Genomic DNA, 57,671 nt, shown 5'->3' with positions numbered 1-57,671 from the left:
TTGCCAACTCCCGGTCGTCGACCGGGACTTCACAGAGCGCGGCGCTCAGTGGCCGGAACCAGAAGCTGAGCCCGGGGCCGTCGTGGACGAGCCTGCCGCGCCTGTGGTGGCGGATGTGGGAGGTGGGGGCGGAGCGCAGATGGCGCAGGCCCAGTCTGCGGCTGATGTCGGCCATGGCGGGAGACCTCCTTGTTTTCGTCACAGCGACGATATTGGCTCACCTCCATATCGTCAAGGTGACGAAAGGGGGTCGGGCTCCATGGCTTTACTCGTCCGGTATGCGCGAAGCCGTTGACATGTACCGGCCGCGTCATGAATCTTGTTGCTCGAAAACACGCACTTCCAAGCATGAACGCGCATGCCCTGCACCCCTGTTGTTCGACAGCGGCTCCGTCGGCGGCTCGGAGAGATCCCGGACGCGGCTCGCGAGCGGCTCGGTACGAACGGAGAACACTCCTTGCGGAATCTTCGACACCGACGGGGGAGAGTGGCCGCCGCCGTGCTCGCGGCAGCCGCGCTCACCCTCACCGCGCTCACGGTCCCGGCCGCCTCGGCGGCCGACGCAGCCCCGCCGTCGGGCACGCTCGACGGCTCCTCCAAGAGCGTCACCTGGCAGAGCCCGGTCTACCCCAAGGGCACGGTCGGCTCGCCCGACAAGTGCGGCACCCCCGCGCAGGACCCGGCGAACGCCGTCTGCGCCCGCTTCGACCTGACGGTGAACCCGCCGGCGGGCGAGTGGGACGACAACCCCGAGGGCGGGGTCCCCGTCTCCATCCAGTGGGAGAGGCCCACCGACGACTTCGACCTCTACGTCTACGACGCGACGGGCCGCAAGGTCGCCGAGAGCGCCGGGACAGCCGATCCCGAGGCCACCGTCATCCCCAGGGCGTCGGGTACGTACCACGTGGTCGTCGTCCCCTACGACGTGCACGACAACTCCTTCACGGGCAGGGCCTATCTGCCCGAGGCGAGCGACGCGGGGAACCTCACCGGCTTCTCCGGCGGACACGGTACGTACGAGATCGCGGCGGGCCCGCTCAAGGCCCGGGCCGAGTTCTTCGCCGACGACACCCTGCGCCTGCGGGCTTCACCCGACGGCGTCCTCGCCGATCCGCCCGGCAGCCGCATGATCCAGCGGCAACCGGAGCCGCGCCGGGCCACCACCTCCTTCGACGCGGGCGCCTACCACGGCATCCGCGCGGGGAACACCGTCCTGCGCGTCTACAAGAATCCCCTGCGGTTCGCGCTCTACAAGGCCGACAACCGCACCCCGATATGGCAGGAGGCCGACCCGCTGCGCTGGACCACCGGCGGACTGCGCCAGAGCCTGACGCGCGGCGCGGACGAGCAGTTCTTCGGCGGTGGCGAGCAGAACGGCAGCTTCTCCCACCGCGGCCAGGTGAGACACGTCGGCAACAACACCAACTGGAACGAGGGCGGCTACAACAACTCCCAGCCCTTCTACGTCTCCTCGGCCGGCTACGGCGTCTTCCGCCACACCTTCACGCCGGGCGTCTACGACTTCGGCCCCCGGGTCCGCACCGGCCAGCAGGAACGCCGCCTGGACGCCTACTACTTCACCGGTGACGTCAAAACCGTGATCGGCAAGTACACCTCGCTGGTGGGCAAGCCGTTCATGCCCCCGGTGTACGGCCTGGAACCCGGCGACTCCGACTGTTATCTGCACAACGCCAACCGGGGCGAGCGGCACACCCTGGACGCGCTGAAGGTGGCCGACGGCTATGTGGCGAACCGGATGCCGCTCGGCTGGATGCTCGTCAACGACGGCTACGGCTGCGGTTATGAGAACCTCGCCGAGACCGGGCAGGGCCTCACCGCCAGGAACGCCCAGCTCGGCCTGTGGACCCAGGACGGCCTCGACAAGCTCGCCGAGCAGGTCAAGGCGGGCCAGCGGGTCGCCAAGCTGGACGTCGCCTGGGTCGGCAACGGCTACGGCTTCGCCCTGGACGCCTGCGACCGGGCCAAGGCCGGTATCGAGGACAACAGCGACGCCCGCGGCTTCGTCTGGCTGCCGGTCTCCTGGGCGGGCGCCCAGCGCTGCGGGGTGCTGTGGAGCGGCGACCAGAAGCTGAGCTGGGACTACATCCGCTGGCAGATCCCCACCTACGCGGGCGCCACCCTCTCCGGAATCGCCTACAACACCGGTGACGTGGGCAGCATCTACGGCCACGACCCGAAGATGTACGCCCGCGACCTCCAGTGGAAGGCGTTCCTGCCCGCCATCATGACCATGGACGGCTGGTCGAGCGACCTCACCACGCACCAGCCGCACGACCAGCAGCCATGGCTCGACGGCGAGCCGTACACCTCCATCAACCGCAAGTACCTCCAGCTCAAGGAGCGGCTCATCCCGTACATGTACGGGCTCTCCCGGGAGGCGACGAAGACCGGTGTCGGCGCGGTCCGGCCGCTCTCCCTGGAGTACCCGGACGACCCGAACACGCTCGGCCCGAACGCGAAGTACGAGTTCCTGGCGGGCCCCGACTTCCTGGTCGCCCCGGTCTACAGCGACACCGAGGTGCGCGACGGGATCTATCTGCCCAAGGGCACGTGGACGGACTACTGGACGGGCAGGACCTACCAGGGCCCGACCACGGTCAATGGCTACAAGGCTCCGCTCGACACCCTGCCGCTGTTCGTCAAGGGCGGCTCCATCGTGCCGATGTGGCCCAAGGGCACGCTGTCCTGGCAGACCCGGGACAAGGGCGAACTGGACTATGACGTCTACCCGCGGGCGGGGAAGTCCTCGTACACGCTGTACGAGGACGACGGCGTGACCCGGCGGTTCGCGCAGGGCGCCTCCGCCACGCAGCAGGTCCGGATGTACTCGGCGGGCCGGGCCCTGGCTCTCGAGGTCGGGCCCAGCGTGGGCCGTTACGCGGGCAAGCCCTCGGCGCGCGCGTACCGCTTCACGGTGCACGCCGCATCCGCGCCCGCCGCCGTCGCGGTGGGCGGTGAGCGGCTGCGCCGCTACGGCTCGGCGCAGGAGCTGTCCGCGGCCGGATCGGGGTGGTTCCACGACGCCGCGACGGGCGTGACGGAGGTGAAGACGGCCTCGGTGTCCACCGCGCGCGGCTTCACGGTCACTCTCGCCTGACCCGACGGACTCCGGCCTCACGGACCCCGACCCCACGGACAGCGGGGCCGCACCGGAATCTCCCGTGCGGCCCCGCTGGTGTCCGTGCTCTCAGACCGGTACGCGGGCCGGTTCCGGGGCACGCGGGGCGGGGACCTGGGGAGCCGGGACCTGCGGGGGCTCGGCGCCGGTCAGCATCAGCACGCCGCGGGCGGCGACCGCCGCCGCCACCGCGGCCGTGAGCCAGCCGAGCGGGCCGCCGTGGAACCTCTCGCCCAGCAGCGCCACACCGATCACCGCGGCGGCCGCCGGGTTGGCGAGGTTCACCACCGCGAGCGGCGCCGCGAGACCTCCCCGGAAGGCCGACTGCGAGAGCAGCAGCCCGCCGACCGCGAACGCGGCCACCAGCACGGCCAGCAGAGCCGTCTGCCACCAGGCGAGCGGGCCGCCCGGCAGCTCGCGGGCGAGCGAGGCGGTGACGGTCTGGGTGAGCGCGGACCCCACGCCGGAGGCGACGCCCGACGCGGTGGCGTGGCCGAGGCCGACCCGGCCATGGCCCTCACCGGCCCGGGAGGCCGCCGCGATCAGGAGCGCGGTGGCAGCCGCGACGGCGAGCGCCTCGCGCAGACTCAGCGCGTCCCCGGGCGCCGCGGGCCCGGTCACCGCGATCAGTGCGGCGAGCCCCGCCAGCGTCCAGGCGGCGCCGCGCCATTCACGCCGGGTGACCCGGCGCCGCTGGTAGTACGCGCCGATGGGCAGCGCGGCGACGAGGGTGAGCGCGCCCAGCGGCTGGACCAGGGTGAGCGGGCCGTAGTGGAGCGCGGCGACGTGCATCAGCGCGCCCGCCGCGTTGAGCCCGACGGCCCACCACCCCTGGGGGCGGCCGAGCAGCGCGGCCAGCCCGCCGCCTCCCTCGGTGGAGGCCAGCCGGGACTGGGCGACGGCGGCCAGGGCGTACCCGGCGGCCGAAGCGAGCGAGAGCAGGATCGCGAGGACCGCGGACTCGTTCATCGCAGCGCCTCCGCGAGCACGGGCTCGTCGGCGGGCCGGGGGGTGCCCGTGCGCCCGGAGGTCAGGGCAGATTCCGGGGCACGGGCGGTTGGGGGGGCCTCGGCGGGCCGGGGGGCGGGGGCGCGGCGCATCCGCACGGCGAGGGTGCGTCCGGCGCGTACCGGCGCCGGGCGCGGCACCAGGTACAGGGCGGCGCCCAGCAGCACGGTCGCGACGAGCGCGTCCAGCCAGTAGTGGTTGGCGGTGCCGACGATCACCAGCAGGGTGAGCACCGGGTGCAGCAGCCACAGCCACCGCCACCGGCCGCGGACCGCGGCGATCAGGCCGATCGCGACCATCAGCGCCCAGCCGAAGTGGAGCGAGGGCATCGCCGCGAACTGGTTGGCCATGGTGTCGGTGTCCGGCGTCGCCGCGTACACCGACGGCCCGTACACCTGGGCGGTGTCGACCAGCCCGGCCGCCGCCAGCATCCGCGGCGGCGCCAGCGGCAGCAGGATGTGCAGGGCGAGCGCCGCCGTGGTCACCAGCGCCAGGACCCGGCGCGACCACAGGTAGTGGGCGGGCCGGCGGACGTACAGCCAGACCAGGAAGGCGACCGTCGCGGGGAAGTGGACGGTGGCGTAGAAGGTGTTGGCGACGTGGATCACGGTGTCGTCGTGGAGCAGCAGGCGCTGCACCGCGCCCTCGCCGGGCAGATGGAGCGCGCGCTCCCAGTCCCAGACGCGGTCGGCGTTGTCAAAGGCGCGCGTCTCGTGGCCGTTGGCCAGCTGCCGGCCGAACTTGTACACGAGGAAGAGCGCGGTCACGAGCAGCAGCTCGCGCACCAGGGGCGGCCGGGGGGTACCGGTCGTCTCCGGTCCGGTGGGACGCCGGGTCCCTGGACGTATACCGGCAGTCATTCTCCGGCCCCTCTGAGACGAGAATTCGAGCAAAATCGGACAAGCGAACGTAGGAAGGCTAGATCGGATTTCATCGAGACGCAAACGTCTCGATACGTTTGCGTCTCGGTCGGGCAGGATCTACCCTCGTAGCAGCAGGAGCCCTGCCCCACGCACCGGAGGGACACGATGTCCACGCAGGCCGCCACGGCCGCCGCACGCCGCAGCAAGATCAGCCCCGAGCGGGAGCTGGAGCTGTACGAGGCGGTGCTGGACCTGCTGCGCGAGGGCGGCTACGACGCCGTGACCATGGAGGGCGTCGCCGCCCGCACCAAGTGCGGCAAGGCCACGCTCTACCGCCAGTGGAAGTCCAAGCCGGTCCTGGTCACCGCGGCGCTCGGCGCGAGTCGCTGCTCGTTCTTCACCGGGATCGACACCGGCACCCTGGCGGGCGACCTGCGCGAGGCGGCCCGCGCCGCGTCACGCGGCAGGGGCCGCGACGCCGAGCTGATGGAGGCCGTGGGCCAGGCCTATGTGATGCACCCCGACCTGCGCGAGGCGCTGCGCGAGACCGTCCTCAACCCGGAGATCGCCGCGCTGGACGCGATGCTGCGGCGCGGGGTGGAGCGCGGCGAGGTGGCCGCGGACAACCGGGCGATCGACTTCGTGGCGCCCGCGTTCATGGGCGTCCTGCGGGTGGAACGCCTCTTCGAGGACCGGTTCACGGAGACGGAAACCCTGCCGGAGTTCCTGGAGGCGGTCATCCTGCCGGCGCTGGGTCTGGCTGACACTCCGCCGACTGCGTGAACAGTGGGCGGGGCTTGACGACGTGACCGCACGGGCAGGGGTGCGGGAAACCGCGCGACCGGCCCCCACCGGGGTGCGGGCGAACACGCGACGTCTCAGACGGCGAGCACGGTGACGCCCACCTCGGTGAACCGGGCGACCGTCTCCTCCGAGACACCCGAGTCCGTCACCAACGTCCCCACCTGACTCGTCGCACAGATCCGCGCGAACGTCCGCCGCCCCAGCTTGGTGGAGTCGGCGGCGACGACCACCCGCTCCGCCCGCTCGCACAGCAGCCGGTTGATCCCCGCCTCGTCCTCGTCGTGCGCGGTCGCCCCGTGCGCCACGTCGAACGCGCCGACCCCCAGCACCGCCACGTCCATCGTGATCTGGTTCAGTACCCCCCCGGCCAGCGGCCCCGTGAGCTCGTACGACTGCGGCCGGGCCACCCCGCCCGTCACCACGATCTTGAACTGCGGCCGTACCGCCAGCTCGTTGGCGATGTTCAGCGCGTTGGTCACGATCGTCAACGCCGGTGACCCGGAGGCGAGTTCGGGCCGTACGGCAAGGGCGCGCGCCACCTCCGTGGTCGTCGTGCCGCCGGTGAGGCCCACCGCCTCGCCGGGCGCGACCAGATCCGCCACGGCCTTCGCGATGCGCTGCTTCTCCGAGGCCTGCCGGGCGGTCTTGTAGCGCAGCGGCAGTTCGTACGAGACCCCGTGGACGACCGCGCCCCCGCGCGTACGCACCAGCATCTGCTGCTCTGCCAGCTGGTCGAAGTCGCGGCGGATGGTCGCGGCCGACACGCCGAGCACCGTCGCCGCCTCCTCGACGTCGAGGCGGCCCTGCTCCACGAGCAGTTCGAGCAGTGCCTGCCAGCGGGCGTCGCGCGACATCCGGATCCTCTTCTCTCCCGTGCTCTCCCGCACATCTCGCCGTCGTCGCCGCCGGGGCGACCTGCGGGGGAGGGCCTGCCGGAGGCGACCTGCGGGTGATGACCGTAGGAGTGCGACTTTAACCCACCCGAAGATGCTTGATTGTGCTTGAAAGCTAGCTATATTTTGCAGAAACATGCATCCGGATGGATCCAGAGGGAGTGGGAGCCCGGCATGAGCCATGTCGAGAACGAACTCAGCAGCCAGCCCGAGTGCTGGAAGCGCGCCGCCGAGCTGGCGGTGCACCACAAGGACGCCCTTCCCGCGCCGGGCGAGCGGGTCGCGATCGTCGGCTGCGGCACCTCGCTCTTCATGGCCCAGGCCGCCGCCGCACTGCGCGAGGGCGCGGGCCAGGGCGAGACCGACGCCTTCGCCGCCTCCGAGTACCCGGCGGGCCGCTCCTACGACCGGGTGGTCGCCCTCACCCGCTCCGGCACCACCACCGAGGTCCTGGAGCTCCTCACCCGGGTGCGCGGCGGCGCCCGCACCACGGCGATCACCGCCGACCCGGAGACCCCGGTCATGCGGGCCGCCGACGACCTGGTGGTCCTGGAGTTCGCGGACGAGGAGTCCGTGGTGCAGACCCGCTTCGCCACCACCGCGCTCACCCTGCTCCGCGCCCACCTCGGCCTCCACACCGAGCAGGCCGTCGCCGACGCGCGCACCGCGCTGGCCGAGCCGCTGCCCGAAGGGCTCGTCGGGCGGAGCCAGTTCACGTTCCTGGGCCGGGGCTGGACCGTCGGGCTCGCCCAGGAGGCCGCGCTGAAGATGCGCGAGGCGTCGCTGTCCTGGACCGAGGCGTACCCCGCGATGGAGTACCGCCACGGTCCCATCAGCATCTCCACCGGCACCACCGCGACCTGGATGTTCGGCGAGGCACCGGACGGCCTCGCCGAGCAGGTGCGGGCCACCGGCGCCCAGTGGGTGGCCGGGCACCTCGACCCGCTGGCCGAGCTCGTCCGCGCGCAGCGGCTCGCGGTCGCCGTCGCGGCGGCCCGGGGCCTGGACCCGGACCGCCCGCGCCACCTCACCCGCTCGGTGATCCTCGACGGCTCCTGACCCGGGCCCGACGACCGACAGGCGCACGAGGACACACGAGGACACGAGAGGACAGGGGAAGCACGATGCCACTCGCCCGGACCGGGGCCCTGGTCGCGGAGGCGGCCGCCAAGCGCGGCGCCGTCGCCGCCTTCAACATCATCACGCTGGAGCACGCCGAGGCGGTCATCGCCGGCGCCGAGGCCGCGCATGCGCCGGTCGTCCTCCAGATCAGCGAGAACGCGGTGAAGTTCCGCTACGGCCGGGTGCTGCCGCTCGCCCGGGCCGCCGTCGCCGCGGCCGAGGCCGCCGCCGTGCCGGTGGCGCTCCACCTCGACCACGTCAAACGCGACGACCTGCTGCGGCAGGCGGCCGACGCCGGGTTCAGCTCAGTGATGTACGACGGCGGTCACCTGCCGTACGAACAGAACCTCGCCGCGACGCGGGCCGCCGCCGATTGGGCGCACACCCAGGGCCTGTGGATCGAGGCCGAGCTGGGGGAGGTCGGCGGCAAGAACGGACAGCCGCCGCTGGACGCGCACGCGCCCGGCGCCCGGACCGACCCGGAGGAGGCGCGCGCCTTCGTCGCGGAGTCCGGGGTGGACGCGCTCGCCGTCGCCATCGGCAACACCCACGCCATGACCACCCGCACGGCCGCGCTCGACCACGCTCTGCTCGCCCGCCTCGACGCGGCGCTGCACGTCCCGCTGGTGCTCCACGGCTCCTCGGGCGTCCCCGACGACGAACTGACGGCGGCGGTGGCGGGCGGCATGTCGAAGATCAATATCGGTACGGCGCTGAACATCGCCATGACCGACGCGATCCGCGCCTATCTCGCCGCCCATCCGGAGGCGGTGGACGCCCGCGGCTATCTCACCGTCGGGCGGCAGGCGATGGTGCAGGCGGTCACACGGCTGATCGGGGTGCTGAACACGGAGGGGTGAGGGATGGAGGCGGGGGTGGCAGGGACGGGGCGGCCGGGACGGGGGACCCGGGCGAGGGAGTCCGGGGCCGGGGAGCCCGGGGTGCGGGAACCCGGGGTGCCGGGGCCCGGGGCGGCGGGAGGCCGGCGTGCCCCACTCCGCCGCCCGCCCGGGAAGGGCGGCCCCGCGTCCCGGGGACATGTCCGCCCCTACCGGTGCTCTTCCGCCGGAGAGCCGCTTCGTACACGATGAGCTAGTGGACAGGCATGAGCACGCACGGCTCGACGCGCTCCAGCGCGACCCCTATCCGCACTACGCGCGCGCCCGCCGCGCCGAGGGCCTGACCTTCGTCCCCGAGCTGGACGCCTGGCTGGTGGCACGCGACGCCGATGTACGCGAGGTGCTGCGCCGCCCCGAGGCGTTCTCCTCGGCGAACGCGCTGCGCCCCGACGTGATCCCCGGCCCCGCCGTCCTCGCCGAACTCGGCTCCGGCTTCGGCGGCCGCCCGGTCGTCGTCACCTCGGACGGCCCCCAGCACCACCGGCTGCGCGCCCCCATCGTCCACGGCCTGTCGGCGGCCCGGGTCGCCGCCGTGCTGCCGTACGCGACCGAGCGCGCGACCGCCCTGGTGGACGCGTTCGCGACGCGGGGGCGGGTGGAGCTGATGGGGGAGTACGCCACGCTGCTGCCCGGGGACGTCGTCGGGCGGCTGATCGGCCTGGACCCGGCGGACGTGCCGGTGGCGGTACGCGGCGGACTCCGCGCCGAGGAACTGCTGTTCCGGCCGATGGAGGAGCCGGAGCAGATCGCGGCGGCGCGGGACGTGGTGACGATGCAGCAGTTGCTCGACACGTATCTGCGGGAGAGACGGGCCCGGCCGCGCGACGACCTGTGCACGGCGCTGCTCACCGCGCTGGCGCCGGGCACGGGGGAGCTGACCCTGGAGGAGCGCCACGAAATGGTGGCCCACCTGCAGAACTTCCTCCTCGCTGGGCATCTGACGACGACCGCGCAGATCGGCACGACGGTGCTGCATCTGCTGCGCCATCGCGCGCAGTGGGAGCTGCTCTGCGAGAAGCCGGAGCTGATTCCGGCGGCGATCGAGGAGGCGGCGCGGTACGACTCGGCGCTTCAGGGGTTCCGGCGCATCACCACGCGGCCGGTGCTGCTGTCCGGGACGGAACTTCCCACGGGGGCGGCGGTGTTCGTGGCCTTCGGGTCGGCGAACCGGGACGCGCGCCGCCACGAACGGCCCGACGTCTTCGACATCACCCGCCCGGCCTCGCGCCACCTCGCGTTCGGCCACGGGGCCCACAGCTGCCCCGGCGCGCAGCTGGCCCGCGACCAACTCCGCCTGACACTCCACCTCCTGACCACCCGCTTCCCCACCCTCCACCTGGCGTCCCCGGCCCCCCCGATCCGAATGCGCCCGACACTGATCCACCGGTCGCCGGAGGGGTTGGAGTTGGAGTGGTGAGGGGGTGTTCGAGGGGTGCTGTGTCTGCGCCCCGGTGGCGGGTTGCTCGCGCAGTTCCCCGCGCCCCTGGGGGAACGGGGCCTGCGGCCCCTGTTCCCGCTGCTCGTGGCACTCAGAGGGGCGTACGCAACCCGCAGACGAGCGACCGGCCCAGCCCCCTCAGGGGCGCGGGGAACTGCGCGCCCGGCCCACCACCGGCCGCGCAGTGCAGCACGAAAGCGGGGCGCGGGGGCCGCAGGCCCCGTGGAGGGGGTCGGGGGCGTCAACCCCACCCCCGGATCCCGCCTCCGGAGGATTTAGGGAAGGGGCGGGGTGGGGGAACTATCCTCGGCCCATGCCCACCCCCACCGGCCCCCATTCCCCCCACACCCTCATCCTCGCCGGCACCGCAGAAGCCCACGACCTGGCCACCGCCCTCACCGCCACCGGCATACGCGTCACCACCTCCCTCGCCGGACGCGTCCGCACCCCCCGCCCGCTCCCGGGCGAACTCCGCGTCGGAGGGTTCGGCGGCGCCGAGGGGCTGGCCGCGTGGATGCGGGAGCAGCACGTCACCGCGCTCCTCGACGCCACCCACCCCTTCGCCCACCGCATCAGCGAGAACGCCGCCGAGGCCGCCCGTCTCACCGGTACCCCGCTCATCGCCCTGCGCCGCCCCGGCTGGACCCCCGGCCCCGGCGACCGCTGGCACAGCGCGCGCACCCTCGACGAGGCCGCCGCCCTGCTGCCCTCCCTCGGCCGCAGGGTGTTCCTCACCACCGGCCGCCTCGGCCTCGCCGCCTTCGTACCCGTCGGAGAAGACCGCCCGGACCCGCTCCGGTTCCTCGTCCGGTCCGTGGAGCTCCCGGACCCGCCGCACCCCTTCCACTGCCAAGTCGTCCTCGACCGGGGCCCGTTCACCCTCGACGGGGAACGCCGGCTCCTGCGGGAGCACCGCATCGACGTGCTCGTCACCAAGGACAGCGGCGGCCCCGCCACCGCCCCCAAACTCACCGCCGCCCGCGAACTCGGCCTGCCGGTCGTCGTGGTGCGGCGCCCCGAGCCGCCCGCCGACGTGACCACCGTCCCGGATGTGGACAGCGCCCTCGCGCTGCTCAGTGCCGCCGCAGCAGATACGTGTCCATGATCCAGCCCTTGCGCTCCCGCGCCCGCGCCCGCAGCTCCTCGATCCGGTCGGAGACCTCCGACAGCCGGCCCTGCACCAGGATCTCGTCCGGCGTACCGACGTAGGCGCCCCAGTAGATGTACAGGTCCTGGTCGAGGTGGCGGGTGAACGCCTGGCGCGCGTCCAGCATCACCACCACGTCGTCCACCCCCTCCGGCCAGCCCTCCGCGAGCCGCCGCCCGGTGGTGATCTGCACGGGCCTGGCCACCCGGTTCAGCCCCGTCCGGTGCTTGGCCAGGAGCGCCGAGACACTGCTGATGCCCGGCACCACCTCGTGGTCGAACTCCACCGCGCCCCGCTCCAGGATCTCCTCCAGGATGCCGAGCGTGGAGTCGTACAGCGCCGGGTCGCCCCACACCAGGAACGCCCCGCACTCGTCCTCGGCCAGATCGTCCACGATGAACCGCTCGTAGAGGTCGGCCCGGCGGCGCCGCCAGTCGTCGACGGCGGGCGAGTAGTCCGATGTCCCGCGGTCGCGCTCGGGGTCGCGCGCCTCGACCAGCCGGTAGGGGCGGCCGGTGACATGCGCGTCGAGGATGTCCCTGCGCAACCCGGTCAGATCGGACTTCGCCTCGCCCTTCTCCATGATGAAGAAGGCATCCGCCTTGTTCAGCGCCTTGACGGCCTGGAGCGTCAGATGGTCGGGGTCGCCCGCCCCGATGCCGATCACATAGATCTTTCTCACGGCCCCGAGTCTGCCGCATCCGTACCGGGGCGCGGACAGCGAGGCCTACCGGCCGGGTGGGGCGCCGCCTATCCTCCGACCATGCGTGTCGCACTCTTCGTCACCTGCGTCAATGACGCGGTGTACCCGGCCACGGGCATCGCGACGGTGAGGCTCCTCGAACGCCTCGGCGTGGAGGTCGACTTCCCGCCCGGCCAGACGTGCTGCGGCCAAGCCCAGTTCAACACCGGCTACCGCCGTGAGACCGAACCGCTGGTGCGCCGGATGGGGGCGGTCTTCGAGGGGTACGACCATGTGGTCACCCCGTCCGGCTCCTGCGCGGCGATGGTCCGCGACACCTACCCGCGCCTGGGGCGCAGGGCCGCCGCCGAGGGCCGGGGCACCGAGCTCGGCGGGATCGCGCGGTCGCTGGTCCCCAGGGTGTACGAGCTGTCCGAGTTCCTCGTCGACGTCCTCGGCGTCACGGACGTCGGCGCGTACTTCCCGTACACCGTCACGTATCACCCCTCCTGTCACGGTCTGCGCATGCTGGGACTGGGAGACCGGCCGCGCCGGCTGCTGGACGCCGTCAAGGGGCTCGAACTGCGGGAACTGCCCGGCGCCGAGGAGTGCTGCGGGTTCGGCGGCACCTTCGCCCTCAAGAACCCGGACGTCTCGGCGGCCATGGGCACCGACAAGGCGGACAGCGCGCTGACCACCGGCGCCGAGGTGCTCTGCGGCGCCGACAGCTCCTGTCTGATGCATCTGAGCGGCATCCTGCGCCGCCGGGGCGACCCCCTGCGGGCCCTGCACCTCGCCGAGATCCTGGCCAGTACGGAAGCGGAGCCCTACGTATGAGCGGCACCTTCGTCGGTATGCCCTCCTTCCCGGTGGCGGCCAGGGAAGCGGTCCACGACCCCGTCCTGCGCGCCAACCTCCGCCACGCCACCCACACCATCCGCGACAAGCGCGCCACCGCCGTCGCCGAGCTGGCCGACTGGCAGGAGCTGCGCGAGGCGGGCAAGCAGATCAAGGACCACACCCTGCGCCATCTCGACCGGTACCTGGTGCGGCTGGAGGAGTCCGTCGTACGCGCCGGGGGCACCGTCCACTGGGCGGCCGACGCCGACGAGGCCAACCGCATCGTCGCCGACCTGGTCAAGGCCACCGGTGAGCGCGAGGTCGTCAAGGTCAAGTCGATGGCCACCCAGGAGATCGGCCTCAACGAGGCGCTGGCCGCAGAGGGCGTTTGCGCGTACGAGACCGACCTCGCCGAACTGATCGTGCAGCTCGGCCAGGACCGGCCGTCCCACATCCTCGTCCCCGCCATCCACCGCAACCGGGGCGAGATCCGCGCCATCTTCCGCGAGGAGATGGGGAAGTGGGGCCGCCCCGCCCCGGACGCTCTGAGCGACGACCCCGCCGAGCTCGCCGAGGCGGCCAGGCTGCACCTGCGGGAGAAGTTCCTGCGCGCCAAGGTCGGGATCTCCGGCGCCAACTTCATGGTGGCCGAGACCGGCACCCTGGTCGTCCTGGAGTCCGAGGGCAACGGCCGGATGTGTCTGACGCTGCCCGAGACGCTGATCTCCGTCGTCGGCATCGAGAAGGTGGTCCCCACCTGGCGGGACCTTGAGGTCTTCCTCCAGACGCTGCCGCGCTCCTCCACGGCCGAGCGGATGAACCCGTACACCACCATGTGGACGGGCACCACCGACGGCGACGGCCCTTCCGCCTTCCACCTCGTCCTGCTGGACAACGGCCGCACCGACGCCCTCGCCGACGAGACGGGCCGCCAGGCGCTGCGCTGCATCCGCTGCTCGGCCTGCCTCAACGTCTGCCCGGTGTACGAACGGGCCGGCGGCCACGCCTACGGCTCGGTCTACCCCGGTCCCATCGGCGCCATCCTCAGCCCCCAACTGCGCGGCACGACCAGCGAGATCGACGCCTCCCTGCCGTACGCCTCCTCCCTCTGCGGGGCGTGCTACGAGGTATGTCCGGTCGCCATCGACATCCCCGAGGTGCTGGTGCATCTGCGCGAACGCGTCGCCGAGCGGGGCGGCAGGGGGCACCGGCTGGAGAAGGCGGCCATGAAGGCGGCGAGCTGGGCGATGGACCGGCCCGCGGTGATGGCGGCGGCCGAGCGGGCGGCGGCCCGGACCCGGAAGCTCCACCCGGCCGACCCGCCCGGCGCCGGAGCCTGGACGGCGAGCCGCGCCCTGCCCGAGATGCCGCGGGAGCCCTTCCGCGACTGGTGGAAGAAGAGGGACCGATGAACTCCCGCGACCGCATCCTGGCCCGCGTCCGCACCGCCGTGGCCGACGCCCCGGAAGCACCCGAGCCCGCCCGCGACTACCTCACCGGCCACACCCCGGACGACGACCCCGGCGCCCTCGTCGACCTGCTGCACGAGAACCTGGCCGACTACCGGGCGCACGTCCACCGCACCGCAGCGGACGGCCTGCCGGCGCTGCTGGCGCGGCTGCTCGCCGAACGCGGCGCGGCCACGGTCCTGGTGCCGCCCGGACTGCCCCCGCGCTGGCTGAGCGCGGCCGACGCCGTACGCGTGGATGACCTGGCCGCGTCCACCCCGGCCGAACTCGACACGGTGGACAGCGTGGTGACCGGCTGCGCCCTCGCCATCGCCGAGACCGGCACCCTCGTCCTGGACGGCTCCCCGGACCAGGGCCGACGCCGGATCACCCTCGTCCCGGACCACCACATCTGTGTCGTCCGGGTGCCGGACCAGGTGGTGGTGTCGGTCCCGCGGGCGATGGGACGGCTCGACCCGACACGCCCGCTGACCTGGATCTCCGGGCCGTCCGCGACGAGCGACATCGAGCTGGACCGGGTGGAGGGAGTGCACGGCCCGCGCACGCTGGAGGTGGTGCTCCTCGGCGGGTGACGCCCGTGGCGTCAGCGGGTCAGCCGGGGCGCCTCGGCCGCCGCGTCCACCGGCCCGGGCAGCCGGTCTGCCAGCGCGCGGGCCCACGCCACGAGCCCGGCCGGATCCATCCCGTACAACGGTGTCCCCGCGTACCGCCCCAGCGAGTCCGCGCCCCGGGCGAGCAGCGCGGCACCGCCCTTCGCGTTGCCGCGCGCCGCGTGCGTGAGTCCCACGGCGAGCTGTGCGAGCCCCCGCCACAGCTCGCGCTCGCTCTGAGGTCCCGTCTTCCAGGCGTCCTCGAACACCTCGTGCGCGTGGAACGGCATCCCCGCGTCGAGCAGCCGCTGCGCCTCCCGCACGGTCTCGTCCGGGGTGCGCGCCACCCCCTCCGGCAGCCGTTCCACTCCTGGCGAGCCGTACGGCAGGGGCCGCCCGAGCCCGTCCCTGGGCCGGGCGTTGCGCGCCCGCCCCTCGGCGTCCCGGTCCCGGCGCGAAGAAGTTTCCATGCGCCCATTGTCCCCCGCCGTCGCTCCCCGTACCGGAACACCGCCCTGAGTGAGGTATGGTTCTCATGCACGACCGGCCGGGGGAAACCCCAGGTCAGACGGGCACCGGGACGTGGCGCAGCTTGGTAGCGCACTTGACTGGGGGTCAAGGGGTCGCAGGTTCAAATCCTGTCGTCCCGACCATGCGGAAACGCAGGTCGAAGGCCGTTCTCTCATCCGTGGGAGGGCGGCCTTTCGTGTGTCCGCTTCACCGGAGGCGTCCACGACACCGTGACCACACCGGCAGGGTCGAACAGGTGAGGTAATCTCCCGCTGACGCCAGGCGCCCGACAGTGGATGCTCCTGGCGTCGAGCATGCGGTCAATCGTGGCCGGCAAGCCGCTGTGCGAGCGGCGAGTGTTCAGAGCGCGCTACGGACATCCGCACCGAGCCTGACCGTGCGGGCCCTGCTGTGCCCGAGCGGCCTGCCTTCGCGCTCATGCTCCTCGCTGTCACACGCCCCCTCGCCCCCTTGACGGCGAGGGGGCGTGTGCGTGGCAGGGCCGGTGCCTTCATGGACTTCTGGACGGGAATGTGACAGAGACTCAGATACGCCCGGACGTGCCTCATAGCGCAGGGGGCCGACGTGCCGCGCCTGCCTTCGGGCGCGTGCGGACAGCTCGGCGCGCGGTGGCCGTCTCCTGGCGGCAGGCGCGGGCCGCGCTCCTGCTGCACATCGGGCTGCGCCTGGTCGGTATCGGCATGGTCGGTATCTGGGGGCACCGCGAAGGGCTGGGGCTGCACAGGATCCTGGCGACCCGGTGGGACTCGGTCTACTACCTGAACATCGCCGACCACGGCTACACCAGCCCCATGGTGCCGGGCTGCGGACTCGGCGGCCCCACCTGCAAGCTCGCCTTCTTCCCGCTCTACCCCGCACTGATACGGGCCGCCGCCGCCGTCAGCGGGCTCCCGGCCAGCTGGGCCGCGTGGGCGATCGCGCTGGTCGCCTCGCTCCTCGCAGCCTGGGGCATCTTCGCCGTCGCCGAGAAGCTGTACGGCGCCCGGGTCGCCCTGTTCACCGTCGCCCTGTACGCGATCGTGCCGCACGCCCTGGTCCAGTCCATGGCCTACACCGAGCCGGTCTTCACCGCCCTGGCCGCCTGGGCCCTGTACGCGGTCCTCACCCGTGCCTGGCTCACCGCCGGCACCCTCGCGCTCCTCGCCGGAGCAACCCGCCCCTCCGGCCTCGCCGTCATCGCCGCCGTCACACTCGGCGCGGCCTGGCACCTGCTCCCCGCGCGCAGACGTACGACCCCGCAGCTCCCCGCTCGCGGAAGGCGCGCGGCACGGCGGCCCACCGCACGGCTGTACGGCGCGATAGCCCTGGCCCCGCTGGGGTGGATCGCGTTCTTCGTCTGGGTCGGGCGCCGTATGGGGCGCTGGGACGGCTACTTCGTGGAGCAGCAGCGCTGGGGTTCCACGTTCGACGGCGGCGCCTTCACCGTGCAACGGCTCAGCGACCTTTTCACCCGCCCGCAGCTTTCCCTGGACGACGTCGTGGTCGCCGCCACCGTCGTCACCGCCGTCATCCTGCTCGGCGCTCTGGCACTGCGCCGCCCGCCGGCGGCGGTGTGGATCTACACCGCCGTCCTGGTCCTGATCGTCGTCGGCGGCGCGGGCTTCTTCCAGTCCAAGGCCCGTTTCCTCCTCCCCGCCTTCCCGCTCCTCTTCCCCCTCGCCATGGCCCTCGCCCGCGCGCGCGCCACCACCGTCTACGCAGTCCTCACCGGCACCGCGCTCGTCTCCGCCTGCTACAGCGGCTACCTCACCATGGTGTGGACCCACTCGCCGTAAGGGCCGGGCGGGCGGACCTGAATTCCCGGAGAGCGCCCCACGGGACGGGCCCGCGCGGAGGCCGCGGAGCGGTCGTTCCGCGGCTTCGTGGCGGGGAATTCCCGCTACGCCACGACCCCCCGATAGGGGGCCCAATTCCCCGGGCTAGGGGTGGTTTAGGGGAATGACTGCGCCCGGCGGGCGTGAGTAATGTTCGCCGTAATTCGGTAAACGGAAAAGGGTGCAGAAGTGGCTAACTTTGACCAGGAATTGAGTCTGCCGGCCTGGCCGCAGTACGGCGACGAGGAGCGCGAGGGACTCATCCGCGCCCTGGAGCAGGGCCAGTGGTGGCGCATGGGCGGCAGCGAGGTCGACACCTTCGAGGCCGAGTTCGCCGAGTACCACGGCGCGCCCTACGCCCTCGCGGTGACCACCGGCACACACGCGCTGGAGCTGGCCCTCGAAGTGATGGGGATCAAGCCGGGCGACGAGGTCATCGTCCCCGCCTTCACCTTCATCTCCTCCTCGCAGGCCGTGCAGCGCTTCGGCGCGGTCGCCGTTCCGGTCGACGTCGACCTCGACACCTACAACATCGACCCGGCCGCCGCTGCCGCCGCCGTCACCGACCGGACCCGGGCGATCATGCCCGTCCACATGGCGGGCGTCGTCGCCGACATGGACGCCCTCGGCAAGATCGCCGCCGACGCGGGCATCCAGCTGGTCCAGGACGCCGCGCACGCGCACGGCGCCAGCTGGAAGGGCAGCCGGATCGGCGAGCTCGGCTCGATCGCCGCCATGAGCTTCCAGAACGGCAAGCTCATGACCGCGGGCGAGGGCGGCGCCGTGCTCTTCCCCGACCGCGAGTCCTACGAGCTCGGATTCCTGCGGCACAGCTGCGGCCGCCCGCGCGGTGACCGCACGTACCGCCACGCCACCTCCGGCTCCAACTTCCGGATGAACGAGTTCTCGGCGAGCGTGCTCCGCGCCCAGCTGAGCCGTCTCGACGCGCAGATCGACACCCGCGAGGAGCGCTGGCCGCTGCTGTCCCGGCTGCTCGCCGAGGCCGGTGTGGTGCCCCAGGGCGACGACGAGCGCGTCGACCGCCACCCGCACTACATGGCGATGTTCCGGGTCCCCGGGATCACCGAGGACCAGCGCAACGCGCTCGTCGACGACCTGATCGCCCTCGGTCTGCCCGCCTTCGCCTCGTTCCGCGCGATCTATCGCACCAACGCGTTCTGGGAGCACTCGGCCCCCCGCGAGACGGTGGAGCAGATAGCCGCCCGCTGCCCCAACAGCGAGCTGATCAACGCGGAGAGCATCTGGCTCCACCACCGCACCCTGCTGGGCACCGAGGAACAGATGCACCAGGTGGCCGAGCGCGTCGCCGCCGCCGTGGCCGCCCGGTGAGCGAGTCCGCCCCGCCGATACCGGTGGCCGTCGTCGGCCTCGGCTGGGCGGCCAGGGAGATCTGGCTGCCCCGGCTGCGACGGCACCCCCGCTTCACCGTCGCCGCGGTCGTCGACCCGGTGGCCGAGGCCCGCGCCCGGGTCGCCGAACTGGCCCCGGGCGCCCGCGCCGTGGCCTCCATCGAGGACATCGACCCGGCCGAGGCACGCCTCGTGGTCGTCGCCGTGCCCAACCACCTGCACGCCGCCATCGGCGTCGGCCTGCTGGAGCGCGGGCACACCGTCTTCATCGAGAAGCCGGTCTGCCTCAGCTCCGAGGAGGCGCACCGGCTTGTCGAGGCCGAGGCCGCCGGGGACGGGGTGCTGCTCGCCGGCAGCGCGGCCCGTGAACGCGCCGACGTACGGGCCCTGTACGAGGCCGTGCGCGGTCTCGGCGCCATCCGGCACATCGACGCCTCCTGGGTCCGCTCGCGCGGAGTGCCCGGCGCGGGCGGCTGGTTCACCAACGGCGAGCTCGCGGGCGGGGGAGCCCTGCTGGACCTCGGCTGGCACCTGCTCGACGTGGTGGGCCCCTTGACGGGCGACGCCGAGGCCGAGCAGGTCGTCGGCGCCGTGTCGGCGGACTTCCTCGCGGACGCCCGGGCGGCGGCCGGGTGGCGCGGGGACACCGGGACCGGCCGGGCGGCCGGCGTGGACGTCGAGGACACCGCCCGCGGCTTCCTGGTGTACGACAACCGGATCTCCCTCGCGCTGCGCGCGAGCTGGGCCTCGCACGAGGAGTTCGACACCACCACGGTCACCGTCGAGGGCACGGCCGGAACCGCCACGCTGCGCTGCACCTTCGGCTTCAGCCCCCGCCGCTCCGGCGGCTCTCGGCTCCTGCTCACCCGGTCCGGCGAGACCACCGCGGTGCCGTTCGCCGAGGAAACCATCGGTACCGAGTACGACCGCCAGCTCGACGACATCGCGGACCGGCTCGCCGCCCCCGACAGCAAGGGCCGGGCGGCCCGGGAGGCCCGGCGCACCGTCGGTGTGATCGAGCGTCTCTACCGCTCGGCGGGCTCGCCGCGCCACAGCGCGGAACCCGCCGCCGCGACGCGGGTCACGCGGTGACACCGCACCCGACCCGTACCGGCACAGCCACAGCTCAGGAGTTCTGATGAAGATCGACATCGCTTCACTGGCACGCGAAGGCCGGCCGACCGCCGTCGTCTTCGACCTGGACGGCGTGCTCGTCGACAGCTTCGACGTGATGCGCGAGGCGTTCCGTATCGCCTACCGGGAAGTCGTCGGCGACGGTCCGGCCCCGTTCGAGGAGTACAGCCGTCACCTCGGCCGGTACTTCCCGGACATCATGCGGACCATGGGCCTGCCCCTGGCCATGCAGGAGCCCTTCGTGAGGGAGAGCTACCGCCTGGAGGGGAAGGTCCGTCTCTTCGACGGCGTCCGGGAGCTGCTCGCGGAGCTGACCGCGGGAGGCGTCCGCCTCGCCGTGGCCACCGGCAAGAGCGGCGACCGGGCCCGTTCGCTGCTGCGGCGGCTGGAGGTGATCGACCACTTCGAGTACGTCATCGGCGGCGACGAGGCGCCCCGCGCCAAGCCCGCGCCGGACATGGTGCTCAAGGCGCTGCGCCTGCTCGGCGTGGGCCCGCACGAGGCCGTGATGGTCGGTGACGCGGTGACGGATCTGATCAGCGCCCGGGGCGCCGGTGTCTCGGCCGTCGCCGCGCTGTGGGGGGAGACCGAGGAGAAGGAGCTGCTCGCCATGCTGCCCGACGCGGTGCTGCGCGAGCCGGCCGAACTGCTCGACCTGGTCCACGTGCGCGTCCCCCTCTGAGCCCCACGGGGAAGGGCCCGGAACGCTTCGGCGTTCCGGGCCCTTCCCCGTTTCCCCGGGGGTTACGCCGCCACCGGGGCTTCACCCAGCACCAGCTGGTACGCGGTCGGCGCGTCGCGGTGGTCCGGGCCGGTCAGCGCGGAGCGCAGCGCGCGGGCGGCCGAGGCCGCGGGCTCGAGGCCGATACCCAGGCGGGTGTGGACCTCGTGGGCGTGGTCGAACAGCTCGTAGTTGAGGGTCGGGGTGGTCCGCACGGTGTGCCGCAGGTCCTGCGCGTACCGGGCCCACACCGGACGCAGCGCCGCGTCGCGGGCGGTGGAGGCGGTGGTCTCGAAGAGCGCCTGCGCCTCCTTGCCCGCCCGCTTGTGCAGGTCGCGGCGGGCCGTGGGAGCCAGGGTGCGGCTCCAGTGCTGCCAGCCGAGGAAGAGGAAGGGCAGCCGGTCCCGCTCGGGCAGCAGCTCGGTGAGCAGCCGCAGGTGCAGGGAGGCGACGGAGAACTCGTCGGCGGGGGCGAGCCGCTCGCCGCCGAGCAGGCCGAGGGCCAGATCGCCGGTCAGGATCGTCAGCGCCGAGGGGCCCGCGGCAGCGCGCTCGGGAGTGCGGGCCACGTCGACGGCGAGGCCGAGCCGCGCCGAATCGCGGGTGAGCCGCCGCTCCAGAGCGTCGACGGCCTCGGGCACGGCCTCGAAACGCACCTCGATGCCGGCGGGCTGCTGCCCGGCGGCATCGACGTGGTGGAACCGCCACCGGCCCGAGCGGTCGACGGCGCGCAGTTGCTCCACGAGGCCGGGAACGAGGTCGGAGACGAACAGGCCGACCGGGTCGCCGGCCGCGCGGTGGCCCGTCGCGGGCAGCGGACGGATGGACAACGAATGATGCGTCATCGCGGGAATTCCTCGCGCTTCTGGGGGCGGAATGAGGGAATGGCTCGTCACCGACCCTAGGCTTCGTTGTCCGCCCCCCGACACCCTTGGAATCCCCTTATTCCGAAGGTGAATCCCCCCGGTCCGGAACGAGCCGGAAGAATTCCCGGTACGCGTCGAGCTGGTGGTCCAGCATGTGCGTTCCCGGGTGGGCGGGGCGGCCCAGGAGCGCCGCCCGCTCCAGGAGGGCGGTGCGCGGAGGCTTCATGATGATGTCGGCGACCACGGCGCCGGCCGGCAGCCCGCCCGGCTCGAACGGCAACGGATCGTCCGGCCGCATGCCCAGCGGGGTCGCGTTCACCGCCAGGTCGGCGTCGGCCAGCCGGGGCGCCGCCGTGGCCGCGGTCCGGCCGGGCCAGTGCGCTTCGAGCCGGGCCAGGAGCGCGTCCACGCGCGCGGTGTCGGGGTCGGCGACGGACAGGCGCGCGGCCCCGGCGGCGAGCAGGGCCGCCGCGATCGCGCTGCCCGCGCCGCCGGCGCCCACCAGGGCGACGTGCCGGTCCGCCGGGTCATGGCCCGCCGCCCGCAGCCCGCCGACGAAACCGGTGCCGTCGAAGTTCTCCGCGTACCAGGTGCCGTCCGGTTCACGGCGCATCGCGTTGGTGCTGCCCGCGACCGCCGCGGCGGTGCTCACCCGGTCGGCGAGCGCCAGGGCGGCGGCCTTGTGCGGCACGGTGAAGAGCATCCCGTCGAGGTTGCCGATCGCCTGAAGGCCCCGGACAATTCGGGTCAGATCCTCGGCGGTGGCCCGCACCGGCACCAGGACCGCGTCGGTGCCCAGCCGGGCGAAGAGCGCGTTGAGCAGAGCGGGGGCGCGGACCTGGGCCACCGGGTCGCCGAGGACGGCGTAGAGCCGGGTGGTCCCGGAGACGGCGGGGACGCTCACCGGGCCGCACGTGTGGGCCGTGGTCATGTCGACAGCAACTCACCGACCGTGAGGGCCAGTTCGATGGACTGGCGGGTGTTCAGGCGCGGGTCGCAGAGGGTCTCGTAGCGGGCCACGAGGTCGTCGTCGGAGAGCTCCTGGAGGCCGCCGAGGCATTCGGTGACGTCCTCGCCGCTCGACTCGACGTGCAGCCCGCCCGGCCAGGTGCCCAGCTCCCGGTGGACCTCGAAGAAGCCGCGCACCTCGTCGAGGATGTGGTCGAGCCGCCGGGTCTTGTAACCGCTGGGCGACTCGTGGGTGTTGCCGTGCATGGGGTCGCACTGCCAGACCACCGGATGGCCCTCGGCCGTGATCCGCTCCACGATCGGCGGCAGCGCCTCGCGGATTCTGCCGTGCCCCATCCGGGTGATGAAGGTGAGGCGGCCGGGGGTGCGGTCCGGGTCGAGGCGGCGCGCGTACTCCACGGCCTCGTCCGGGGTGACGCCGGGGCCGATCTTGACGCCGACCGGGTTGTCGATCAGCTCGGCCAGCGCGATGTGGGCGTGGTCGAGCTGCCGGGTGCGCTCGCCGATCCACAGGAAGTGGCCGGAGCCGCCGTAGAGCCCCGGGGTGCGGCTGCCCGGCGGCCGCTCGCGCAGCAGCGCCTGCTCGTAGGGGAGGACCAGGGCTTCGTGGCTGACGAAGAGCTCATGGCCGTCGTGGGCCGAGCCCCGGACGACGCTCATCGCGGCGGACGCGTGAGCGTGGGCCCGTACCAGCCGCTCGGGGTCGGGGACGCGGGCGGCCAGCTCCGGCTCGAAGGAGTTGACCATGTCGCCCCGGTAGGCGGGGAGTCCGAGCGCGTCGGTGTCCGAGGAGCGCGGTTTGGCGTACTGCCCCGCCATCCGGCCGACCAGCACCACGGGCGTGCCCGCCGTGCGGGTCAGGGCCGCGCCCATCGTCACCAGACAGCGTACGGTGGCCCGCAGCCGGGCTTCGGTGCTCGCCGCGAAGCTCTCCGCGCAGTCCCCGCCCTGGAGCAGGAACGCCTCGCCGCGCGAGACCGCCGCGAGGCGCTCGCGCAGCCGGTCGACCTCCGCGGGGGCGACGATCGCCGGCGCCTCGCGCAGCCGCTCGACCACGGCTGCCACGTGCTCCTGATCCGGCCAGCCCGGCTGTTGCAGCGCGGGCTTGGCGAGCGCTTCGGCGAGGGCCGGCCGGCGCCCGCCCTGTGCGGGCCCGAAGGGGCCCGGCCCGGCAAGGGCCGTCGTAGTGGCGGTCACGCCGACTCCCAGTGGTTCCTCGATGTCCGACTCAACCTGACAGTCAGATTGTCCGCGGCGGCGACGGCCGCGAGGTACCCCACTTCGCCCCCTAACCACCTTCCGGACGGCCGGGTATGGGGGCGCCGCGGGGCAGGGTGGGACCATGACACGCACCATGACATCCGACGAAGCCCAGAACTGGATACGCCCCTTCGGCCCCGGGGACACGGTCGAGGGCTCCGCCCCGAGGCTGGTATGCCTGCCGCACGCCGGCGGCTCCGCCAGCTTCTACCGGCCACTCGCCGAGGCGTTGGGGCAGCGCGTGCCCACCCTCGGGGTGCAGTACCCCGGCCGCCAGGACCGCTATCGGGAGCCGGTGATCAGCGATCTCAGGGAGCTGGCCGGGGAGGTCTTCGCGGCGCTGCGGACGCTGGGGCCGGGGCCGCTGGCGCTCTTCGGGCACAGCATGGGCGCCGTCGTGGGGTACGAGGTGGCGCTGCTGATGCGGCGCGCCGGGGTGCCCGGACCGGTGCGGCTGTTCGCCTCCGGGCGCCGGGCCCCGTCCCGCTACCGCTTCGAGAACGTCTGGCGGCGCGACGACGCCGGGATCGGGGCGGAGCTGCGGCGGCTGGCCGGCACGCACGCCGAACTGCTCGCCGACCCCGAGGTGGTGGAGCTCGTCCTGCCCGCCGTACGCGGCGACTACCGGGCCATCGAGACCTACCGGCACGACCCCGCCGAGCGGCTGGCCTGCCCGCTGTCGGTGCTCACCGGCGACGCCGACCCGATGGTGAGCGCGGACGAGGCCCAGGACTGGCGCGGACACACCGAGGGCCCGTTCTCCGTGCGGACCTTCACCGGCGGGCACTTCTACCTGCTCGACCACATCGAGTCGATCGCGGGCGCCGTCGAGGCGGACCTGGCCGCGGACCGGGTGGTCGGCGCGGTCTGAGCGATACGCCGGACGCCCGTCGTCCGGGGCCGTGCGGGCCCCGGACGACGGGCGGTTCAGCTCGCGGCCTCCAGGTGCCAGCTGAGGTCCGACGGCAGCTGCTTGCGGTGCTTGATGTTCAGCTTCCGGTAGACCCGGGTCAGATGCTGCTCGACCGTGCTCGGGGTGACGTAGATCTTGGCCGCGATCTCCCGGTTGGTGTACCCCATCGCCGCGAGCGCCGCCACCCGCCGCTCGGAGTCGGTGAGGGCCGCGAGGTGGTCGGTGCCGCCGGAGTCGGCCACCACCTCCACCAGCTCGCGGCTGACCGACAGCAGCTCCCGTACGAGCGGCTCGGCCTCGCACATCCTGGCCATGTGCAGCGCGCGCCGGTGCAGCATACGGGCGCGGCGGTTGTCGTCGAGGCGGTGGTAGGCGTCGCTCAGATCGGCCAGGGTGCGGGCCTGCTCGTAACGGTCGCCGCAGCTCTCCATCAACTCCAGTACTTCCAACAGAAGTTGCGGGCGGCGTGGGGCGGGGCTCACCGCGGCCATCAGCCGCAGGGCGAGCGCGCGGTTGCGGGCGCCGCGGTCGCCGGTGCGGGCCAGCAGGTCGCTGACGAGCTGCCGTGTCTGGTCGTGATTGCCCAGGCCCAGCCACGCCTCGGCCGCGCCCGCCGCCCACGGGACGATCCCGACCGGGTCGAGGCCCCAGCCCCGGACGAGATCGCCGCAGGAGAGGAAGTCGGCCAGTGCCACATGGTAATGACGGGTCATCAGATAGAGCTGGCCGCGCCCGTACAGATAGTGCAGCCCGTACCGGGTGCGGAACATCGCGTCCGGCACCGGCTGCGCCAGCACCTCCGCGGCCTCGTCGAACCGGCCCAGCCGCGCGTACGCCTGGAGGAGGTTGCCCAGCGGCAGCCCCGCCGCGACGCCCCAGGCCCGTACGTTCAGCTCCTCAAGGGCTGCGGTGCACGCCTCCACCGTGCCGGTCAGATCGCCGCGGCGCAGCGCGACCTCGGACTGCACGGCGAGGACGACGGCCCGCCACGGCAGGGTGCGGCCGCCCTTCTCGCGCTCGAAGAGCCGCTCGCACCACTCCATGACGCTGTCGAGCTGGTTCGCCGCGGTGAGGGTGGAGAAGGAGAGCAGCGCCGCCTCGTCCACCCAGCAGGTGTGCTGGCCCAGATGGAGGTCGCGCAGGGTCTCCTTCGCCCGGGAGACCGCCTTCGCCGACTGCCCCCGCGAGAGCAGCCCGGAGAGCGCGGCGGTGGACTGGAGCCAGGGGTCGGCCAGCGGTGACAGCAGGTGGACGTTGCCGTCTGGGCCGCCGGACGGCGGTCCGACGCGCCGGGCCAGCGTCGGGTGGGTGATCGCCAGCCACTGCTCGAGGCCGCGCAGTTCGGCCGCGGCCTCGCTGTCCTGGTCGGCCTGCGAGCGCAGCAGGTCCAGCAGCTCCACCGCCTCGTCGGTCCGGCCGTGCCACAGCAGATGGCGTACGAGGTTGAGGCCCTCGCGCCGCTGGAGGTGCCCGGCCCGCAGCGCCGCCGTCAGCTGGGGGATGTGCCGCCCGGTCGAGGCCGGGGACATCGTCCACTCGGCGTGCGCCAGCCGGGCGCGGGTCATGGCGGCGACGGCCGGGTCGGTGGCGCCCTCCAGGGCCAGTTCGAGGTAGCGGGCGGCGCGCTGGAGGTCGTGGGCGCGCAGCGACTGCTCCGCGGCCTCCTGGAGGAGCGGCGTCGCCCACGGCGGCGGCGGGGTGCCGGCCTCCAGCAGATGGCCGGCCATCGCCGGCAACGGCGCGCCACAGTCGCCGAGCAGCTCGGCCGCCCGCCGGTGCAGCGCCGCCCGGTGCCCGGCGGGGATCTCGTCGAGGACGGCGGCGCGGGCGGAGTCGCGGCGGAAGCCCCCCGTCCCGTCCAGTACGCCGGCGTCCCGCAACTGGGCCACGATCTGCTCCTCGGCCTTGGGCGCCAGATCGATCAGACGGCCCGGCGCCACCCACTCGGCGCTCTCGTCGAGCAGCGCGCGGGCGCGGGCGACCTCGAGCACCCGCGGTCCGCCCCGCTGGAGGTAGCTGAGGACCGCGAGTTCGTAGCGGCCCGAGCCGTCCCGCGAGGCGAACCGGTCCTCGACGAGGGCTTCGAGGAGCAGCGGGTTGCCGCCGGTCTCCTCGTGCAGGCGCTGGGCGTGCCGGTCGCCGGTGGCGGTGCCGACCCGCAGCGCGAGGAACTCCCGTACGCCCTCGGCGGAGAGCGGGGCGAGGGGGATCCGGTGCAGATGGGGCTGGCGGTGGAGTTCGGTGACGAACGGCGACGGCACGCCCGTGCGCTGCCCCTCGTCGGTGAGGACGATCATGATGCGGCCGGTCAGGCTGCGCCGGACCAGCTGGATGAGGAAGCAGAGGGAGGGGATGTCGGCGTGCTCGATGTCGTCGACGGTGACCACCAGCAGCCGGTCGGCCGCGACCTCGTTCAGCCGCAGGACGATGTGGTGGTGGACGGCGAGCAGCTCCTCGGGCGCGGCGTCGGCGCTGAAGCCGACGGCGTGCCGGGCGGCCTGGGCGAGCAGTTCCTTGATCTCCTCGGGGTGGCGGCCGGGCAGCGGCGCGCCGTGCAGGAGCTGGCGGACCACGCCCAGCGGCAGAGTGCTCTCGTCGGGCACACAGGAGGCGCTGAGGACCAGCGCTCCCTCGCCGAGCTGCTGCTCGACGAAGGCCTGGAGCACCGAGGTGCGGCCGGTGGCGGGCGGGCCGGAGATCAGGGCGACCTGCCCCTGCCTCCCGCTGGAGCGGGCGGCCAGTTCTCCGAGCTGGGCGAGGTGTTCTCGCCGCTCCACTAGATGCATTACTTTCCCCCATTGATATCCGTCGCCCTGCCGTTTTGTGCTAGCGGGCTGGAAACGATCGAAAACATAACACCGCCCGGCCATGGGTCGGTGAGGTTCGGCCCATGCCCCGGCAATGCCGATCGGGGGAGGAGAAGCGTGTTTACCGGTCGGTCGACCGGTTTTCGAAGGGGTCGGGCGCCCCGTCCCGCAGATCCCGACAGAATGCTGGGTTCCGCCTCCGATAATCCGACTGAAGTGCCGGTTTTTACCGTTGATCTGCCGGTTCGTCGAAGGTAAGTGCTTATTACATTCAATTCGGCGGCGCCGGTGCCCCCGCATTACCGCCGCATGGGCACACGGGTGGAGGGCTCCTCCAGCGAGCATTCCGCAATGGTGCAGCCCTCCCGGGAAGACAGCGGATCCTCATGCGGAATAGCCTGATCCGGAAATTCCGCGCCCGAATCGCCATGCCATGCGGCGGCCCGTCGATATTTGGTGACCCGTGCCGTACGCGGCAGTTGTACGTACGCCACGCAGCGCACCAGGGGAGTACGGAAGGCGTACTCCATCTGGTCACCCGCGGCGAGCGCGGCGGGCACCCGGCGCAGCAGGCCCGCCTGTTCGAGATGGCGCAGGCAGTGCGCCGACTCGTCGTGGTTCCGCCCGCCCACGGCCGCGACCGCCGCCGCCGTGACCCGCGTGCCGAGCGCGGCGGCGTCCTGGAGCACCGCCCGGTCGTGGTCCGGCAGGGTGTCGAGCCGGGTGGCGATGATGCTGTACACGGACTGCGGCACCGGGAGCCCGGTGGCATCCGGGAGGTGGTCGGCCTGGCTCAGGGTGCGGGCGGACAGCTCCCAGGAAAGCGGTGTGCCGTCACGCAGCGCCTCGGCGTACTCGACGGCGAAGCGCGGATTGCCGTCGATCCGCGCCATGAGCGCGGCCCGTGAGGGCAGGCCCACCCGGGTGTGCAGCCCGGCGCCGTTGCGCAGCGGCGGCATGGACAGGACCGCGTCGAACAGCTCCGCCGCGGCGTCCTCGGGCAGCGGCTCCAGGAACAGCGTGGACAGCTCCGGCCGCCCCTGCCCCCAGCGCGGGCGGCGCCGGAGCAGCTCGGGGCGGGCGGTCGCGACGATCAGCACCGGGACGGAGCCGGGCGAGGCCAGATCGTCGAGCAGGTCGAGCACCGCGTCGTCGGCCAGGTGGAGGTCGTCGACGATCACGGTCAGCGGCGCGTCCGTTGCCAGCTCTTCGAGGAACCGCCGCCAGGCGGGGAGTGCCTGGGTCTCTTCCTGTTGGACGTCACCGTCCGGCCGGGGCAGGGCCAGCGGAGCGAGCCGGGACATCAGCCAGTCGGCCGTCCGGGCGGTGCCGGCGAGCCCCCGCACGGCCCGGTCGAGCTTCTCCTGGGCGACCTCGGGCGGATCGTCCGGGCCGATCCCGGCGTACGAGGCGAGCAGGCCGCCCAGCAGCCCCGGCCGGGCGGCCTCGCGGAAGGGGGGGACCCGGCCGACGAGACGGCGCACCCGCTCCTCGCCCGTGCCCGCCGCCGCGGCGAACTCGGCGGCCAGCCTGCTGCGTCCGCTGCCGGGCGGACCGACCACGGTCACCAGATGGGGCCTGCCGCCGGTGCGCACCGCGTCGAGCCGTCCGCGCAGCGCCCCGAGTTCCTCGCCGCGGCCCATGAACGGCGCGGGGCCGGTGGGCGCGGGGCCGCTGGGCAGCAGACCGGTCACCAGCCAGCCGCCGAGCTGGTCGACGGCCGGGGAGTGCACCACCGCGCACTGGCCCGCCCGTGCCGTGGTGTCGCAGACCCGGATGGTGCCCGGGCGGACGAAGTCCAGGAGCTGCTGGCAGCGGTCGAGGACCCCGCCGGTCAGGTCGATCCGCCGGTCGCCGCCGCAGTGCCGGGAGAGCAGCGCCTCGCCGGTCGTCACGGCCGCGGAGACCTCCATCCGTGTGATCACCCCGTTCGGCGCGTGGTCGCCGAGCCGGCGCTGCACGGCCAGGGCGGCGCGCATGGCCCGCTCGGCGATGTCCTCCTGGCTCCTGGGCACCCCGAACGCGGCCTGCCACATCGACCCGATGACCCCGGTGACCACCCCGCCGTGCCGGCGCACCTCGTCCCGGACCGCGGCGCCCGCGAGCCGCAGCCCCTCGGCGACGCACTCCGGGTCGTGGTGCTGGGCGTGCGGGTCGAAGTGGGCGCGGACCATCAGCACGCTGACCAGCTTCCACTCGACGCTCACCGGGGGCGTGTCGTACCCCGGCTCGCGCTCGCCGCGGTCCGCGGCCCACGGTGCGGCGGGTGTGTCCCCGGAGGGGGGCAGCAGGGAGGCGTCGTGGTTGAGGATCGACTGCTCCAGGTCGCGCAGCGCGCGGCCGGGATCCAGGCCCAACTCCCGGGCCAGGGTGTCCCGGGTGCGGCGGTAGGCGCTGAGTGCCTCGGCGTGCCGGCCGCACCGGTAGAGCGCGAGCATCAGCTGCCCGCACAGCCGCTCACGGGCCGGGTTCGCCTCGTACTCCGCGAGCAGCTCGGCGACGAGTTCGTGGTGGGAGCCGGCGGCCAGTTCGGCCTCGACGCAGTCCTCCAGGACGTCGAGGCGGGCGCTGCGGACGAGTCCCGTCTCCGGCCAGTCGACGCCGGCCTCGACGAGGTCGGCGAGGACCGGACCGCGCCAGAGCCCGAGCGCCTCCCGCAGCAGGGCGATGGCCGGTTCCCGGGCCCCGGCGGCCATCTCCGCCCGCCCCTGCTCCACCAGCGCCTGGTGGCGGTACCAGTCGATGTCCTGCTCGGGCACGCGCAGCACGTATCCGTGCGCCCGGGTCTCCAGGGCCACCGAGGTGTCCGTGGCCGAGTGCAGGGCCCGGCGCAGACCGGCCACCACGTTCTGCAGCCCCTTGCGGGCGGTCGGCGGGACGTCGTCGCCCCACAGGGCGGTCAGCAGGCGGCTGGTGGCCACCGTGCTGTTGGCGTGCAGCAGCAGGATCCCCAGCGCGGCCCGCTGTTTGAGGCCGCGGATCAGCACCGTCTGCCCCTGGTGGACCACGGTGAGCGGTCCGAGGAGGTTGAACTGCATGCGCACGGCCCTCAATTCACGACGGGGAAGTGGGGAGTGGGGGAGCGGGGGTAGGGGAAGGGGTTCGGCCGCGGAGCGGCACCGGCATTCTTCGTAGCTCGTTTTGCCTGGTCAAGCCGGGTTACTGGGGTGTGGGCCCGGTGGGAGACGAGGACGGGACACTCAGCGTGAGGACAGGTCTGGACCAGACCTGGGAAAAGGGGAGCACCCCTCCACCGGATGTTGACAGAGTGTCAACTTTTATGAAGTGGATCACAGTGCCGGGCGATTGGCGCTCCATGACCATGGAATGGGTGGCTCCGTTCCGTGACGGCCTAGGCTCCCGGCTGTGATCGAAAACCCGACAGACCGTGCGTACCTGGGCATCGACGTGGGCGGCACCAAGGTCGCCCTGCGCCTGGAAGGGGCCGGCCGGGCCCCCGTGCAGGACTCCTTCCCCTGGCACCCCGGCGCCTCCGTCGCCGACGACATGGCGGTGCTCTACCGGCATGTCCAGGAGTTCCTCGCCCGGGAGCGCGAACCCGTCGCCGCCGCGGGCGTCGCCGTACCCGTGACGCTCGACGAGCGACAGCACGTCACCGCGTGGCCCAACAGGCCGTCCTGGCAGGGTCTCGACCTCGGGGCGCGGCTGCGCGCCCTGCTGCCCGGCGCGCGCGTGGAGATCGGGGACGACGGCGACCTGGCCGCGCTCGCCGAGGCCGCGCACTCGGGCAGCCGCGACCTGGTCTACCTCGGCGTCGGCACCGGCATCGGCGGCGGCCTGGTGCTGGACGGGCGGCCCTGTCCGGGACCGGCCCGGGGATCGAGCGAACTCGGCCACATGGTCGTCGACCGGTCCGGGCCGCTGTGCGACTGCGGCCGGCGCGGCTGCCTCCAGGCCCTGGCCTCCGGCCCGGCCACGCTGCGCAGGGCGGCCCGGCTGCGCGGCCTGGCGGTGGAGTTCGCCGAGCTGCGGACGGCTGTCGAGGCGGACGAACCCTGGGCGCGGGAGACGCTCGCCGGAACCGGCGAGGCGCTGGCGCTGGCGGTCGTCTCGCTCGGCGAGGCGCTGCACACCGGCACCGCGGTGATCGGCGGCGGGTTTGCCGCGGCGATCCCCGCGGTGGTCGAGGAGACCGCCCGGTCCGTGGCCGCGTTGGTCCGGCCCGGGGTCCGCCCGCCGCGCGTGGTGGCGGCCGGCCTCGGCGGCCTCTCCTCGCTCCACGGCGCATTGCTGCTGGCCCGGCAGGGCTGACCCCCCCACCGGGCCGGCGGTCCCGGACGCGGTCAGTGCGGGACCTTGGCGAGCAGCGCCCGGGCCGCGAGGCGGTAGCCGTAGGCCCCGAGCCCGACGATGATCCCGGACGCCAGCGGGGCGATCACCGACTCGTGCCGGAACGACTCGCGCGCCCACACGTTGGACAGATGCACCTCCATCCACGGCCGCGGGTAGCTGGCGAGCGCGTCCCGCAGCGGCCAGCCCGTGATCATCAGGGCGCCCGGGTTCACGATCGCGCCCACGGTGTCGCAGGAGTCGTGGATACGGCCGATGAGCTCGCCCTCGATGTCGCTCTGGAACGAGGTCACCGTCCAGCCGCGTTCGGCGACCTCCTCGGCCACCGCCTTCTCGATGTCGGCGAGCGTGTCGGTACCGTAGATCTCCGGCTCGCGCCGGCCCAGGATGCCCAGGTTCGGTCCGTTGAGCAGCAGCAGTTCAGGCATGGTCGGCCCTTTCGCCGGTCGGGGGAATACGGGGGGCCCGGTCCATCGCGGCCAGCGTCTCGGCGACCACGTGCCGGGGAACATCGGGGACGAGCTCGGCTCCGCCGGGCCCGTCGAGGACGAACGTCAGGCCGTGCGTGGCCTTCTTGTCGAGCGCCATCAGGGCGACCAGCGCGTCCACGTCGACCTCGGAAGGCAGCGCGGTCGGCAGCCCGAAGTGGCTTACCACGTCCAGGTGTTCGGCGACCCGGCTCGCGGGGATCCGGCCGAGCGCCCCGGCCAGCCGGCCCGCGAAGACCGTGCCGATGGCCACCGACTCGCCGTGCGAGAGTGCGAAGTCCGTCGCCCGCTCCAGCGCGTGGCCCAGTGTGTGGCCGTAGTTGAGCAGATGGCGGTGGCCGGTGTCCCGCTCGTCGAGGGCCACGATCTGCGCCTTGCGCGCCACACTGGCCGCGATCTGCTCGTGCAGCGGCAGCCCGCGCAGATCGCCCGCGCCGATGAAGAAGCAGCGGGCGATCTCGCCGTACCCGCCGATCAGTTCGCGCTCAGGCAGCGTGCTGAGATAGTCCGTGTCGCACAGGACGGCGCTCGGCTGCCAGTAGGTGCCCACCAGGTTCTTGCCCTGGGGCAGGTTGACCGCCGTCTTGCCGCCCACGCTGGCGTCCACCTGCGCGAGCAGCGACGTCGGCAGGTGCACCACGGGAACGCCGCGGTGGAACAGGGCCGCGGCCAGGCCCACCGAGTCCGTGGTGGTGCCGCCGCCGACGGACACCACCGCGTCCGACCGGGTCAGCCCGAACTCGGCGAACCGGCCGCACAGCCGCTCCACCGTGGCCAGCGTCTTGTCGTGTTCGCCGTCCTGGGCCGGCACGAACAGCGAGGGCACGCCGGGGTCCGGCACCCACTCCGGCGGCCGTGCGGAGACCACGACCACCCGCCGTGCCCCGGTGCGCGCCACCGCTTCGGGCAGCAGGTGCCGTACGCCCGGCCCGATGGTGACGTCGTACGAACGGTCCTCCAGGTCGACCGTGATGGTCCGGTGCGTACCGGTCGTCATATGAACCCTTTCCGGATGCGTGCGGGGACGCGTCGCCGTCCCCGTCCCACCTCCCGGATCCTCTGCCGGGAGGTGGGACGGAGCCCCGTCCCGGTGCCCAAGTCAGGGAGGCCATAGGGGGACGGACAGGGGGTGAGCGACGGGGCCGCGCGATGAGACTGACGGGACGCCGGGACCATTTGCGAACAAGAGATGTGGTGACCATGCTCCGAACCGACCTGATCCGGCCGCTACCGGAACGACTGCGCGCTCATGCCGAGCAGTACGGGGACAAGATCGCTTACCGCGACGCCCGCCGCGCGGTCTCCTACCGGGACCTGTACGTCCGGACCGGCCGGCTCGCCGGGCACCTCGCCGCCCACCGGCTCCAGCCGGGCGACCGCGCGGCCATCCTGCTCGGCAACCGCGTGGAGACCGTCGAGAGCTATCTGGCGATCACCCGGGCCAACGGGATCGGCGTCCCGCTCAACCCGCGCGCCACCGAGGCCGAACTGGCCTACCAGCTCGACGACAGCGGCGCCCGCGTCCTGCTCACCGACCACGCCCAGCACACCCGGCTGCGCGAAGTGCTGCGCGAGCGGCCCCAGGTGACCGTGGTCCTGGTCGGCGACGCGCCCGGCCGCGCCCCCGAGGGGACGCTCTCCTTCACGCGCCTGGTCACGGACGAGCCCGAGTTCCCGGCCCGCGACGACCTCGGCCTCGACGAGCCCGCCTGGATGCTCTACACCTCCGGGACCACCGGCCGGCCCAAGGGCGTGCTCTCCACCCAGCGCAACTGCCTGTGGTCGGTGGCCGCCGGCTACATCCCGGTCACCGGGCTCACCGCCGAGGACCGCGTGGTGTGGCCGCTGCCGCTCTTCCACAGCCTGGCCCACATCTTCTGCGTCCTCGCCGTCACCTCCGTCGGTGCCAGCGCCCGCATCGTCGACGGCTTCGAGGCCGACGACGTGCTGGGCGCCCTGACCGAGGAGTCCGCCACCTTCCTCGCCGGCGTGCCGACGATGTACCACTACCTGGTGCGCGCCGCCCGCAGGTCCGGCTTCACCGCCCCCGCACTGCGCATGTGCCTCGTCGGCGGCGCGGTCACCACGGCGGAGCTGCGCCGCTCCTTCGAGGAAGCGTTCGGCGCACCCCTCATCGATGCCTACGGCTCGACCGAGACCTGCGGCTCCATCACCATCAACTGGCCCACCGGCAAGCGGGTCGAGGGCTCCTGCGGCCTGCCCGTCCCCGGCCTCGGCGTGCGTCTGGTCGACCCGGAGACCGGCTTCGACGTACCCGACGGCGCCGAGGGCGAGGTGTGGGTGCGCGGCCCCAATGTGATGCTCGGCTACCACAACCGGCCCGAGGCCACCGCCGAAGTCATGCGCGACGGCTGGTACCGCACCGGCGACCTCGCCCGACGCGACGACGCCGGGTACTTCACGGTGACCGGCCGCATCAAGGAACTCATCATCCGCGGCGGCGAGAACATCCACCCCGGTGAGGTCGAGGAGGTCCTGCGGGGCCTGCCCGGCGTCGCCGACGTCGTGGTCGCCGCCAAGCCGCACGACGTCCTCGGCGAGGTGCCGGTCGCCTTCCTCGTGGCCGGCCCCGAGGGCTTCGACCCGCAGGCGCTGCTCGCCGAGTGCCGGGCGCGGCTGTCCTCGTACAAGGTCCCCGAGGAGCTGTACGAGATCGACAGCGTCCCGCGCACCGCCTCCGGCAAGATCACCCGCCATCGGCTGGCCGCCGCGCCCGCCCGGCTGCGGGCCGTCGGCACCGGCCACTTCGACTCCCTGCTGCGCCTCGACTGGTTCCCGCTGCCCCTCGCGGCACGGGACACGCCCGCGCCGCGCCGCTACGCCGTCGCGGGACCGGGCGCCCAGGCCCTCGCCGCGGCCCTCCCCGAGGACGCCGAGACGACCGTCCACACGGACCTGGACGCCGTACGGCGCGCGGTCGCGGGCGGCGCCCGGGTGCCCGAGGTCACCCTGCTCGCCGTCGCCGGCACCGCCGGTGGGCCCGGCGAGGACCCCGTCACGGCCGCCCACGCACTCGTCGCCCGGCTTCACGAGCAGACCGACGACTGGGCCGGCGACCCGCGCACCGCCGAGGGCCGCGTGACCGTGGTGACCCGCGGTGCCGTCGCCGTCTCCGCCGAGGATCCCGCCGTCGACCCCGTCCAGGCCGCCGTGTGGGGCTGGGCCGCGGGCGCCCGGGAGCGCCACGGCGACCGGCTCACCGTCGCCGACCTCGGCGCCGGTGCCGACACCTTCCTCGCCGCCGCTCTCGCCTCGGACGAGCCCCGCCTGGCCGTGCGGCCCTCCGTCGCGCTCCGGCCGCGTCTGACACGGGTGCCTGCGGGCGACAGCGACCCCGACGCCCCCCGCCCGGCCGGGCCGGTCCTGGTCACCGGCGCGCACACCGACGTCGCCGCCACCCTCACCCGCCACCTCGTCGCCGTCCACGGCGTGCGCGACCTCGTCCTGCTCAGCCCGCACGGCCGAGGCGACGAGCGGGCCGCCGCCCTCAAGGCCGCCCTCGCCGAGCGGGGCGCCAAGGTGCGCCTGCTCGCCGGGGACCCCGCCGACCGCCGCGCCCTCGTCAAGGTGTTCGGCTCGCTGACCACGTCCCCGGCGCAGGTCATCCACACCGCCGGCGCCGCCCCCGCCTCCCACGGCGGGCACCCCGACGCCGCCCTCCAGGGCGCCTGGAACCTGCACGAACTCACCCGCGGCACCGACATGTCCGCCTTCGTCCTGCTCACCTCCGCTGCCGCGGTCCTGGAGTCCGCCGACCGCGCCGCGGAGGCGACGCACGCCGCCTTCCTGGAGGGCCTCGCCCGGCTGCGCCACGCGCACGGCCTGCCCGCCCAGACCCTCGTCTGGGAGCCGGGCACCGCCCTGCCCGCCCAGACGGCGCTCGCCATGTGGGACGCGGCCCGCGGCACCGCCCAGCCGTACCTCGCGGTGCTCCGCGTCGACGCGGACGCGGCCCGCTCCGGCTCCGCGCCGGTCCTGCTGCGCGCGCTCATCGACACCGACGCGGGCACGGCGGCCCAGCACTCCGACGCCGCCGCGACCGTGCTGCGCGACCTGCTCGACCCGCTGCCCGACGCGGCCCGGCTGCACGCCCTGACCGAACTGGTCCGGGCCGAGGCGGCGCGGGTGCGCGGACTCGCGGGCGCGCCCGACGTCGCCGCCGACCGCGCCTTCAAGGACCTCGGCTTCAGCAGCCTCGACGCGGTCTCCCTGCGCGGCGCCCTCATCACCGCGACCGGCGTGCCGCTCGCGGTGACCGTCGCCTTCGACCACCCCACCCCCGTCTCGCTCGCCGCCTACCTCAAGGCCGAGCTGTGGCAGGAGCAGCCGGTGGCCGCGGCCGTCACCGAACCCGCCGCGGCCGTTGAGGACGACGCCATCGCGATCGTCGGCATGGCCTGCCGCCTCCCGGGCGGCGTGACCTCACCGGCCGACCTGTGGCGCCTGGTCGAGGACGGCGTCGACGCCATCAGCCCCTTCCCCGAGGACCGCGGCTGGGACCTGGGCGAGCTGTTCTCCGACGACCCCGCCGCCCGCGGCACCTCGTACGCGCGCGCCGGCGGATTCCTCTACGACGCGGGCGAGTTCGACGCCGAGCTCTTCGGTATCTCCCCGCGCGAGGCGCTCGCCATGGACCCGCAGCAGCGGCTGCTCCTGGAGACCTCCTGGGAGCTCCTCGAAGGCGCGGGCATCGCCCCCGACTCGCTCCGCGGCAAGGACGTGGGCGTCTTCGCCGGTCTGATGTACCACGACTACGCGTCCCATCTGCGCCGCGCCCCGCAGGACATCGAGGGCTACCTCGGCATCGGCGCCGCGGGCAGCGTCGCCACCGGCCGCATCTCCTACACCCTCGGTCTGCGCGGCCCCGCCGTCACCGTCGACACGGCCTGCTCCTCCTCGCTGGTGGCACTGCACCTGGCGGCCCGCGCGCTGCGCGAGGGCGAGGCGTCCATGGCCATGGCGGGCGGTGTCGCCGTGATGGCGAAGCCGTCGCCGTTCGTGGAGTTCTCCCGCCAGCAGGGCCTCGCGGCCGACGGCCGCAGCAAGGCGTTCGCGGACTCCGCCGACGGCACCAGCTGGTCCGAGGGCGTCGCCCTGGTCCTGCTCGAACGCCTTGAGGACGCGCGGCGCAACGGCCACCAGGTCCTCGCCGTGCTGCGCGGCTCCGCCGTCAACCAGGACGGCGCCTCCAACGGCCTCACCGCCCCCAGCGGCCCCGCCCAGGAGCGCGTGATCCGCCAGGCGCTCGCCCAGGCCCGGCTCACCCCCGCCGACGTCGACGCCGTCGAGGCGCACGGCACCGGCACCACCCTCGGCGACCCCATCGAGGCCGGCGCGGTACTCGCCACCTACGGCCGCGACCGGCCGGGCGACCGGCCGCTCTGGCTGGGCTCGCTCAAGTCGAACATCGGCCACACCCAGGCCGCCGCCGGCGTCGCCGGTGTCATCAAGACGGTCCTCGCGCTGCGTCACGGCGTCCTGCCCAAGACCCTCCACATCGACCGGCCTTCCACCAAGGTCGACTGGTCGCGCGGCGCCGTCGGACTGCTGGACGAGGCCCGGCCCTGGCCGGAGACCGGCCGTCCGCGCCGGGCCGCCGTGTCCTCCTTCGGCGTCAGTGGCACCAACGCCCACGTCATCCTGGAACAGGCCGAGGAGGAGGCACCCGCCACCGCCGGTACCGGGCCCGCCGCGCCGGGCCCGGTGGCCTGGCCGCTGTCGGCGAAGACCGCGCAGGCCCTCGCCGCCCAGGCGGCCCGGCTGGCCGACCACGCCGCCGCGCACCCGGACCAGTCGGCCGCCGACATCGCCCTCTCGCTGGTCACCGGCCGCGCCGCCCTCGACCACCGTGCCGTGCTCCTCGCCGAGGACCGGACGGCGGCCGTCGAGGCGGCCCACGCCCTGGCCGAGGGCCGCCCCAGCGCCGACGCCGTCACCGGCGCCGTCGCGGCGGGCCGTACCGCGTTCGTCTTCTCCGGGCAGGGCAGCCAGCGCCTGGGCATGGCCCGCGAACTCCACGCGGGCGAGCCCGCCTTCCGCGACGCGTTCGACGAGGTGTGCGCCGCCCTCGACCCCCACCTGACGGGCCGTCCGCTGCGCGAGGTGGTCTTCGGCGGCGACGCCGCACTGCTGGAGCGCACCGAGTACACCCAGCCCGCGCTCTTCGCCGTCGAGGTCGCGCTCTTCCGCCTCCTCGCGTCGCGCGGCGTCGAGCCCGCCCTGCTCTCCGGCCACTCCATCGGCGAACTCGCCGCCGCCCATGTCGCCGGGGTCTGGTCCCTCGACGACGCCGCACGGCTCGTCGCCGCGCGCGGCCGGCTGATGCAGGCGCTGCCCGCCGCCGGTGCCATGGTCGCGGTGCGGGCCACCGAGGAGGAGGTCACCGGGCTGCTCACCGACCGGGTGAGCCTCGCCGCCGTCAACGGCCCCCGGGCCGTGGTGGTCTCCGGTGCCGAGCCCGACGTCACGTCCATCGCCGCCGAGCTGGAGCGGCGCGGACACGAGACCAAGCGGCTGCGCGTCAGCCACGCCTTCCACTCGCCGCTCATGGAGCCGATGCTGGAGGACTTCCGGGCCGTCGCCGAGAGCATCGCGTACGCCGAACCGGCCATCCCCGTCGTCTCCGACCTCACCGGCCGGCTCGTCGCCCCCGGCGAGCTGACCCGCCCCGAGTACTGGGTCCGGCACGTCCGCGGGACGGTCCGCTTCGCCGACGCCGTACGCACCCTGTACGCCGAGGGCGCCCGCACCTTCGTCGAGCTCGGCCCCACCGGGGTCCTCACGGCGATGGTCCAGGACTGCCTGGGCGACGAGGGCGACGGCGCCGTCGCGGCCCTCGCCGTGCTGCGCCGCGACAAGCCCGAGCGGCGCTCCCTCACCACCGCCCTCGCCCAGCTGCACGTGCGCGGCGTCGCGGTGGACTGGGCCACGCCGGCCGCTGAGGCGGGCGCGCGCACCGTGCCGCTGCCCACCTACGCCTTCCAGCGCCGCCGCTACTGGCTGCCCGCCTCCGACGGCGGCGCCGCCGACGTCGCCGCCGCCGGTCTCGCGGCCGTCGACCACCCGCTGATCGCTGCCGTGGTCGCCGTCCCCGACGAGGACAAGGTGGTCGGCACCGGCCGCCTCTCGCTCGCCACGCACCCGTGGCTGGGCGAGCACCGCGTCCTGGGACACGCCGTGGTGCCGGGCACCGCCGTGCTCGACATGGTGCTCCGCGCCGGTGACGAGGCCGGTACGCCGCTCGTCGACGAACTGGTCATGGAGGCGCCCCTGGTGCTGCCCGAGCGGTCCGCCCTCCAGGTCCGGATCACCGTCTCGGCCCCCGACACCACCGGCCGCCGCCCGGTCACCGTCCACGCGCGCCCCGACGAGGCGTCCCTGCTCGCGCCGTGGACCCTGCACGCCTCCGGCTTCCTCGCCGACGAGGAGAGCGGCGCCGGGAACGGCGCGGGGACGCCGTTCCCGGCCGAGTGGCCGCCCGCCGGGGCCGTCGCCGTGGACACCGACGGCTTCTACGAGCGCCGGCTCGCCGAGGGCTTCGGCTACGGCCCCGCCTTCCAGGGGCTGCGCGCCGCCTGGACCGATGGCGACGTACGGTACGCCGAGGTGGCGCTGTCGGACGACCAGGCGTCCGAGGCCGAGCGGTTCGGCCTGCACCCCGCCCTGTTCGACGCGGCCCTCCACTGCGACAACGCCACCGAGGCGCCCGGCGCGGTGCCCCACCTGCCGTTCGCCTTCGCCCGCGTGGCGCTCCACGCGACCGGCGCGACCACACTGCGCGTCCGGATCGCCCCCGCGCCCGGCGGCGGCACCCGGGTCGACCTCGCGGACCCCTCGGGCAGCCCCGTCGCCACCCTCGGCGCGCTCACGCTGCGCCCGGTCGCCGCGGAGAAGCTGGGAGCCGCCCAGGACAGCTCGGCGGACCTGCTCTTCCGTACCGAATGGAAGCCGCTGCCCCTGCCGGACGGCGCCGCCCACGAAGGCATCGCCGAACTCCGGTTCGGCGCGCCCCTGCCGGACGCCCCCTGGCCGGTCCACGACGACCTGGACGCCTGGCTGAGCGGCCCGGACACCCCCGAGGTGCTCCTCGCCCGGCTGCCCGCGTCCGGCGCCGACGACGCGGAGGCCGTGCGCGACGCCACCGGCCGCGTCCTGGACCTGCTGCGCGACTGGCTCGACCGGGACCTCCCGGAGACCGCCCGCCTGGTGGTCCTCACCCGTGGCGCGGTCGCCGTGCACAGCGCCGACGAGGTCACCGACCCGGCCGCCGGAGCCGTCTGGGGGCTGCTGCGCGCCGCCCAGTCCGAGCACCCCGGGCGCTTCGTCGTGGCGGACACCGGCGACGACGTTCCCGCCGGGCTGCTCGCGGCGGCCCTGGCCGGCCAGGAGCCCCAACTGGCGGTCCGAGGGGGCGAGGTGAGCGTGCCGCGGCTCACCCGCCTCGCCACCGAGGCGCCGCTCGCGGTCCCGTCCGGCGCCCGCACCTGGCGTCTGGCGGCCACCGCGGACACCGGCTCCCTGAGCGACCTGGTCCTGGTCGCGGGGCCCGACCCGGACGCGCCGCTCGCGGCGGGCCAGGTGCGGGTCGCGGTCCGCGCCTGCGGCGTCAACTTCCGCGACGTCCTGGTGGCGCTGGCCATGGCGCCCGGCCAGACCGGGCTCGGCGGCGAGATCGCCGGTGAGGTCCTGGCCGTCGGCCCCGGCGTCACGGCCCTCGGGCCCGGTGACCGCGTCATGGGCCTGACCGACGACTTCGGCGGCTTCGGCTCCGTCGCCCTCACCGACCACCGGATGCTCGCCCGCATCCCCTCCCACTGGTCCTTCGAGCAGGCCGCGGCGGTGCCGGTCGCCTACCTCACCGCCTACTACGGGTTGAGCGACCTGGCGCGGCTGGCGCCGGGGGAGTCCGTCCTGGTCCACGCCGCCGCCGGTGGCGTGGGCACGGCCGCGGTCCAGCTCGCCCGGCACTTCGGCGCCGAGGTCTACGGCACCGCCAGCCCCGGCAAGTGGCCCGCGCTGCGCGCCCAGGGCTTCGACGACGCCCACCTGGCGTCCTCCCGCGACGCGGACTTCGCCGGGCACTTCCGCACCGCCTCCGGCGGCCGGGGCGTCGACGTCGTCCTCAACTCGCTGGCCGGTGAACTCACCGACCGCTCGCTGGAGCTGCTGGCGCCGGGCGGCCGGTTCCTGGAGCTCGGCAAGACCGACATCCGCACCGCCGAGGAGGTGTCCGCCGCCCACCCGGGGGTCCGCTACCAGGTGTACGACATCCGCGACGCCGGCCCCAGCCGCATCCGCCGGATGCTCACCGAACTGATCGCGCTCTTCGAGAGCGGCGCGCTGTCGCTGCCGCGGATCACCGCGTACGACGTGCGGCGCGCCCCGACCGCGTTCCGCAACCTCGGCCAGGCCCGGCACACCGGCAAGGTGGTCCTCACCGTGCCGCGGCCGCTCGACCCGGACGGCACGGTGCTCATCACCGGCGGCACCGGCACCCTCGGCGGTCTCGTCGCCCGCCATCTCGTCGCCGAGCACGGGGTACGCCGTCTGCTGCTCACCGGCAGGCGCGGCGCGGACACCCCGGGAGCGGCCGAGCTGGTCGCCGAGCTCACCGGGGCGGGCGCCGAGGTGACGGTCGCGGCGTGCGACGTGGCCGACCGCGAGCAGGTGCGCGCGCTCCTCGCCGCCGTTCCCGCCGAGCACCCGCTGACCGGCGTCGTGCACACCGCCGGCGTGGTCGACGACGGCATCGTCACCGCCCTCACCCGCGAGCGCTTCGACACCGTGCTGCGGCCCAAGGCCGACGGAGCGCTCCACCTCGACGAGCTGACCCGGGGCACCGACCTCGCGGCGTTCGTGATGTTCTCCTCGGCCGCGGGCACCCTCGGCAACGCGGGACAGGGCAACTACGCGGCGGCCAACGCGTTCCTGGACGCGCTGGCGCACCGCCGGCACGCCGCCGGTCTGCCCGCCGTCTCCCTCGCCTGGGGGCTGTGGGCGCAAGCCAGCGGGATGACCGCCGCCCTTGACGAGTCGGCCGTCGCCCGCACCCGGCGCGGTGGCATGCGGGCCCTGACCAGCGAGGAGGGCATGGCGCTCCTCGACGCGGGACTGCGCGGCGCCGACCCGGCGCTGCTGCCGGCGGCGCTCGACCTCGGCACGGCCCCCGACGGGGACGTCCCCGTCCTGCTGCGTTCGCTGGTGCGCCCGGCGCGCCGGGCCGCCCGCAAGGCGGCCGACCAGGCGGCGCCGCACCTGGCCGGGCTCGCCCCGGAGGCGCGGTCGCGGGCCCTGCTCGAACTCGTACGCGCCCAGGCCGCCGAGGTGCTGGGCCACGGCTCCGCCGACGACGTCGCCGCCGAACGCGCCTTCAAGGACGCCGGGTTCGACTCGCTGACCGCCGTCGAGCTGCGCAACCGGCTCACGGCCGCCACGGGTCTGCGGCTGTCGGCGACCCTCGCCTTCGACCACCCGACCCCGCAGGCGCTCGCCCGGCACATCGAGAGCGAGCTGACCGGCGCCGTCGCCGAGGCCGTGCCCGTACGGACCGCGGCGCCCGCCGACCTGGAGGACGACCCGATCGCGATCGTCGCCATGGGCTGCCGGTTCCCCGGCGGCGTCGGCACCCCCGAGGAGTTCTGGCGGGTGGTCGAGGACGGCACCGAGGTCATCGGCGCCTTCCCGGCCGACCGCGGCTGGGACCTCGACGCGCTCTTCGACCCCGACCCGGACCACACCGGCACCTCCTACACCGACCGGGGCGCGTTCCTGGACGCCGCCGCGTTCGACGCCGAGTTCTTCGGCATCTCCCCGCGCGAGGCGCTCGCCATGGACCCGCAGCAGCGGCTGCTCCTCGAAGTGGCGTGGGAGACCTTCGAGGGCGCCGGGATCGACCCGACGTCCCTTCAGGGCAGCGATGTCGGCGTCTTCACCGGTGTCATCAACCACGACTACGCCCAGCGGCTCCAGCAGGCCCCGGCGGAGCTGGAGGGCTACCGGCTGACCGGTATATCCGGCAGCGTCGCCTCCGGCCGCCTCGCCTACACCCTGGGGCTGCGCGGACCCGCCCTCTCCATCGACACCGCCTGCTCCTCCTCGCTGGTGGCGCTGCACCTCGCGGTGCGCTCGCTGCGCCAGCGGGAGTGCTCCATGGCGCTCGTCGGCGGGGTCACCGTCATGGCGACCCCGGACAACTTCATCGAGTTCTCCCGGCAGCGCGGCCTCGCCGCCGACGGCCGCGTCAAGGCGTTCGCCGCCGAGGCCGACGGCACCGTGTGGGCCGAGGGACTGGGGCTGCTGCTCGTCGAGCGGCTCTCCGAGGCACGCCGCCGAGGTCACCCGGTGCTCGCCCTGGTCAAGGGCACCGCCGTCAACCAGGACGGCGCGTCCAACGGCCTGACCGCGCCCAACGGCCCGGCCCAGCAGGACGTCATCCAGCAGGCCCTCGCCGACGCCGGGCTGACCGCCGCGGACGTCCAGGCCGTCGAGGCGCACGGCACCGGCACCGCGCTCGGCGACCCCATCGAGGCGCAGGCGCTGCTCGCCACCTACGGGCAGGCCCGCACTCCGGACGAGCCGTTGTGGCTCGGCTCGGTCAAGTCCAACATCGGCCACACCCAGGGCGCCGCGGGCGTCGCCGGCCTGATCAAGATGGTCCTGGCGATGCGGCACGAACTGCTGCCCAGGACGCTCCACGCCGACACCCCGTCCCCGCACATCGACTGGGAGTCCGGTGCCGTCGAACTCCTCCAGGAGGCCCGGCCGTGGACGGTCGGGGCGGACGAGCCGCGCCGCGCGGCCGTCTCCTCATTCGGCGTGAGCGGCACCAACGCCCACATCGTCCTGGAACAGGCCCCCGCCGAGCCGGACCTGTCCGGGCCCGGCGCCACCCCCGCCGCCCCGGCCGGAGAAACCGCCCCGGCGCTCCCCGTCCTGCTCTCCGCGCACTCCGCGACGGCCCTGCGCGCCCAGGCCGCCCGGCTCGCCGCGCGGGTCGCCGACGCCCCCGAGGTGCCGGTCGCCGACCTGGCGTACTCACTGGCCACCACACGTGCCCGGCTCGACCACCGGGCCGTGGTCGTCGCGGCCGGCCACGAGGACCTGAGGGCGGCGCTCGACGCGCTGGCCGCCGGCGGCCCGGGCGCCGTCACCGGCTCCACCGCGCCGGGCGGCACCGCGTTCCTCTTCACTGGACAGGGCAGCCAGCGCCCCGGCATGGGACGCGAACTGTACGAGCGGTTCCGGCCGTTCGCGGCGGCGTTCGACGAGATCTGCGCCGCGTTCGACCCGTTGCTGCCGCGCCCCCTCGCGGACGTGGTCATGGAGGGCGACCCGGAGCTGCTCGCGCGCACCGAGTTCACCCAGCCCGCGCTCTTCGCGGTGGAGGTCGCGCTCTTCCGGCTGCTCCAGGCCTGGGGCGTACGCCCCGACCGCCTCGCCGGGCACTCCATCGGCGAGCTGGCGGCGGCCCATGTGGCGGGCGTGCTCGGCCTGGACGACGCGGCGGCCCTCGTCGCGGCGCGGGGCCGGCTCATCCAGGCCCTGCCCGAAGGCGGCGCGATGATCGCCGTCCAGGCGGCCGAGGCGGACGTCCTGCCCCTGCTGGAGGGCGTCGGACACCTGGTGGGCATCGCCGCCGTCAACGGGCCCGAGGCCGTGGTGATCTCGGGTGACGCCGGGGCGGCCGGCCGGATCGCGGACGTGCTCGCGGAGCGCGGTCTCAAGACCAAGCGGCTGCGGGTCAGCCACGCCTTCCACTCCCCGCTCATGGAGCCGATGCTGGAGGAGTTCCGCTCCGTGGCCGGGCGACTGACCTACCATGAGCCGGAGATCCCCGTGGTGTCCGGCGTCACCGGCGCGCTCCTGACGCCCGAGGAGCTGTGCTCGCCCGAGTACTGGGTCGGCCATGTCCGCGCCGCGGTGCGCTTCCACGACGTGGTGCGGACCCTGGACGCCCTGGGCACCGGCACCTACCTGGAGCTCGGCCCGGACGCGGTGCTCACCGCGATGGTGCGCGAGTCGCTCGCCGGGCAGGAGGCGGGCCCCGTCGACGCTGCCGCCGCCGCCCTCCTGCGGCGCGGGCGCGACGAGGCCACGACCCTGCTCACCGCGCTCGCCGAGGCGTACGTCCGCGGCGCGGCCGTCGACTGGAGCGCCGCCTTCGAGGGCCTCGGCGCCCACCGCGTCGACCTGCCGGGCTACGCGTTCCAGCGGCAGCGGTACTGGCCGGAGACGGCCGCCGCGACCGGCGGCGCCGCACCCGGGCTGCGCGCCACCTCGCACCCGCTGCTCGACGGCGGCCTCGACATGGCCGACGGCGGCGGGGTCGTGCTCACCGCGCGGCTCTCCGCGCGCGGCCACGCCTGGCTCGCCGACCACGGGGTGTCCGGCACCGTGCTGGTGCCGGGGGCCGCGCTGGTGGAGATGGCGGTCCGGGCCGGCGACGAGGTCGGCTCCGGCCACCTCGCCGAACTCGTCCTGGAGGCACCGCTGGTGCTGCCCGCCGAACACGCCCTCCAGGTGCAGGTCGTCGTTGGCTCCGGCGACGGCACCGGGCGCCCGGTGAGCATCCACTCGCGGGCCGCCGACGCCCCGGCGGGCGCGCCGTGGACCCGGCATGCCCAGGGCGCCGTCACCGACCGGCCCGCCGAACCCGGCGCCCCGCTCGCCGCCTGGCCCCCGGCCGGGGCCGAACGGCGCGACACCGATGGCTTCTACGCCGCCAAGGCCCGGCAGGGCTTCGACTACGGGCCCGCGTTCCAGGGCCTGAAGTCGGTGTGGACCCGCGACGGGGAGATCCTCGCCGAGGTCGAGCTGCCCGCCGAACTGGCCGCGGAGGGACCCCGGTTCGGGCTGCACCCCGCGCTCTTCGACGCGGCGCTCCACGCCGCCGACCTCGCCTGGGCCGACGACGCCCCCGGCGCGGACGGGGAGCGCACGGTGGCCCTGCCGTTCGCCTGGAACGACGTGACCCTGCACGCCTTTGGCGCCACCGCGCTGCGGGTACGGATCGTCCCCGCCGGGACGGAGGCCTTCTCCCTGGAGGCCACCGATCCCACCGGCGCGCCGGTCCTGACGGTCGGCTCCCTGGTGCTGCGCCGCATGCCGGCCGCGCGGCTCGGCGCCGCCGCCGACGCCACCGGCGACCACCTGTTCCGGGTGGTGTGGCAGCCGGTGCAGACACAGGCGCCCCGGTCGCAGACGACCTGGGCGGTCCTCGGCGGCGACGCCGGACCCGTGGCCGCGCCCAACGCCGCGTACGCCGACGCCACCGCCCTCGCCGACGCCATCGAGGCGGGCACCGCCCCGATGGACGCGGTGCTGCTCGGGGCGGTCGACGGGGGTGTCGGCGACACCCCGGCACGCACCCGCGCGCTCACCGGCCGGGTCCTCGGTCTCCTGCAGGGCTGGCTCGCCGAGCCGCGCCTGGAGGAGGGCACGCTGGTGGTGGTGACCCGGCGCGCGGTCCCGGCGGCGGGCAGCGAGGAGTCCTGCGACCCGGCCGCGGCCGCGGTGTGGGGCCTGGTGCGCACCGCGCAGTCGGAGCATCCGGGACGGGTCACACTCCTCGACATCGACGACGAGACCGCGCTGGCCGCGCTGCCCGCCGTGCTCCACAGCGGCGAGCCGCAGAGCGCGGTGCGCGGCGGCCGGATCCTGGTGCCGAGGCTGGACCGGGTCGCCCCGGGCGAGCCGGCGGGCGCGGGCACGGCCCGTGCGCTGGATCCGGAGGGCACCGTCCTCGTCACCGGCGGCACCGGCACCCTGGGCGGTCTGGTCGCCCGGCGTCTGGTCACCCACCACGGGGCACGCAGACTGCTCCTGGTCAGCCGGCGCGGTCCGCAGGCCGACGGGGCCGCGGCGCTCAAGGACGACCTGCGGGCCCTGGGCGCGCAGGTCACGATCGCCACGGCGGACACCGCCGACCGGGCGGCCCTCACCGAGGTGCTCGACTCGATCCCGCAGGAGCACCCGCTGACGGCCGTGGTGCACGCCGCGGGCACCGTGGACGACGGTGTGGTGACGGCGCTCGACGCCGCGCGCCTCGACAGCGTCCTCGCGCCCAAGGCGGACGGCGCCTGGCATCTGCACGAGCTCACCCAGCGCCTGGACCTCGCGGCCTTCGTGACGTTCTCCTCGGCGGCCGGTGTGCTCGGCAACCCCGGGCAGGCCAACTACGCGGCGGCCAACGCCTTCCTCGACGGTCTCGCGGCCCTGCGCCGGGCACAGGACCTGCCGGGGCTCTCGCTGGCCTGGGGCCTGTGGGACACCGACAGCGAGCTGACGGCCCATCTGAACGCCGACGGCCGAGGCCGCGGCGCCCTGCCCCAGCTCTCGCAGGACCAGGGGCTCGGCCTCTTCGACCGGGCGCTCACCCTGGACGAGGGGCTCCTGGTGCCGGCGGCGCTCGACCTGCCGGGCGTCCGCGAGCAGGCCAGGACCGGTTCCGTACCGGCCCTGCTGCGGGCGCTGGTCCGGCCGGCGCGCCAGGCGGCAGGCTCCGCGAGCGCGGGTGAGCACGGTCTGGCCGAACGGCTGGCGGCGCTGTCGCCCGCCGAACGGGAGGCAGCCGTACTGGACCTGGTGCGGACGGCCGCCGCCGCCGCGCTCGGCCACTCCGGGGCCGGGGCCGTCAATCCCGACCAGGCGTTCAAGGACATCGGCTTCGACTCCCTGGCCGCGGTCGATCTGCGCAACCGGCTCGCCGCCGCCAGCGGCGTACGGCTTTCGGCCACGCTGGTGTTCGACTTCCCGACGCCCGGGGCGCTCGCCGCGGAGCTCGGCCGGATGGTGCTGCCGGAGCAGGACACCGCGCCCGAGGCGCTTCTCCTCGACGAGGTGGAGCGGCTGGAGCGGGCGCTGGCCGGCGGCGGGGCAGACGACGCGGTCCACGCGCAGGTCACCGGACGGCTGCGCGGACTGCTCGCCCGCTGGGAGGCGGGACGCGGCGCCGCCGACGGGGACGTCCTCGACCTGGAGACGGCCTCGGACGACGACCTGTTCGAGCTGGCGGAGCGCGAGCTCGGCCTGTCCTGAGAGCCCCCGGGCCCGGCGCGGTGAGCCCCGCGCCGGGCCCGGGCGCCGCCCCGGCCCGGCAGCACCGCCCGCGGCCGGGCGCGCCGTGCCGCCGTGTTCCCCGTGAACACGGCGGCATGCGGCGTTCAGGAGGGAATCGGCCTTTCCGTGCCCGTCCAAAGAGGCCGCCATCCCCCTTGACAGCAAGCCGATATAGGGGTTGATGAGGGGTGGGCGCGGGGTGTCGCGGTCTTCCATCATGCTGGCATGACATCGATTGTTCGCGAATTCGCCGTAGCCGCCGACGAAAAGACAGCATGGGCCGCCCTCGCTGATGTCGGCGCGGTCAACAAGCTGATCCCCTTTCTCGGCCCCGTCACCGTCGACGGTGACGTCCGTAAAATCGACATGGGCGAGTTCGGAATCATCGAAGAGCTCGTCGTGACCGTCGACGACGAGCGCCGCCGCGTCGCGTACAGCGTGCGCCGGTCGCCGTGGCCGCTGGTCCACCACCACTCCTCGATGCAGATCCTGCCGCCCGCGCCGGGCGAGAGCGGCAGCCGTCTGCTGTGGCTCGTCGACCTGCTTCCGGCGGAAGTCGCGCCGGAATTCGCCTCCGGAATGGACGGCGCCGTCGAGGCCATCCGCCATTCCCTCGCCGAGCCCGCTTCATGAGACCGTTCACGGGGGTCCAAGAGGATTACGACGAGAACCGTCGCCGCAACGACCTGCCGTCCCTGACCGGACTGCGGTTCTTCGCGGCTCTCCTTGTCTTCTTCGCCCACGCGTCGCTGCTCAACAATCCGCTGGATCTCACCGGTCCGGTGAACTTCTACGCGGACGACGGCATCGCGCAGGGGATGGCGGACTTCTTCGAACCCGCCGGGTACGTGGGAGTCTCGTTCTTCTTCGTCCTCAGCGGATTCGTCCTGACCTGGTCCTGGTCCCGCAAGAAGACGAACTCCGCGGGCTCCTTCCTGCGCCGCCGGCTGGTGAAGGTCTTCCCCAACCACCTGGTCGCCTGGGCCGTGGTCATGTGGCTGTACGCCGGCGCCTTCACACCGATGCGCGCCTGGCTGCCGAACCTGTTCCTGCTGCACTCCTACAGCTGGCGCCCGGACATCAGCAGCAGCGTCAACGTGCCCGCCTGGTCGCTCTGTTCGGAGGTGCTGTTCTACCTCCTCTTCCCGCTGATCATCGGGCCGCTCATGCGGATCGCCGACCGGCGGCTGTGGCTGTGGGCAGGCGGCATGGTGGCGGGGATAGCCGCGGTCGCGCTGGTCGCGAAGTACCTGATCCCCTCGGGCCAGTCCTTCCCGCTCGCGCCGCTGCCGATGACCAAGATGTGGTTCGCGTACCTCTTCCCGCCCGCCCGGCTCTTCGAGTTCGTCCTGGGCGCGCTGCTCGCCCGGATCGTCGCCGCGGGCCGCTGGCCGCGCGTCGGAGCCGTGCCGGTGCTGCTGCTCGCCGCCGCCGGCTACACCGCGGCGCTGAACGTCCCGGCGCCGTACGACTTCTCGCTCACCACGGTCGTGCCGATCGCCGCGATCATCTGCACCGCCGCCTCGGCGGACCTGCGCGGGGAGCGCAGCCTGCTCAACGGGCCGGTGATGGTGTGGCTGGGCACCGTCTCCTTCGGCTTCTACATGATCCAGGCCGTACCGATCTTCTACGGCCGGCTGCACCTGTTCGACACCCACACCTACGGCTTCGTCACCGCCAGCGCGCTGCTGGTGCTGCTCTTCGCGGCCACCCTGCTCGCCGGCTGGCTGCTGTACCGGTTCGTGGAGACGCCGGTCATGCGCCGCTTCGGCCACGGCCGCCGCCCCCAGACGTCGATCCCCGCGGTTCCGGCCCAGCAGCCGGGCCCGGCCCCCGCACCGACTCCGGCACCGCCGGGCACCTCCATCTGAAAGGTTCCATCCGATGACGGCAGAGACGGCAGAGCCGTACCCGTTCGGCCCCTACGAGCGGCTCGACATGCACCCCAAGTACGCCGAGTACCGGCAGGAGTGCCCGGTCAAGCGGGTCTCCATGCCGTTCGGCGGAGAGGCGTGGCTCGCCACCCGCTACGACGACTCCAAGACGGTGATGGCCGACCCGCGCTTCAGCCGGGCCGCCACCATCGGCAAGGACGTGCCCCGCAGCCGCCAGGCCTTCGAGGACCCGATCATCGTGGCCCTCGACCCGCCGGAGCACACCCGGCTGCGCAAGCTGGTCGCCAAGGCGTTCACCAACCGCCGCATCGAGCGCATGCGCCCGCACGTCGAGTCGATCGTCACCGGTCTGGTCGACCGCTTCATCGCGCTCGGGCCGGGCGCCGACCTCGCGGAGAACGTCGCCTGGCCGCTGCCGATCACGGTCATCTGCGAGCTCCTCGGCGTGCCGAGGGAGGACCAGCAGACGTTCCGCGGCCTGGTCGACGTCTGGCTCACCACCGGTGAGGAGCGCCCGCTGGAGGAGGTGTCCGCCGCCCTCGACGAGCTGGTGCGGTACATGGGCGACCTGCTCGCCAAGCGACGCGCCGAGCCGAGGGACGACCTGCTCTCCGCGCTCGTCGCCGCGCGCGAGGGCGACGACCAGCTCGGCGAGGAGGAGCTGGTGATGCTCGGCATCACCCTGCTCGCGGCCGGCCACAAGACGACCGCCAACCAGCTCAGCAGCCACATCTTCGCCCTTTTGGAGGACCGCGAGCGCTGGGAGGAACTGGTCGCGGACCCGGACCTGGTGCCCCGTGCCGTGGAGGAGCTGCTGCGGTACTCGCCGCTGTCGCCCGCCTCCGACAACACCCGTATCGCCAAGGAGGACATGGTCCTCGGCGGCCGTGCCATCAAGGCGGGCGACGCCGTGATGATCAACTACGCGGCAGCCAACCGCGACCCCGAGGTCTTCCCCGACCCGGACCGGCTGGACTTCCACCGCGAGAGCAACCCGCACGTCGCCTTCGGGCACGGTCTGCACCACTGCCTGGGCGCCCCGCTCGCGCGCATGGAGCTCCAGAGCGCGCTGCGCGCCCTGGTCACCCGGCTGCCCGGTCTGCACCTGGCCGTCCCCGCCGAGGAGGTCCCCTGGCGCATGGAGTCCGTCGCCCGCGGGGTGCGCGAGCTCAAGGTGACGTGGTGAGCGGTGTGACGGAGACGGCCTGGCGGGTCGAGGTCGACCGGAAGGTCTGCATGGGCACCGGCATCTGCGCCAGCGCCTTCCCGGCTCACTTCACCCTCGAAGGCAACAAGTCCCGCCCCACGGCCGAGCGCGCCGCTCCGGACGAGGGTCTGCTCGACGCGGTGGACCTGTGCCCCATGAGCGCCATCCGCGTCACCGACACGGTCACCGGCGACCTCGTCCTGTCGGACGACTGACGCCCCCGAGGTCACCGCTGCCCGGGCCACCAGGCCCCGATCGGCCCCGAGTCCGCCCCGAGCGGCGCCAACGGGCCGCTCGGGGCCCTTGGTTGTTCCCGCGTCGCCCATTGGCCGAAACCGCATAGGTGCAGCTCAGCCCCTCAGTGTATTTCTTGTGACAGTGGGGCCGTTGTGTGACCATGCGGGAATCGGAAGAAAGGCTTTCCCTATGCCGAGCACTGCCGCCATGACCAGAGTGCCCAACCGTGCCGACGCCTGCACGGTGCTCGACGTACTGAACCGGGTCAGCGGGAAATGGAGCATCGGAGTCCTGCTCATCGCCCTGGAGGGGCCGGTCCGCTTCACCGAGCTGGAGCGTTCGCTCCCCGGCATCAGCCGGCGCATGCTCACCCTGACCCTGCGCAACCTGGAGGCCGACGGGCTCCTGGAGCGCACGGTCTACGCCACGGTGCCGCCGAAGGTCGAGTACCGGGCGACGGAGATGGCCGGCGAGCTCTACGAGTCGCTGACCGGGCTGACCGAGTGGGCGCGCCGCCACCAGGACACCATCGCGGCCCGGCGCACCGTGCCGTCCTGCGTCTCCGACGGCGCCGCCTGATCCGACGCACCGCGAAGCCCGATGGGGCGCCCCCACTTCCGGGGCGCCCCATCGGGCTTAGGTCACACCTCTCGCGGCGGGGTCAGCTGCCGATGCTCTGCGGGTGGTTGAAGAAGTTCGGCGCGTCGTAACGCCGCTTGACCGCCACCAGCCGGTCGTAGTTCTCCGCGTAGTACGCCCGGCGCCAGTCGTCCCGCTCCCCGTTGGGGAAGTTCAGATACGTCTCGCCGCTGGAGAGCGGGTCGATGATGGAGAAGCCGCGGGTCGGCCACACCATGGCGGCCGCGGCCTCCTCGGCGGACGGCTCCTTGAACGCCATGCTCGCCATCGCCACGAAGAACTCGGCGTCGCGGTGCACATAGGCGGTCTCGGTCCGGAACGGCCGCTTGGACACCCCGCCCAGGGCCATGAAGTACAGGTTGCGGGCCTGTCCGGGCCGCCGGTCGGCCTCGAACGCGGCGAGCAGGTCGGCGACGCCCTTGCGGCCGGTGGGCCGGTCGAGCAGACGGGTCAGCTCACGCATGAACGGGACGCGCTGGAGCTGCGCGGCCGGGTTGGAGCCGGTGCGGTGGCACTGCTCGGCCGTGAGCTGCTCGCAGCCGTAGACGTGCTTCATGGCGTCGGCGTACGGCAGGTCCTGGACGGTGCGCAGGGTGGGCGTCGCGCCGGCCTCGGCGGCGAGCTCGTTGAGGGCGGTCTCCAGTTCCGCCTGCGGGCCGAGGTAGCCACCGGTGATCTGGACCATCGGGACGTTGCCGGAGGCGCCGTCGGCGAGGAACACGCTCAGCGTCGAGCCCAGGTTGTCCGAGCCGAAGTAGAGCCATTCCTGCCAGGCGTTGATGACCTCGAGCGCCTTGTCGTACGGCCACAGGGTGTTGTAGAAGACCATGGTCGGGGCGTTGATCGGACGCACCTCGAACTCGGTGACGACACCGAAGTTGTTGCCGCCGCCGCCGCGCAGCGCCCAGAACAGGTCGGCGTTCTCCGAGGAGCTGGCGCGCACCTGCGAGCCGTCGGAGAGCACCAGCTTGGCCGAGACCAGCCGGTCGCTGCCGATGCCGAACTTGCGGGTCTGCAGACCGATGCCGCCACCGGAGAGGTAGCCGCCGGGGCACACGGTCGGGCAGGTGCCGCTGATGACCTGCTTGCCGAGCGGCTTGAGCTTGGTGAGGACGTCGACGCCCTGGGCGCCGGGGCCGACCTTGACGGTGCTGGTGCCGACCGTGGCGTGGTTGATGCGGCCGACGTCCAGGATCATGCCCTTGGTGGTGGACCAGCCGGCCAGGTTGTGGCCACCGCTGCGGATCCGGGTGGCGATGCCGTTGTTGCGGGCGAACTTGATGGCCGTGGCCACGTCCGCCGGGGTCTCGCAGTAGACGATGCCCTCGGGGTTGAGGGAGTCGAACTCCCCGAGGATGACCTGCTTCGCGTAGGTGTAGCCGGTGTCCGTGGGGAGCACCACGTCACCCTGGAGCAGCGGACGCAGCTTCTCCCACTCACTGGTGGTGGCGCTGTACGCCGCCCTGGCGGTGATTCCCGCGGCGGTCGTTGCGAGCGCCACGCCCGCGCCACCGCGGAGAATGGACCGTCGACTCAGCATGATTCCTCCTGGACGAGTTCGCCGTGGCGGCAGAACAATTCCCTGTCATTCGCTGTGAGCCTAGGAGGGGGTGGCGGGGCAGGGGCACCCCTATCCCACCCCGGTCATTCCCGCGTGAACGACGGGATGGAGAAAAGGGGAAAAGGAAAAGGAGCGTGCCGTGGACGAGCGTGTGGCACGGGGGAAACGACGACATGACGAAGCCCGGCAAGCGACTGCCGGGCTTCGCCATGGGCGCCGGCGGCGGGTGCCGCCGGCAACGGGTTCCGTCCAGGAGCGGGGGATGTCCCGTCCGGACCCGAACTCAGGAGTTACGCGACGACAGTCGGCACCGCCTGCTGCTCGTCGGCCGGCTCCACGGGGCCGCCCTGCGGGGCCTTGGGGGTGCGGATGACGACGGCGGCGACCACCAGCGCGGCGGTCACGAGCCCCGCGGAGACCATGAACGCGAGGTGGTAGCCCTCGGTCACGGCGTGCACCAGGTCCTTGCCGTCCTCGGTGGCCTTGTCGGTACGGGAGGCCGCGAGCGTGGCGAGGATCGCGAGGCCCACGGCTCCGCCGATCTGCTGCATCGTGTTGTTGATGCCGGAGGCCAGACCGGAGTCCTCGGGGCGGGCGTTCGACATGGCGAGACCCACCAGGGCGGGGAAGGCCAGACCGCCGCCGATACCGAGCAGCACCAGGGCCGGGAGCACGTCCTGGACGTAGGAGCCGCCGACCGGGGCGCGGCCGAAGAGCGCCAGACCGCCGGCGATGAACGCCAGGCTCGGCAGCAGGACCGCCTTCAGGCCGAACCGCATGTTCAGCTTGGGGGAGACCGTCATCGACAGGACACCGATGAGCACGGCCAGCGGCAGGAAGGACAGGCCGATCTCCAGCGGCTCGTAGCCGAGGACCCGCTGGAGGTAGAGCGTGCCGAGGAAGAACTGGCCGAACATGCCCGCCAGCATCAGGGCGAGGACGCCGTTGGCGGCCGAGAGGTTCGGCACGCGCAGGATCGACAGCCTCATCAGCGGCGTCTTCGCGGTGGCCTGGCGGCCGATGAACGCGGCGAGCAGCAGGATGGCGACGGCGCCGAGACCCAGGGTGTGACCCGAGAGCCAGCCGTGCTCCTCGACCTTGAGGATGGTGTAGACACCTACCATCAGGGCGCCGGTGACCAGCACCGAGCCGAGGTAGTCGACACCGGCGCCGAGCCCCTGCGGCTCGTCCTTGGAGAGCAGCTTCATCCCGGCGATCACGACGATCACGCCGATCGGCACGTTCACGTAGAAGATCCAGCTCCAGTTGATGCCCTGGGTGAGGGCACCGCCCGCGAGCAGGCCGATGGCGGCGCCGCCGGAGCCGACGAAGCTGTAGATGCCGATGGCCTTGGCCTGGCCGGCCGGGTCCGGGAAGAGCGTCACCAGCATGCCGAGGATCACCGCGGAGGAGATCGCACCGCCGGCGCCCTGGACGAACCGGGCCGCGATGAGCATGCCCTGGCTGGTGGCGGCGCCGCACCACAGTGAGGCACCCGTGAAGACGACGACGCCGACGACGAACAGGTTCTTACGGCCGAGGAGGTCGCCGAGCCGGCCCGCCAGGAGCAGCAGACCGCCGAACGCGATCAGATACGCGTTGACGACCCACGCGAGGTTGGACGGGGAGAATCCCAGATCACTCTGAATGGACGGCAACGCCACATTGACGATCGTCTGGTCCAGGATAATCATCAGGAATCCGGCGCACAGCACAATGAGTGCTGCCCATCGGTTCGTCGGCGGAGCCTTTTCAGCTGCCGAAGACATGGCGGTACCTCCGCTAGGTAAATCGTGGGGACGATGAGGGACATCTTGGGGACGTTTTCCAGCGTGCTGGACCGCGGGAGAACGCACAAGAAGGAACTTTTTTGTTTCACAGGAACATCGATGTTCCCGAGCAGGTCACAGGCGTGCGGCCGGGAAAAGTCACCCGGTCGCACGGGCGGGGGGCTCACACCACGACGACGACCTTGCCGGTGATCTGCCCAGTGTCGGCGAATTCATGGGCCGCCACCAGCTGTTCGAGCGGAAAAGTGCGCTCGACGTGCGCGCGCAGCGCCCCCTCCTCGACCAGGCCGGTGACACGGCGCAGCTCCTCGCCGGTCGGCCGCAGCGACACCCGGGCGTAGCGGCGGCCGAGTTGGACGGCCTCCCGCTCGGTGACCCCGGGGTCCAGGGTCGCGCCGAGCAGCAGCCCCCGCGGCCGCAGCGCCGCCAGCGACCGCTTCCCGTACGCTCCGCCGACGAGGTCGAGGACGACGTCCACGTCCCGCGCCGCCTCGGTGAAGTCGACGGCCGTGTAGTCGATCGGCTCGTCCACCCCCAGGGAGCGCAGGAAGTCGTGTTTGACCGCACGGGCGGTGCCCAGGACGTACGCGCCGCGCAGCTTGGCCAGTTGGACGGCGAAGTGCCCCACGCCACCGGCGGCCGCGTGGATCAGGATCCGGTCGCCGGCCCCGAGCGCGGCCTGCTCGACCGCCCGCAGCGCGGTGAGCGCCGCCACGGGCAGCGCCGCGGCCTCGACATGCCCCAGTCCCGTGGGCCTGGGCGCGAGCGCCACGGCGGGCACGGCGACGTACTCGGCGTACGTACCGATGAAGTACACCCCGTACACCGCGTCGCCCTGGGCGAACCCCGTGACACCGGGGCCGGTCCCGGCCACCACCCCCGACAGGTCGGAGCCCAGGGTGAAGGGCGGGTGGCCGGCCTGCGCCAGACCCGAACGCACCTTGGTCTCGCCGAAGTTGACGGACGCCGCGTGCACCCGCACCAGCACCTCGCCCGGTCCCGGCGACGGTCGCTCCGACTCCACCACCCGCAGCACCTGCGGCCCGCCGAACTCGTACTGGATCGCGGTCCGCATCCGGTGCCTCATCCCTGCTCCTCCCGTGGTCCTGCGCCGTGCCCCCAGCCTTCCGGTACGGGCCAGGACAGCGGGGACGCGGCCGGAAGTTAGGGAGGCCATAGGGGGAGGCTCTGGGGATCGGACCGGCCCGGGCGCGGCAAGACTGGGCGGCGAACACGCTGGGTGACCAAGCACCTCTCCGCGAATTCGCGCAGCGGCGGTGGGCCGATCGGAAGGATCACATGGATGTCGAGTGACGAGAAGCTGCGCGACTACCTCAAGCGCACGCTTGCCGATTTGCGGCAGGCGCGAAACCGGTTGAGCGAGGTCGAGTCGGCGGGCAGCGAGCCGATCGCGGTCGTGGGGATGGGATGCCGGCTGCCGGGCGGCGTCGGCTCGCCGGAGGACCTGTGGCAGCTCGTGGCCGAGGGCCGTGACGCGGTTTCGGAGTTCCCCGTCAATCGTGGCTGGGACCTGGAGAACCTGTACGACCCGGATCCCGACCAGCCCGGCAAGAGCTATACGCGCCACGGCGGGTTCCTGCACGACGCCGACGCGTTCGACAACGAGTTCTTCGAGGTGTCGCCGCGTGAGGCGCTGGCGATGAACCCCCAGCAGCGACTCCTGCTGGAGGTGGCGTGGGAGACGTTCGAGCACGCCGGACTCGACCCGGCCGCCCAGCGCGGCAGCGACACCGGTGTCTACGCCGGTGCCATGTACTACGACTACGACCCGGGCATCGGACAGACGCCCCAGGACGTCGAGGGACACCTCGGCATCGGCAACTCGGGCAGCGCCACCACGGGCCGTATCGCCTACACCCTCGGTCTCGAAGGCCCGGCGGTGACCGTCGAGACGGCCTGCTCCTCCTCGCTGGTGGCGATCCACCTCGCGGTGCAGGCGCTGCGCCAGGGCGAGTGTTCGATGGCCCTGGCGGGCGGCGCCGCCGTGATGGCGACTCCCGCGACGTTCGTGGAGTTCTCGCGCCAGCGGGCGCTCTCCGCCGACGGCCGCTGCAAGGCGTACGCGGCGGGTGCGGACGGGACCGGCTGGGCGGAGGGCGCCGGGCTCGTCCTGCTGGAGCGGCTGAGCGACGCCCGGCGCAACGGGCACCAGGTGCTCGCGGTGAT

At 73.6% G+C, this 57,671-nt stretch carries 38 protein-coding genes and 1 tRNA gene (1 of these 39 running past the window's edge); 23 read left to right on the top strand and 16 right to left on the bottom strand.

From position 1 onward, the window contains the following. Positions 1–175 carry the beginning of an SPFH domain-containing protein gene (locus ACZ4MU_RS23820; protein WP_467879973.1) on the bottom strand. 836 nt of this gene lie to the left of the window's left edge, so the window shows 175 of its 1,011 coding nt (coding positions 1–175); it begins with the start codon at positions 173–175; the stop codon falls past the left edge of the window. 750 nt (positions 176–925) lie between these two features. On the opposite strand from ACZ4MU_RS23820, the gene ACZ4MU_RS23815 reads away from it, so the two are divergent. After that, complete coding sequence (locus tag ACZ4MU_RS23815) at positions 926–3,118, top strand: glycoside hydrolase family 31 protein (protein WP_467880428.1); 2,193 nt, start codon at positions 926–928, stop codon at positions 3,116–3,118. A gap of 90 nt (positions 3,119–3,208) precedes the next feature. Here ACZ4MU_RS23815 and ACZ4MU_RS23810 read toward each other — a convergent pair whose 3' ends face one another. Continuing rightward, complete coding sequence (locus ACZ4MU_RS23810) at positions 3,209–4,108, bottom strand: DMT family transporter (RefSeq protein WP_467879970.1); 900 nt, start codon at positions 4,106–4,108, stop codon at positions 3,209–3,211. After that, the gene (locus ACZ4MU_RS23805; protein WP_467879967.1) at positions 4,105–5,007 is read right to left on the bottom strand and encodes a phosphatase PAP2 family protein; all 903 of its coding nucleotides are present in this window, start codon (positions 5,005–5,007) and stop codon (positions 4,105–4,107) included. Before ACZ4MU_RS23805 ends, ACZ4MU_RS23810 begins: the two co-directional genes overlap by 4 nt. 168 nt (positions 5,008–5,175) lie before the next feature. Here ACZ4MU_RS23805 and ACZ4MU_RS23800 point away from each other — a divergent pair, with 168 nt between their 5' ends. Further along, complete coding sequence (locus tag ACZ4MU_RS23800; RefSeq protein ID WP_467879964.1) at positions 5,176–5,793, top strand: TetR/AcrR family transcriptional regulator; 618 nt, start codon at positions 5,176–5,178, stop codon at positions 5,791–5,793. Positions 5,794–5,888: 95 nt separating this feature from the next. Here the strand turns inward: ACZ4MU_RS23800 and ACZ4MU_RS23795 are convergent, their stop codons facing one another. Further along, complete coding sequence (locus ACZ4MU_RS23795) at positions 5,889–6,668, bottom strand: DeoR/GlpR family DNA-binding transcription regulator (protein WP_467879962.1); 780 nt, start codon at positions 6,666–6,668, stop codon at positions 5,889–5,891. A 213-nt stretch (positions 6,669–6,881) separates the two neighbouring features. Here ACZ4MU_RS23795 and ACZ4MU_RS23790 point away from each other — a divergent pair, with 213 nt between their 5' ends. From ACZ4MU_RS23790 to ACZ4MU_RS23775, 4 genes are all read left to right on the top strand, one after another. Continuing rightward, complete coding sequence (locus ACZ4MU_RS23790) at positions 6,882–7,766, top strand: SIS domain-containing protein (protein WP_467879959.1); 885 nt, start codon at positions 6,882–6,884, stop codon at positions 7,764–7,766. Between the two features lie 65 nt (positions 7,767–7,831). Continuing rightward, positions 7,832–8,689: a class II fructose-bisphosphate aldolase gene (locus tag ACZ4MU_RS23785; protein WP_467879956.1), complete on the top strand. Its 858-nt coding sequence runs from the start codon at positions 7,832–7,834 to the stop codon at positions 8,687–8,689. 235 nt (positions 8,690–8,924) lie between these two features. After that, on the top strand, positions 8,925–10,145 hold the full coding sequence (locus ACZ4MU_RS23780; RefSeq protein ID WP_467879954.1) for a cytochrome P450: 1,221 nt from the start codon (positions 8,925–8,927) through the stop codon (positions 10,143–10,145). A 334-nt stretch (positions 10,146–10,479) separates the two neighbouring features. Continuing rightward, entirely contained in the window at positions 10,480–11,271 is a 792-nt protein-coding gene (locus tag ACZ4MU_RS23775; protein ID WP_467879952.1) for a cobalt-precorrin-6A reductase, read from the top strand. Here ACZ4MU_RS23775 and cobF read toward each other — a convergent pair. Further along, positions 11,240–11,995 (bottom strand): precorrin-6A synthase (deacetylating), encoded by a 756-nt coding sequence (gene cobF, locus ACZ4MU_RS23770; RefSeq protein WP_467879949.1) that lies wholly within the window; start codon positions 11,993–11,995, stop codon positions 11,240–11,242. The genes ACZ4MU_RS23775 and cobF overlap by 32 nt on opposite strands. Before the next feature lie 81 nt (positions 11,996–12,076). On the opposite strand from cobF, the gene ACZ4MU_RS23765 reads away from it, so the two are divergent. Genes ACZ4MU_RS23765 through ACZ4MU_RS23755 form a run of 3 tightly spaced genes read left to right on the top strand, consistent with a single transcriptional unit; the run spans position 12,077 to position 14,876 of the window. Next, on the top strand, positions 12,077–12,832 hold the full coding sequence (locus ACZ4MU_RS23765; protein WP_467879947.1) for a (Fe-S)-binding protein: 756 nt from the start codon (positions 12,077–12,079) through the stop codon (positions 12,830–12,832). Next, a complete protein-coding gene (locus tag ACZ4MU_RS23760; protein ID WP_467879945.1) occupies positions 12,829–14,247 on the top strand; it encodes a LutB/LldF family L-lactate oxidation iron-sulfur protein in 1,419 nt (472 codons plus the stop codon). The genes ACZ4MU_RS23765 and ACZ4MU_RS23760 overlap by 4 nt, the downstream gene beginning before the upstream one ends. Continuing rightward, the gene (locus ACZ4MU_RS23755) at positions 14,244–14,876 is read left to right on the top strand and encodes a LutC/YkgG family protein (protein ID WP_467879942.1); all 633 of its coding nucleotides are present in this window, start codon (positions 14,244–14,246) and stop codon (positions 14,874–14,876) included. The genes ACZ4MU_RS23760 and ACZ4MU_RS23755 overlap by 4 nt, the downstream gene beginning before the upstream one ends. An 11-nt stretch (positions 14,877–14,887) precedes the next feature. Here the strand turns inward: ACZ4MU_RS23755 and ACZ4MU_RS23750 are convergent, their stop codons facing one another. Next, the gene (locus ACZ4MU_RS23750; protein WP_467879939.1) at positions 14,888–15,364 is read right to left on the bottom strand and encodes a DUF309 domain-containing protein; all 477 of its coding nucleotides are present in this window, start codon (positions 15,362–15,364) and stop codon (positions 14,888–14,890) included. Positions 15,365–15,470: 106 nt separating this feature from the next. Here ACZ4MU_RS23750 and ACZ4MU_RS23745 point away from each other — a divergent pair. The 5 genes from ACZ4MU_RS23745 to ACZ4MU_RS23725 all read left to right on the top strand — a co-directional run bounded on the left by ACZ4MU_RS23745 (position 15,471) and on the right by ACZ4MU_RS23725 (position 20,425). Beyond that, positions 15,471–15,547 (top strand) — tRNA-Pro (locus ACZ4MU_RS23745). A 465-nt stretch (positions 15,548–16,012) separates the two neighbouring features. Continuing rightward, positions 16,013–17,200, top strand: a complete 1,188-nt coding sequence (locus ACZ4MU_RS23740) for a glycosyltransferase family 39 protein (protein WP_467879937.1) — start codon at positions 16,013–16,015, stop codon at positions 17,198–17,200. A 228-nt stretch (positions 17,201–17,428) separates the two neighbouring features. Next, entirely contained in the window at positions 17,429–18,589 is a 1,161-nt protein-coding gene (locus ACZ4MU_RS23735) for a DegT/DnrJ/EryC1/StrS family aminotransferase (protein ID WP_467879934.1), read from the top strand. Next, positions 18,586–19,701 carry a Gfo/Idh/MocA family protein gene (locus ACZ4MU_RS23730; RefSeq protein ID WP_467879932.1) on the top strand — a complete coding sequence of 372 codons (1,116 nt, stop codon included), beginning with the start codon at positions 18,586–18,588 and terminating at the stop codon, positions 19,699–19,701. Before ACZ4MU_RS23735 ends, ACZ4MU_RS23730 begins: the two co-directional genes overlap by 4 nt. 46 nt (positions 19,702–19,747) lie before the next feature. After that, a complete protein-coding gene (locus ACZ4MU_RS23725; RefSeq protein WP_467879929.1) occupies positions 19,748–20,425 on the top strand; it encodes an HAD-IA family hydrolase in 678 nt (225 codons plus the stop codon). 62 nt (positions 20,426–20,487) lie between these two features. Here ACZ4MU_RS23725 and ACZ4MU_RS23720 read toward each other — a convergent pair whose 3' ends face one another. The 3 genes from ACZ4MU_RS23720 to ACZ4MU_RS23710 all read right to left on the bottom strand — a co-directional run bounded on the left by ACZ4MU_RS23720 (position 20,488) and on the right by ACZ4MU_RS23710 (position 23,364). Then, complete coding sequence (locus ACZ4MU_RS23720) at positions 20,488–21,309, bottom strand: hypothetical protein (RefSeq protein WP_467879926.1); 822 nt, start codon at positions 21,307–21,309, stop codon at positions 20,488–20,490. 97 nt (positions 21,310–21,406) lie between these two features. Further along, a complete protein-coding gene (locus ACZ4MU_RS23715) occupies positions 21,407–22,261 on the bottom strand; it encodes a shikimate dehydrogenase family protein (protein ID WP_467879923.1) in 855 nt (284 codons plus the stop codon). Next, complete coding sequence (locus ACZ4MU_RS23710; RefSeq protein ID WP_467880426.1) at positions 22,258–23,364, bottom strand: 3-deoxy-7-phosphoheptulonate synthase; 1,107 nt, start codon at positions 23,362–23,364, stop codon at positions 22,258–22,260. Before ACZ4MU_RS23710 ends, ACZ4MU_RS23715 begins: the two co-directional genes overlap by 4 nt. Positions 23,365–23,653: 289 nt before the next feature. Between ACZ4MU_RS23710 and ACZ4MU_RS23705 the strand changes: the two genes are divergently transcribed. Beyond that, positions 23,654–24,430 (top strand): thioesterase II family protein, encoded by a 777-nt coding sequence (locus ACZ4MU_RS23705; protein ID WP_467879920.1) that lies wholly within the window; start codon positions 23,654–23,656, stop codon positions 24,428–24,430. 56 nt (positions 24,431–24,486) lie between these two features. Here the strand turns inward: ACZ4MU_RS23705 and ACZ4MU_RS23700 are convergent, their stop codons facing one another. Both ACZ4MU_RS23700 and ACZ4MU_RS23695 read right to left on the bottom strand, forming a co-directional pair. Beyond that, positions 24,487–27,258: a helix-turn-helix transcriptional regulator gene (locus tag ACZ4MU_RS23700; RefSeq protein WP_467879917.1), complete on the bottom strand. Its 2,772-nt coding sequence runs from the start codon at positions 27,256–27,258 to the stop codon at positions 24,487–24,489. A 320-nt stretch (positions 27,259–27,578) separates the two neighbouring features. After that, complete coding sequence (locus ACZ4MU_RS23695; RefSeq protein ID WP_467879914.1) at positions 27,579–30,317, bottom strand: BTAD domain-containing putative transcriptional regulator; 2,739 nt, start codon at positions 30,315–30,317, stop codon at positions 27,579–27,581. 328 nt (positions 30,318–30,645) lie between these two features. On the opposite strand from ACZ4MU_RS23695, the gene ACZ4MU_RS23690 reads away from it, so the two are divergent. After that, positions 30,646–31,551 carry an ROK family protein gene (locus ACZ4MU_RS23690; RefSeq protein ID WP_467879911.1) on the top strand — a complete coding sequence of 302 codons (906 nt, stop codon included), beginning with the start codon at positions 30,646–30,648 and terminating at the stop codon, positions 31,549–31,551. 32 nt (positions 31,552–31,583) lie between these two features. Here ACZ4MU_RS23690 and ACZ4MU_RS23685 read toward each other — a convergent pair whose 3' ends face one another. Both ACZ4MU_RS23685 and ACZ4MU_RS23680 read right to left on the bottom strand, forming a co-directional pair. Next, entirely contained in the window at positions 31,584–32,018 is a 435-nt protein-coding gene (locus ACZ4MU_RS23685; RefSeq protein ID WP_467879909.1) for a type II 3-dehydroquinate dehydratase, read from the bottom strand. Continuing rightward, the gene (locus ACZ4MU_RS23680; RefSeq protein ID WP_467879906.1) at positions 32,011–33,075 is read right to left on the bottom strand and encodes a 3-dehydroquinate synthase family protein; all 1,065 of its coding nucleotides are present in this window, start codon (positions 33,073–33,075) and stop codon (positions 32,011–32,013) included. The genes ACZ4MU_RS23685 and ACZ4MU_RS23680 overlap by 8 nt, the downstream gene beginning before the upstream one ends. Before the next feature lie 203 nt (positions 33,076–33,278). Between ACZ4MU_RS23680 and ACZ4MU_RS23675 the strand changes: the two genes are divergently transcribed. From ACZ4MU_RS23675 to ACZ4MU_RS23650, 6 genes are all read left to right on the top strand, one after another. Beyond that, a complete protein-coding gene (locus ACZ4MU_RS23675) occupies positions 33,279–48,134 on the top strand; it encodes an SDR family NAD(P)-dependent oxidoreductase (RefSeq protein WP_467879903.1) in 14,856 nt (4,951 codons plus the stop codon). 246 nt (positions 48,135–48,380) lie between these two features. Next, positions 48,381–48,788 (top strand): SRPBCC family protein, encoded by a 408-nt coding sequence (locus tag ACZ4MU_RS23670; RefSeq protein ID WP_467879900.1) that lies wholly within the window; start codon positions 48,381–48,383, stop codon positions 48,786–48,788. After that, on the top strand, positions 48,785–50,026 hold the full coding sequence (locus tag ACZ4MU_RS23665) for an acyltransferase family protein (RefSeq protein WP_467879897.1): 1,242 nt from the start codon (positions 48,785–48,787) through the stop codon (positions 50,024–50,026). Before ACZ4MU_RS23670 ends, ACZ4MU_RS23665 begins: the two co-directional genes overlap by 4 nt. Positions 50,027–50,039: 13 nt before the next feature. Continuing rightward, the gene (locus tag ACZ4MU_RS23660; RefSeq protein WP_358830628.1) at positions 50,040–51,236 is read left to right on the top strand and encodes a cytochrome P450; all 1,197 of its coding nucleotides are present in this window, start codon (positions 50,040–50,042) and stop codon (positions 51,234–51,236) included. Then, complete coding sequence (locus ACZ4MU_RS23655; protein ID WP_467879893.1) at positions 51,233–51,472, top strand: ferredoxin; 240 nt, start codon at positions 51,233–51,235, stop codon at positions 51,470–51,472. Before ACZ4MU_RS23660 ends, ACZ4MU_RS23655 begins: the two co-directional genes overlap by 4 nt. Positions 51,473–51,701: 229 nt before the next feature. After that, a complete protein-coding gene (locus tag ACZ4MU_RS23650) occupies positions 51,702–52,073 on the top strand; it encodes a winged helix-turn-helix transcriptional regulator (RefSeq protein WP_467879890.1) in 372 nt (123 codons plus the stop codon). 82 nt (positions 52,074–52,155) lie between these two features. On the opposite strand, the gene ACZ4MU_RS23645 is transcribed toward ACZ4MU_RS23650, so the two are convergent. From ACZ4MU_RS23645 to ACZ4MU_RS23635, 3 genes are all read right to left on the bottom strand, one after another. Further along, on the bottom strand, positions 52,156–53,673 hold the full coding sequence (locus tag ACZ4MU_RS23645; protein WP_467879888.1) for an FAD-dependent oxidoreductase: 1,518 nt from the start codon (positions 53,671–53,673) through the stop codon (positions 52,156–52,158). 311 nt (positions 53,674–53,984) lie between these two features. Next, a complete protein-coding gene (locus tag ACZ4MU_RS23640; protein ID WP_467879885.1) occupies positions 53,985–55,463 on the bottom strand; it encodes a DHA2 family efflux MFS transporter permease subunit in 1,479 nt (492 codons plus the stop codon). A gap of 184 nt (positions 55,464–55,647) precedes the next feature. Beyond that, positions 55,648–56,571: an NADP-dependent oxidoreductase gene (locus tag ACZ4MU_RS23635; RefSeq protein ID WP_467879882.1), complete on the bottom strand. Its 924-nt coding sequence runs from the start codon at positions 56,569–56,571 to the stop codon at positions 55,648–55,650. A 153-nt stretch (positions 56,572–56,724) separates the two neighbouring features. Between ACZ4MU_RS23635 and ACZ4MU_RS23630 the strand changes: the two genes are divergently transcribed. Then, a partial coding sequence (locus ACZ4MU_RS23630; RefSeq protein WP_467879879.1) for a beta-ketoacyl synthase N-terminal-like domain-containing protein occupies positions 56,725–57,671 on the top strand: 947 nt, incomplete at its 3' end.

The organism is Streptomyces sp. NPDC026377 (genome assembly GCF_055567715.1).
The sequence above is the reverse complement of the archived record's forward strand: the minus strand, read 5'-3'. Positions and strand labels throughout refer to the sequence as shown.

Bases quoted from the DNA above. Each gene is read 5' to 3' on its own strand.
- ACZ4MU_RS23665 (WP_467879897.1), top strand. From the start codon at position 48,785: ATGAGACCGTTCACGGGGGTCCAAGAGGATTACGACGAGAACCGTCGC.
- ACZ4MU_RS23775 (WP_467879952.1), top strand. From the start codon at position 10,480: ATGCCCACCCCCACCGGCCCCCATTCCCCCCACACCCTCATCCTCGCC.
- ACZ4MU_RS23645 (WP_467879888.1), bottom strand. From the start codon at position 53,673: ATGCTGAGTCGACGGTCCATTCTCCGCGGTGGCGCGGGCGTGGCGCTC.
- ACZ4MU_RS23750 (WP_467879939.1), bottom strand. From the start codon at position 15,364: ATGGAAACTTCTTCGCGCCGGGACCGGGACGCCGAGGGGCGGGCGCGC.
- ACZ4MU_RS23660 (WP_358830628.1), top strand. From the start codon at position 50,040: ATGACGGCAGAGACGGCAGAGCCGTACCCGTTCGGCCCCTACGAGCGG.
- ACZ4MU_RS23700 (WP_467879917.1), bottom strand. From the start codon at position 27,258: ATGCATCTAGTGGAGCGGCGAGAACACCTCGCCCAGCTCGGAGAACTG.
- ACZ4MU_RS23765 (WP_467879947.1), top strand. From the start codon at position 12,077: ATGCGTGTCGCACTCTTCGTCACCTGCGTCAATGACGCGGTGTACCCG.
- ACZ4MU_RS23635 (WP_467879882.1), bottom strand. From the start codon at position 56,571: ATGAGGCACCGGATGCGGACCGCGATCCAGTACGAGTTCGGCGGGCCG.
- ACZ4MU_RS23810 (WP_467879970.1), bottom strand. From the start codon at position 4,108: ATGAACGAGTCCGCGGTCCTCGCGATCCTGCTCTCGCTCGCTTCGGCC.
- ACZ4MU_RS23755 (WP_467879942.1), top strand. From the start codon at position 14,244: ATGAACTCCCGCGACCGCATCCTGGCCCGCGTCCGCACCGCCGTGGCC.
- ACZ4MU_RS23675 (WP_467879903.1), top strand. From the start codon at position 33,279: ATGCTCCGAACCGACCTGATCCGGCCGCTACCGGAACGACTGCGCGCT.
- ACZ4MU_RS23685 (WP_467879909.1), bottom strand. From the start codon at position 32,018: ATGCCTGAACTGCTGCTGCTCAACGGACCGAACCTGGGCATCCTGGGC.
- ACZ4MU_RS23695 (WP_467879914.1), bottom strand. From the start codon at position 30,317: ATGCAGTTCAACCTCCTCGGACCGCTCACCGTGGTCCACCAGGGGCAG.
- ACZ4MU_RS23785 (WP_467879956.1), top strand. From the start codon at position 7,832: ATGCCACTCGCCCGGACCGGGGCCCTGGTCGCGGAGGCGGCCGCCAAG.
- ACZ4MU_RS23670 (WP_467879900.1), top strand. From the start codon at position 48,381: ATGACATCGATTGTTCGCGAATTCGCCGTAGCCGCCGACGAAAAGACA.
- ACZ4MU_RS23720 (WP_467879926.1), bottom strand. From the start codon at position 21,309: ATGACGCATCATTCGTTGTCCATCCGTCCGCTGCCCGCGACGGGCCAC.
- ACZ4MU_RS23790 (WP_467879959.1), top strand. From the start codon at position 6,882: ATGAGCCATGTCGAGAACGAACTCAGCAGCCAGCCCGAGTGCTGGAAG.
- ACZ4MU_RS23640 (WP_467879885.1), bottom strand. From the start codon at position 55,463: ATGTCTTCGGCAGCTGAAAAGGCTCCGCCGACGAACCGATGGGCAGCA.
- ACZ4MU_RS23760 (WP_467879945.1), top strand. From the start codon at position 12,829: ATGAGCGGCACCTTCGTCGGTATGCCCTCCTTCCCGGTGGCGGCCAGG.
- ACZ4MU_RS23800 (WP_467879964.1), top strand. From the start codon at position 5,176: ATGTCCACGCAGGCCGCCACGGCCGCCGCACGCCGCAGCAAGATCAGC.
- ACZ4MU_RS23725 (WP_467879929.1), top strand. From the start codon at position 19,748: ATGAAGATCGACATCGCTTCACTGGCACGCGAAGGCCGGCCGACCGCC.
- ACZ4MU_RS23805 (WP_467879967.1), bottom strand. From the start codon at position 5,007: ATGACTGCCGGTATACGTCCAGGGACCCGGCGTCCCACCGGACCGGAG.
- ACZ4MU_RS23715 (WP_467879923.1), bottom strand. From the start codon at position 22,261: ATGACCACGGCCCACACGTGCGGCCCGGTGAGCGTCCCCGCCGTCTCC.
- ACZ4MU_RS23795 (WP_467879962.1), bottom strand. From the start codon at position 6,668: ATGTCGCGCGACGCCCGCTGGCAGGCACTGCTCGAACTGCTCGTGGAG.
- ACZ4MU_RS23650 (WP_467879890.1), top strand. From the start codon at position 51,702: ATGACCAGAGTGCCCAACCGTGCCGACGCCTGCACGGTGCTCGACGTA.
- ACZ4MU_RS23680 (WP_467879906.1), bottom strand. From the start codon at position 33,075: ATGACGACCGGTACGCACCGGACCATCACGGTCGACCTGGAGGACCGT.
- ACZ4MU_RS23705 (WP_467879920.1), top strand. From the start codon at position 23,654: ATGACATCCGACGAAGCCCAGAACTGGATACGCCCCTTCGGCCCCGGG.